The sequence below is a fragment of the Collinsella aerofaciens genome, assembly GCF_901212495.1.
Taxonomy (GTDB): Bacteria; Actinomycetota; Coriobacteriia; order Coriobacteriales; family Coriobacteriaceae; genus Collinsella; species Collinsella aerofaciens_H.
Map to the genome: position 1 here is coordinate 1 of NZ_CAAKNY010000017.1, position 57,671 is coordinate 57,671.

The 57,671-nt window shown below is 60.7% G+C and carries 47 protein-coding genes, 2 tRNA genes and 2 pseudogenes (1 of these 51 running past the window's edge); 12 read left to right on the forward strand and 39 right to left on the reverse strand.

Annotated features, from left to right (window positions below):
• Positions 1-132: 132 nt before the first annotated feature.
• Together fucO and SFLMC1_RS01175 are read right to left on the reverse strand one after the other, a co-directional pair.
• The gene (gene fucO / locus SFLMC1_RS01170) at positions 133-1,299 is read right to left on the reverse strand and encodes a lactaldehyde reductase (RefSeq protein ID WP_152073600.1); all 1,167 of its coding nucleotides are present in this window, start codon (positions 1,297-1,299) and stop codon (positions 133-135) included.
• A 165-nt stretch (positions 1,300-1,464) separates the two neighbouring features.
• Complete coding sequence (locus tag SFLMC1_RS01175; RefSeq protein WP_152073599.1) at positions 1,465-2,181, reverse strand: YoaK family protein; 717 nt, start codon at positions 2,179-2,181, stop codon at positions 1,465-1,467.
• Between the two features lie 267 nt (positions 2,182-2,448).
• Here SFLMC1_RS01175 and SFLMC1_RS01180 point away from each other — a divergent pair, with 267 nt between their 5' ends.
• Entirely contained in the window at positions 2,449-4,584 is a 2,136-nt protein-coding gene (locus SFLMC1_RS01180; RefSeq protein WP_226814214.1) for a YgiQ family radical SAM protein, read from the forward strand.
• Between the two features lie 86 nt (positions 4,585-4,670).
• On the opposite strand, the pseudogene SFLMC1_RS01185 reads toward SFLMC1_RS01180, so the two are convergent.
• From SFLMC1_RS01185 to SFLMC1_RS01195, 3 genes and pseudogenes are all read right to left on the reverse strand, one after another.
• Positions 4,671-5,791: pseudogene (locus SFLMC1_RS01185) on the reverse strand (IS1249 family transposase).
• A gap of 283 nt (positions 5,792-6,074) precedes the next feature.
• Entirely contained in the window at positions 6,075-7,445 is a 1,371-nt protein-coding gene (locus SFLMC1_RS01190; protein ID WP_152073598.1) for a PTS transporter subunit EIIC, read from the reverse strand.
• A gap of 11 nt (positions 7,446-7,456) precedes the next feature.
• Positions 7,457-8,935, reverse strand: coding sequence for a family 1 glycosylhydrolase (locus tag SFLMC1_RS01195; protein ID WP_152073597.1), 1,479 nt, complete (start codon positions 8,933-8,935; stop codon positions 7,457-7,459).
• Positions 8,936-9,088: 153 nt separating this feature from the next.
• On the opposite strand from SFLMC1_RS01195, the gene SFLMC1_RS01200 reads away from it, so the two are divergent.
• Positions 9,089-10,081 (forward strand): helix-turn-helix transcriptional regulator, encoded by a 993-nt coding sequence (locus tag SFLMC1_RS01200; RefSeq protein WP_152073596.1) that lies wholly within the window; start codon positions 9,089-9,091, stop codon positions 10,079-10,081.
• 2 nt (positions 10,082-10,083) lie between these two features.
• Here SFLMC1_RS01200 and SFLMC1_RS01205 read toward each other — a convergent pair whose 3' ends face one another.
• From SFLMC1_RS01205 to SFLMC1_RS01240, 8 genes and pseudogenes are all read right to left on the reverse strand, one after another.
• Positions 10,084-11,004 (reverse strand): CPBP family intramembrane glutamic endopeptidase, encoded by a 921-nt coding sequence (locus SFLMC1_RS01205; protein WP_187323800.1) that lies wholly within the window; start codon positions 11,002-11,004, stop codon positions 10,084-10,086.
• 53 nt (positions 11,005-11,057) lie between these two features.
• Positions 11,058-11,276, reverse strand: a complete 219-nt coding sequence (locus SFLMC1_RS01210; protein WP_152073594.1) for a type II toxin-antitoxin system RelB/DinJ family antitoxin — start codon at positions 11,274-11,276, stop codon at positions 11,058-11,060.
• A gap of 216 nt (positions 11,277-11,492) precedes the next feature.
• Positions 11,493-11,696: pseudogene (locus SFLMC1_RS01215) on the reverse strand (hypothetical protein); the annotation flags it as partial.
• A gap of 125 nt (positions 11,697-11,821) precedes the next feature.
• Complete coding sequence (locus tag SFLMC1_RS01220) at positions 11,822-13,204, reverse strand: 6-phospho-alpha-glucosidase (RefSeq protein ID WP_152073592.1); 1,383 nt, start codon at positions 13,202-13,204, stop codon at positions 11,822-11,824.
• Between the two features lie 3 nt (positions 13,205-13,207).
• On the reverse strand, positions 13,208-14,824 hold the full coding sequence (locus SFLMC1_RS01225) for a PTS transporter subunit EIIC (RefSeq protein ID WP_152073591.1): 1,617 nt from the start codon (positions 14,822-14,824) through the stop codon (positions 13,208-13,210).
• Between the two features lie 99 nt (positions 14,825-14,923).
• Complete coding sequence (locus SFLMC1_RS01230; protein ID WP_152073590.1) at positions 14,924-15,778, reverse strand: PRD domain-containing protein; 855 nt, start codon at positions 15,776-15,778, stop codon at positions 14,924-14,926.
• Between the two features lie 18 nt (positions 15,779-15,796).
• Positions 15,797-16,309, reverse strand: coding sequence for a PTS glucose transporter subunit IIA (locus SFLMC1_RS01235; protein WP_187323801.1), 513 nt, complete (start codon positions 16,307-16,309; stop codon positions 15,797-15,799).
• A gap of 348 nt (positions 16,310-16,657) precedes the next feature.
• Complete coding sequence (locus SFLMC1_RS01240; RefSeq protein ID WP_187323802.1) at positions 16,658-18,895, reverse strand: DEAD/DEAH box helicase; 2,238 nt, start codon at positions 18,893-18,895, stop codon at positions 16,658-16,660.
• Positions 18,896-19,495: 600 nt separating this feature from the next.
• Here SFLMC1_RS01240 and SFLMC1_RS01245 point away from each other — a divergent pair.
• From SFLMC1_RS01245 to SFLMC1_RS01270, 6 genes are all read left to right on the forward strand, one after another.
• Positions 19,496-20,458 carry an FHA domain-containing protein gene (locus tag SFLMC1_RS01245; RefSeq protein ID WP_152073588.1) on the forward strand — a complete coding sequence of 321 codons (963 nt, stop codon included), beginning with the start codon at positions 19,496-19,498 and terminating at the stop codon, positions 20,456-20,458.
• Between the two features lie 171 nt (positions 20,459-20,629).
• Positions 20,630-22,714, forward strand: a complete 2,085-nt coding sequence (locus tag SFLMC1_RS01250; RefSeq protein ID WP_152073587.1) for a protein kinase domain-containing protein — start codon at positions 20,630-20,632, stop codon at positions 22,712-22,714.
• A gap of 571 nt (positions 22,715-23,285) precedes the next feature.
• On the forward strand, positions 23,286-25,628 hold the full coding sequence (locus SFLMC1_RS01255; protein WP_152073586.1) for a heavy metal translocating P-type ATPase: 2,343 nt from the start codon (positions 23,286-23,288) through the stop codon (positions 25,626-25,628).
• 152 nt (positions 25,629-25,780) lie between these two features.
• Positions 25,781-26,002, forward strand: a complete 222-nt coding sequence (locus SFLMC1_RS01260) for a heavy-metal-associated domain-containing protein (RefSeq protein ID WP_152073585.1) — start codon at positions 25,781-25,783, stop codon at positions 26,000-26,002.
• Between the two features lie 48 nt (positions 26,003-26,050).
• Positions 26,051-26,323 carry a metal-sensing transcriptional repressor gene (locus SFLMC1_RS01265; protein WP_152073584.1) on the forward strand — a complete coding sequence of 91 codons (273 nt, stop codon included), beginning with the start codon at positions 26,051-26,053 and terminating at the stop codon, positions 26,321-26,323.
• An 82-nt stretch (positions 26,324-26,405) separates the two neighbouring features.
• Positions 26,406-26,909 (forward strand): hypothetical protein, encoded by a 504-nt coding sequence (locus SFLMC1_RS01270; RefSeq protein ID WP_226814212.1) that lies wholly within the window; start codon positions 26,406-26,408, stop codon positions 26,907-26,909.
• A gap of 91 nt (positions 26,910-27,000) precedes the next feature.
• Here the strand turns inward: SFLMC1_RS01270 and SFLMC1_RS01275 are convergent, their stop codons facing one another.
• From SFLMC1_RS01275 to gltB, 5 genes are all read right to left on the reverse strand, one after another.
• Positions 27,001-28,371, reverse strand: coding sequence for a metal-dependent hydrolase family protein (locus SFLMC1_RS01275; protein ID WP_226814211.1), 1,371 nt, complete (start codon positions 28,369-28,371; stop codon positions 27,001-27,003).
• Positions 28,372-28,777: 406 nt separating this feature from the next.
• A complete protein-coding gene (locus SFLMC1_RS01280) occupies positions 28,778-29,815 on the reverse strand; it encodes a hypothetical protein (protein WP_152073582.1) in 1,038 nt (345 codons plus the stop codon).
• A gap of 235 nt (positions 29,816-30,050) precedes the next feature.
• A complete protein-coding gene (locus SFLMC1_RS01285) occupies positions 30,051-30,758 on the reverse strand; it encodes a hypothetical protein (protein ID WP_152073581.1) in 708 nt (235 codons plus the stop codon).
• A gap of 388 nt (positions 30,759-31,146) precedes the next feature.
• Positions 31,147-32,628 (reverse strand): glutamate synthase subunit beta, encoded by a 1,482-nt coding sequence (locus SFLMC1_RS01290; protein WP_152073580.1) that lies wholly within the window; start codon positions 32,626-32,628, stop codon positions 31,147-31,149.
• Between the two features lie 5 nt (positions 32,629-32,633).
• On the reverse strand, positions 32,634-37,319 hold the full coding sequence (gene gltB / locus SFLMC1_RS01295; RefSeq protein ID WP_154063888.1) for a glutamate synthase large subunit: 4,686 nt from the start codon (positions 37,317-37,319) through the stop codon (positions 32,634-32,636).
• A gap of 299 nt (positions 37,320-37,618) precedes the next feature.
• Between gltB and SFLMC1_RS01300 the strand changes: the two genes are divergently transcribed.
• The 3 genes from SFLMC1_RS01300 to SFLMC1_RS01310 all read left to right on the forward strand — a co-directional run bounded on the left by SFLMC1_RS01300 (position 37,619) and on the right by SFLMC1_RS01310 (position 41,613).
• The gene (locus SFLMC1_RS01300) at positions 37,619-39,136 is read left to right on the forward strand and encodes an aryl-sulfate sulfotransferase (protein WP_152073578.1); all 1,518 of its coding nucleotides are present in this window, start codon (positions 37,619-37,621) and stop codon (positions 39,134-39,136) included.
• A gap of 398 nt (positions 39,137-39,534) precedes the next feature.
• Entirely contained in the window at positions 39,535-40,281 is a 747-nt protein-coding gene (gpmA, locus tag SFLMC1_RS01305) for a 2,3-diphosphoglycerate-dependent phosphoglycerate mutase (RefSeq protein ID WP_187323804.1), read from the forward strand.
• Between the two features lie 75 nt (positions 40,282-40,356).
• Positions 40,357-41,613 carry an Nramp family divalent metal transporter gene (locus tag SFLMC1_RS01310; protein WP_152073576.1) on the forward strand — a complete coding sequence of 419 codons (1,257 nt, stop codon included), beginning with the start codon at positions 40,357-40,359 and terminating at the stop codon, positions 41,611-41,613.
• A gap of 279 nt (positions 41,614-41,892) precedes the next feature.
• Here SFLMC1_RS01310 and SFLMC1_RS01315 read toward each other — a convergent pair whose 3' ends face one another.
• From SFLMC1_RS01315 to SFLMC1_RS01405, 19 genes are all read right to left on the reverse strand, one after another.
• On the reverse strand, positions 41,893-42,708 hold the full coding sequence (locus SFLMC1_RS01315; RefSeq protein WP_152073575.1) for an ABC transporter ATP-binding protein: 816 nt from the start codon (positions 42,706-42,708) through the stop codon (positions 41,893-41,895).
• Positions 42,701-43,750 carry a FecCD family ABC transporter permease gene (locus tag SFLMC1_RS01320; RefSeq protein WP_152073574.1) on the reverse strand — a complete coding sequence of 350 codons (1,050 nt, stop codon included), beginning with the start codon at positions 43,748-43,750 and terminating at the stop codon, positions 42,701-42,703. Before SFLMC1_RS01320 ends, SFLMC1_RS01315 begins: the two co-directional genes overlap by 8 nt.
• A gap of 9 nt (positions 43,751-43,759) precedes the next feature.
• Positions 43,760-44,848, reverse strand: coding sequence for an ABC transporter substrate-binding protein (locus tag SFLMC1_RS01325; RefSeq protein ID WP_152073573.1), 1,089 nt, complete (start codon positions 44,846-44,848; stop codon positions 43,760-43,762).
• Positions 44,849-44,876: 28 nt separating this feature from the next.
• Positions 44,877-45,722, reverse strand: a complete 846-nt coding sequence (locus tag SFLMC1_RS01330; protein WP_152073572.1) for a sirohydrochlorin cobaltochelatase — start codon at positions 45,720-45,722, stop codon at positions 44,877-44,879.
• A gap of 2 nt (positions 45,723-45,724) precedes the next feature.
• Complete coding sequence (locus SFLMC1_RS01335; RefSeq protein ID WP_152073571.1) at positions 45,725-46,171, reverse strand: M67 family metallopeptidase; 447 nt, start codon at positions 46,169-46,171, stop codon at positions 45,725-45,727.
• Between the two features lie 2 nt (positions 46,172-46,173).
• The gene (gene thiF, locus SFLMC1_RS01340) at positions 46,174-47,010 is read right to left on the reverse strand and encodes a thiazole biosynthesis adenylyltransferase ThiF (RefSeq protein ID WP_152073570.1); all 837 of its coding nucleotides are present in this window, start codon (positions 47,008-47,010) and stop codon (positions 46,174-46,176) included.
• A 147-nt stretch (positions 47,011-47,157) separates the two neighbouring features.
• Positions 47,158-47,364 carry a sulfur carrier protein ThiS gene (gene thiS / locus SFLMC1_RS01345; protein ID WP_152073569.1) on the reverse strand — a complete coding sequence of 69 codons (207 nt, stop codon included), beginning with the start codon at positions 47,362-47,364 and terminating at the stop codon, positions 47,158-47,160.
• 65 nt (positions 47,365-47,429) lie between these two features.
• Positions 47,430-47,750, reverse strand: a complete 321-nt coding sequence (locus tag SFLMC1_RS01350) for a thioredoxin family protein (RefSeq protein ID WP_152073568.1) — start codon at positions 47,748-47,750, stop codon at positions 47,430-47,432.
• An 11-nt stretch (positions 47,751-47,761) separates the two neighbouring features.
• Positions 47,762-48,016, reverse strand: coding sequence for a sulfurtransferase TusA family protein (locus tag SFLMC1_RS01355; RefSeq protein ID WP_152073567.1), 255 nt, complete (start codon positions 48,014-48,016; stop codon positions 47,762-47,764).
• Positions 48,017-48,064: 48 nt separating this feature from the next.
• Entirely contained in the window at positions 48,065-48,979 is a 915-nt protein-coding gene (locus SFLMC1_RS01360; RefSeq protein WP_152073566.1) for a 4Fe-4S binding protein, read from the reverse strand.
• Positions 48,980-48,992: 13 nt separating this feature from the next.
• Complete coding sequence (locus SFLMC1_RS01365) at positions 48,993-50,267, reverse strand: O-acetylhomoserine aminocarboxypropyltransferase/cysteine synthase family protein (RefSeq protein WP_222838009.1); 1,275 nt, start codon at positions 50,265-50,267, stop codon at positions 48,993-48,995.
• A gap of 75 nt (positions 50,268-50,342) precedes the next feature.
• Positions 50,343-51,113, reverse strand: a complete 771-nt coding sequence (locus SFLMC1_RS01370; protein WP_222838010.1) for an ABC transporter ATP-binding protein — start codon at positions 51,111-51,113, stop codon at positions 50,343-50,345.
• 9 nt (positions 51,114-51,122) lie between these two features.
• The gene (locus tag SFLMC1_RS01375) at positions 51,123-53,180 is read right to left on the reverse strand and encodes an ABC transporter permease subunit (RefSeq protein WP_152073564.1); all 2,058 of its coding nucleotides are present in this window, start codon (positions 53,178-53,180) and stop codon (positions 51,123-51,125) included.
• A gap of 265 nt (positions 53,181-53,445) precedes the next feature.
• Complete coding sequence (locus SFLMC1_RS01380; protein ID WP_055251878.1) at positions 53,446-53,589, reverse strand: rubredoxin-like domain-containing protein; 144 nt, start codon at positions 53,587-53,589, stop codon at positions 53,446-53,448.
• Between the two features lie 89 nt (positions 53,590-53,678).
• A complete protein-coding gene (locus tag SFLMC1_RS01385; RefSeq protein WP_152073563.1) occupies positions 53,679-54,182 on the reverse strand; it encodes a flavin reductase family protein in 504 nt (167 codons plus the stop codon).
• A gap of 209 nt (positions 54,183-54,391) precedes the next feature.
• Positions 54,392-54,862 (reverse strand): SsrA-binding protein SmpB, encoded by a 471-nt coding sequence (gene smpB, locus SFLMC1_RS01390; RefSeq protein WP_152073562.1) that lies wholly within the window; start codon positions 54,860-54,862, stop codon positions 54,392-54,394.
• On the reverse strand, positions 54,852-55,769 hold the full coding sequence (locus SFLMC1_RS01395; protein WP_152073561.1) for a hypothetical protein: 918 nt from the start codon (positions 55,767-55,769) through the stop codon (positions 54,852-54,854). The genes smpB and SFLMC1_RS01395 overlap by 11 nt, the downstream gene beginning before the upstream one ends.
• 98 nt (positions 55,770-55,867) lie before the next feature.
• Positions 55,868-55,941: transfer RNA gene (locus SFLMC1_RS01400), tRNA-Glu, on the reverse strand.
• A 17-nt stretch (positions 55,942-55,958) separates the two neighbouring features.
• Positions 55,959-56,032, reverse strand: a tRNA-Gln gene (locus SFLMC1_RS01405).
• A gap of 276 nt (positions 56,033-56,308) precedes the next feature.
• Here SFLMC1_RS01405 and SFLMC1_RS01410 point away from each other — a divergent pair.
• Positions 56,309-56,719 (forward strand): hypothetical protein, encoded by a 411-nt coding sequence (locus SFLMC1_RS01410; RefSeq protein ID WP_152073560.1) that lies wholly within the window; start codon positions 56,309-56,311, stop codon positions 56,717-56,719.
• A gap of 134 nt (positions 56,720-56,853) precedes the next feature.
• On the opposite strand, the gene SFLMC1_RS01415 is transcribed toward SFLMC1_RS01410, so the two are convergent.
• Positions 56,854-57,213, reverse strand: coding sequence for an arsenate reductase family protein (locus SFLMC1_RS01415; RefSeq protein WP_152073559.1), 360 nt, complete (start codon positions 57,211-57,213; stop codon positions 56,854-56,856).
• Between the two features lie 92 nt (positions 57,214-57,305).
• Positions 57,306-57,671, reverse strand: partial view of a MupG family TIM beta-alpha barrel fold protein gene (locus SFLMC1_RS01420; RefSeq protein ID WP_152073558.1) — the final stretch only. It continues 687 nt past the right edge of the window; the window shows 366 of its 1,053 coding nt (coding positions 688-1,053); its start codon lies beyond the right edge, outside the window; its stop codon occupies positions 57,306-57,308.

Genomic DNA, 57,671 nt, shown 5'->3' on the forward strand with positions numbered 1-57,671 from the left:
GCCCCTGCCCGTTAGCCCCAGAATCTTTCCGCAGGACGGAGGAAGCCCCCGCCGCACGAAGTGCGCAGCGGGGGCTTCCGACATGTCCGAGGACGATTGTGGGGCTAACGGGCAGGGGCCCGCCGAACCAAGTTAGGCAGCCGGGCAGATCTTCTTGAAGAGCTCGATGACGTCGTCGAGCGTCGCCTCGCGCGGGTTACCCGGGAAGCAGGCGTCGGCCATGGCGTCCTTGGCCAGGACCTCGATCTCGTCGGCCTTCATGGCCTCGCAGACGTGCGGGATGTTCACGTCGGCGGAGAGCTGCTTGACGGCGGCGATGGCGGCGTCGGCGGCCTCGTCGGTGCTCATGCCCGTGGTGTCAACGCCCATGGCGACGGCGACCTTGGCCAGGCGCTCGGTGCAAACCGGCTTGTTGAACTCCATGGCGATCGGCAGCAGCATGGCGCAAGCGACGCCGTGCGGGGTGTCGTAGTGAGCAGACAGGGTGTGAGCCATGGCGTGGTCGATGCCCAGGCCAACGTTGGAGAAGCCCATGCCGGCGACATACTGACCAAGGGCCATGCCCTCACGGCCGGAGCCGGGCTTGCCGGACTTGGCCTCGGCGACGGAGTCGCGCAGGTTCTCGCTGATCAGCTTGATGGCCTCAAAGTGGAACATGTCGGAGAGCTCCCAGGCGCCCTTGGTGGTGTAGCCTTCGATGGCGTGGGTCAGGGCGTCCATGCCGGTAGCGGCGGTGAGGCCGGCAGGCATAGAAGCCATCATGTCGGGGTCGACGACGGCGACCTCGGGGGCGTCGTTGGTGTCGACGCACACGAACTTGCGGACCTTCTCGGGGTCGGTGATGACGTAGTTGATGGTCACCTCGGCGGCGGTACCGGCGGTCGTCGGCACGGCGATGGTGAACACGGCGTGGTTCTTGGTGGGAGCAACGCCCTCGAGGCTACGGACATCGGCAAACTCGGGGTTGTTGATGATGATGCCGATAGCCTTGGCAGTGTCCATAGAGGAGCCGCCACCGATGGCCACGATAGCGTCAGCCTCGGCGGCCTTGAAGGCCTCGACGCCGTCCTTGACGTTCTGGATGGTGGGGTTGGGCTTGATCTCGGAGTAGAGACTCCAAGCGATGCCGGCGGCGTCGAGCTCGTCGGTCACCTTAGCGGTAACGCCAAACTTGACCAGATCGGGATCGGAGCAGACGAAGATCTTCTTGTAGCCGCGACGCTGGAGCTCGCCGGGAATTTCCTTGATGGCGCCGGAGCCATGGTAAGAAATAGTGTTGAGAACGAAACGATTAGCCATTGATAGCCTCCCATCGTGTGCGGGGCACCCATTACGCCCCACGCTATGAGTCCCATACTAACGCTTTTGAAACAAAAATCACGTGAGAACGTCAAAATTGTTAAAGCGTTTCAACAGAAGATGAAAAATACAGCGGCAAAGGGACAACCCCTTTGCCGCGTTCGGTTACCTTCGACAGCCCTCTTTCCAAGCCTCGGCCGCAACCTTCCAGCGAAAACGCAAGTCGCGCTCGCGGTCGATGAACATGATGGCAAACGCGATAAACAGCAGCACGCTCGCCACGACGATGGCGTGCAGGCCCATGTGCTCAATACACCAGTTGCCCAGCACGGCGCCAAACACAAAGGTAAAAATCACGCCAAAGTACAGCAGGCCGTTTTCCAAAAAGCCGCGCTTGTGGGTGATGATGTAATCGTCCACGTTTTGCAGCGCGTTGCGCAAGTTGCCGATGCACATGGTCGTAGCGATGCCGTGACCGTGGATCTTGCGGAAGCTCTCGACTTGCATGCCGCAGGCAAACGAAGTGAGGCAGTTGGCGAGCAGGTTGAAATCGCCGCCCGGGATAAAGCTCACGCCCAGCAAGATAACGGCTTCAAAAAACACCGTCACCTGGCGCCAGTGAATCACACTGCCAAACCGCTCGTGCACCAGGTCGGCAAGCATAATGCCCACGGCAAACGACACCACGGGGAAGAAATAGCGTCCCGCCAGCGCCCAGTTGCCCTCCGAGATGCTCACGCCCACAAGCAGGATGTTGCCCGTCTGCGCGTTGGCAAAAACATGGTCGCGGCCGATGTAGGAATACACATCCATAAAGCCACCGGCGAGCGCCAAGATGATGCCCAGCTCAAGAGACTCCGATATCTGTTTGGCACGCTGCATCGTCGTGCATCCTCCTTGTTGGCGACTCTCTCGTGCGTTGGCGGAGACATAGCCGCCGTTCATACTGTAACCCATTGACAACATGGCGCGCACGCGAGACGGGTCCCCCAACGCGCAGATACACAGTCTGGAAACAAACGGCGGGCGCGGCACCGCGTCCGCATCGACGTGCCGATCCGCCAGCTCGTGTACTCCACCAGTCTTTTTAGCCCCGTCCCAAAAAGACTGGTTACAATTACGAGCAGCATACTGACAACGGGAGGAATCGTGGCAAAAAAGCCCCAGGACGCTCAGAACAACCAGCACGGCAAGCATGCCCAGCGCGGCCAGCAGCAAAAGCGTGGCGGCAAGGCCCAGGGCTCGCGCCCCGCGCATACCCCGGCAGCGCCTGTCCGCCCCTGGCGCCCGGGCCGCGACAAGTTCCTCCCCGTCAGCCGCGCCGACATGGATGCACGCGGCTGGGACCAGTGCGACTTTGTCTACATCTGTGGCGACGCCTATGTGGACCACCCCAGTTTTGGCATGGCAATCATCAGCCGCGTCCTCGACGCGCACGGCTACAAGGTGGGTATCATCTGCCAACCCGACTGGACCGACCCCGCCAGTATCACCGTGCTTGGCAAGCCGCGCCTGGGCTTTCTCGTCAGCGCCGGCAACATGGACTCCATGGTCAACCACTATTCGGTGAACAAGCACCGCCGCCACACCGACGCCTACACCCCCGGTGGCGAGGAGGGGCACCGCCCCAATCGAGCCGTCACGGTCTACGGCAACCTCATCCGTCAGACGTTCAAGGACGCTCCCATCATTATCGGCGGCATCGAGGCGAGCCTACGCCGTCTGGCCCACTACGACTACTGGCAGGACAAGCTCAAGCGCTCGGTGTTGCTCGACTCGGGCGCCAACATCCTCATCTACGGCATGGGCGAGCACGCGATTGTCGAGATCGCCGACGCGCTCGACGCGGGACTGCCCGTCGATCAGATCACCTATATCAACGGCACCGTCTACCGCACCAGCTCACTCGACGAGGTCTACGACTACGACCTGCTGCCCAGCTGGGACGACCTTGCCGCCGACAAGCTCAACTACGCGCGCAGCTTTAACGTGCAGCAGCAGAACATGGACCCCATCACCGGACACCGCCTGGTAGAGCCCTACCCCAACGGCGTCTATGTGGTGCAGAACCCGCCGTCGGCGACGCTCACCACCGACGAGATGGACGAGGTGGCAGAACTCCCCTACGCACGCGATTGGCATCCCGACTACGATGCCGCAGGCGGCGTGCCGGCCTTTGCCGAGATCAAGTTTTCGATCAGCTCCAACCGCGGGTGCTTTGGCGAGTGCTCGTTTTGCGCCCTCACCTTCCACCAGGGCCGCGTGCTGCAGATGCGCAGCCACGATTCGATCATGCGCGAGGCCGAGCTGCTCACGCACGATCCCGAGTTTAAGGGCTACATCAACGACGTGGGCGGACCGACGGCAAACTTTAGCCGCCCTGCCTGCGACAAACAGCTCAAGCACGGCGTGTGCAAGAACAAGCGCTGCCTGTGGCCGAGTGTGTGCAAGAACATGGTGGTCGACGAGAGCGGCTACACGCAGTTGCTGCGCGACCTGCGCCAGCTGCCGGGCGTCAAGAAGGTCTTTGTCCGCAGCGGCATCCGCTTTGACTACACCATGGCCGACGCCTCGGACGAGTTTTTGCGCGAGCTGCTGGAGCACCATGTCTCGGGCCAGCTGCGCGTAGCGCCCGAGCACGTGAGCGACGCGGTGCTGTCCGTGATGGGCAAGCCGAGCCGCGCCGTCTACGACGCGTTCTGCCGTAAATTTGAACGCCTGAACCGCGAATACGGACTCAAGCAGTACGTGGTGCCGTATCTGATCTCGAGCCATCCCGGTTCAACGATGAAGGAAGCTGTGGACCTTGCCGAGGCCGTGCGCGACATGGGCTACATGCCCGAGCAGGTGCAGGACTTCTACCCCACCCCGTCCACCATGTCGACCTGCATGTACTACACCGGCGTGGACCCACGCACCATGCAGCCGATCTACGTGGCGCGCGACCCGCACGAAAAGGCCATGCAGCGCGCGCTCATCCAATATCGCAAGCCCGAGAACTATAAGCTCGTGCGCGAGGCACTGGAAAAGGCCGGCCGTCGCGACCTGATTGGCTACACCAAGCATTGCCTGATCCGTCCCGTGCCGCCGCGCCCGGGCGAGACGTCTGCCGGCGGTGGGCATGGCACCGGCAAGAAGGGCGGCAAACCGCATGGCGGCGGCGCTGGCAAGGGGCCCAAGGGCAGCAAGGGCCACGGCGGCATGTCGCGCGCACAGAACACCGCAGGCCGCAATCGCGCGGCCCAGGGACGACAGGGCGCCAACGGAGGCGGCAGACGCAACTAGCGCGGCGAGGCGGCATGCCGCCGTTGGCGACACGACAGGCTTATAGGACAAAATGTGTGTCCCGATAGAACATCCGTTTCCATCCATTAATCCAGCCAGAACGGGTACGGGTCCCTGTGGTGGAGGTCCTCCCACACGGCCCTGTCGCCCCACTCCGGCCCTCCGTCCTCGCGCGACGGCGAGGCGGAGTAGACGCTGAACAGGAAGTCGATGTCCGCGTCGGTCGGCATCGTGGCGAGCTTCTCGCGCGCCGTCCTCGCGTCCCCCGAATGAGCGTGGCACCACCAGAACACCGCCTTAACGCGCTTGACGGACGTCAGCCCCCGGTGGTTGCGCAGGACGGCCCCCGGCTGCGAGTTCACCCCTCCCTCGATCATGTTGTTGGTCGACGGCAGCGGGCCGGCCTTGGCAAGGGCGGGGTCGAGGTAGGTGAACAGCGTCCCCGCCGACACCAGCGACGACAGCGACGAGCGCGCCCGCCTCAGCCTCTCGTGGGTGTAGACCCTCCTGCCATCCACCACGGTCCTGTCCTCCAGGAAGTCGGCCCAGAACCCGCACCAGTCGAGGTAGCGCTCGACCCAGAGCTCCGCCTGGTGCAGCGCCTCGATGCCCATGAGGTCGCGCGCGATGAGGTAGAGCTCGCGCCCCGCCTGCAGCTTCGGCCGCGTCGTCGTGTAGCGCCTGACCTGCGAGAAGGCGTGGAAGGCGCACCTCTGGACCCTGGTGCGCGGCCAGGTCTCGCGCACGGCCCTGGCGAACCCGCTCCCGCCGTCGGTGACGACCACCTCGGGCGCCGGGATCGGCGCCATGAGGGCCGACCACGCCCTCGAGTTCTCCGACCTTGCCATGTACCAGGAGACCACCCTCTCGCCGCCGCAGCATATGAGCACGACGAGGTCGCGCGCGACCCAGATCCCGTCGACGTAGAGCACGCGGTGGAGCTCGCCGTCGGGGACGGGCATGGGCCAGACCCCCCCCAGAACTCGGCCGTCCTGCGCCTGAAGGACCGCCCGCCGCCCGGCATCGCGGCCTGCGAGCCCTTCGAGAGGAGCCACCCGAGGAACTCCTCGAGCCTCGCCGCCGTGTCGTCGTACCTCAGCGTCGTCGACGCGCCGCAGGCCGTGCACCTCCACCGCTGGGACCCCGATGAGGTCCTGCCGTTGCGCTTGGTCCGACCGCCGCAGTAGGGGCAATAAACGACCTTCATGGACACCTCTTCCGAAAGGGTATTTAAGGGTTCCGGAAAAGGGTATCTACCAGCGGGAACGATAGGCAACCGGACACACATTCTGTCCGAGCGGTTAAAAGCGGGCACGGAATTTAAACGGCTAAAAAAGGGGCATCGACCTGCGCCGATGCCCCTAAAGCAGACACACATTTTGTCCTATAAGCCACACGACACGCCCCACCAATAAAATGCCGCTCGCCGGGGCGTCGCAGAACGATTCCCCGACGAGCGGCCGATTAATATTGTCTATCTCAAAACGTCGTTACTTTTTGTCGAAACGACCATAGAGCGCAAACGAGAGCGCCGCAGAGATAACCCAAGTCAAAGCGATGCAGACGACAATCATGATCAAGTTCATGGGATTGCCGCTTGGATCGGCATAAACGGGCAACGAAGTAATGCCGGGCATAACAAAGCCGAAGCACTTTGCGCCGAGAACAACGGTAAGCGCACCGCCAATGCCATCCGCGATCATCGCAGCGATAAGCGGAGTCCTGTTAGGAACCTGAACGGTAAACAAGGCGGGCTCGGAAATTCCCATAAATGCTGAGAAGGCGCACGTCATTGCAGCGGACTTGAGCTTTTCGTCGGTCATGCGCAGGGCTGCACCAAAAGACGCACCGCTTTCGGCGAGGTTATGGCAGAAAGAGATCGGGAGCAGATAGTCATACCCAAGCGTTGCAATATTGGAAATCTGGATAGGGCTCGTTGACTGATGCATGCCGAAGAGCACGATAAGCGGCATAAAGAAGCCCAGCAGAAAACCGGCAACGGGGCCTAACGTCGAGAATAGCCAAACGATACCGTTGGCAAGACCAAGACCGCACCAGGCACCAATCGGAGCGAGCACAAACAGGTTGACGGGAATCACGATAGCAAGGGAGAGCGCCGGAACGACAACGAGCTTAAAAAGATCCGGCACGACTTTGTCGATCGCGCGATATACAAAAGACAAGCCAATGACGCCAAAGATAACCGGGAACACGGAATCGGTGTAGCTAAAAATCGGCACCGCAAAACCGAACAGCGCAAGAGGCGTCTCGCCCGTACCGACAGCGTTGACAATGGTCGGGTACATCAGCGATCCGGCAACACAAAGCGCAAGCGAACGGTTGACTCGGAACTTATCAGCTGTAGACATTGCCAGCAAAAACGGCAAGAAGTAGAACGGGATATCCGAAATCATATTGAATATCGCAAAGTCGCCGGCACCCGTGTCGATTCCAAAAGCCGCGATAGCAGCCAGGATTCCCTTTACGATGCCTCCCGCCACCAGTGCGGGAATAATAGCGGAGAAGATGCCGGTGATGATATCGAATACGCGAGCCGAACCTTTTTGGAGCTCAGGCTGCTCGGCGTCGGCGGAGACCTCGCCACCCATCCTGTCGCCTAGCATGGGCTCCAATTCGTCATATACCGACCCCACGCTGGCGCCGATGATAACCTGCCACTGCCCGTCTTTAACCTGCGCGCCCAAGGCGCCGTCAAGCGTCTTAAGGGCCTCCAGGTCTGCCTTGCTATCGTCCTTCAGGTTGAATCTGAGCCTTGTAATGCAGTGCGTTGCCATAACAACGTTATCGGCGCCGCCCACGAGCTCGAGGACACGAGCGGCCAGTTCCTTCTTGTCTGCCACAACAATCACTCCTACCCAAGATCCTCGCCATTAGTGGCGATACATTTCTGATACCAATAGAAAGAGTCTTTACGCGAGCGCTCCGCAGTGCCGTTGCCGCAATTATCCAGATCGACATAGATAAGCCCGTAGCGCTTGTCCATCGTAAGAGGACCGCAGGCAACAAGGTCAATGAATCCCCAGATCATGTATCCGCGCACGTCAACGCCATCGATCACTGCTTCCTTAAGGCACTTTATGTGCTGGCGCAAATAATCGATTCGATACTCGTCGTGGATGCTGCCATCCTCCTCGACTACATCAGATGTGCCGAGGCCGTTCTCGGCGATATACAGGGGCAGCCCATAGCGGTCATACATCTGGTTAAGGGTAACCCTCAGGCCAATGGGATCGAGCTGCCAGCCCCACTCACTCGTCTCGAGATAAGGGTTCTTGTTTGCCATGACCAGATTTCCCGCAGTCTTCTCCCATCCCTGATCGCAGGTGGATACCTGGGAAAAGTAGTACGAGAAGGCCAGGAAGTCGACAGTGTTGCGGGCGATGAGCTCTTCATCGCCCGGCTCCATTTGAATCTCGATATCGCACGCGTCGAAATAGCGATTCATATAAGCGGGGTATTTTCCACGAGCCATCACATCCGTATAGAACCAGTTGGAATACTGGTCGTCGTGAATAGCCTGCATGTTATCTTCGGGACGGCAGGTGGCGGGATACGTGCAGAATCGAGCAATCATGCCGCCAACGGGAGTATCGGGCGAAAGACGATGGACAATCTCGACGGCACGCGCATTGGCAACGAACTCGTGGTGCAGACACTGGAAGATGGCTCGATCGAAGTTCTCCCCCTCTTCGTCTTTGACCAGACAGACCCCGTCCCAAGGAGAAAAACGCGCTGCATTGAACTCGTTAAAAGGCAGCCAGAAATCGACCAGATCGCCCAATTCCGTAACGATTGTCTCGACATAGCGGGCGAAGAAATCAATCGTCTTGCGATTCTTCCATCCCCCATATGTGGTGACAAGATTTACCGGGATGTCATAGTGGAGCATGGTGACGAAGGTTTTAATGCCGTGCTTTTTGCACTCACCCAGCATGCTTCGATACCACTCGATGCCTTCGCGGTTAGGCTCAAGATCATCTCCGTTAGGATAGATTCGGCTCCAGCAAATAGAGGTGCGGAACAGCTTGAGGCCCATCTCCGCAAAAAGCGCGATGTCCTCACGGTAGTGATGATAGAAGTCGTTACCGCGCCTAAACGGGTAGAACTCAACACCATCATCTGCGAGAGCGTTCATTAGTTCGTCATGGCAGAAGGGGTTGTTTTGATGCTTATCCTCAATCTGGTCATGAGTCCAGGTGCCATCCAGCCATCGGCAATCCTGCGTCGACTTTCCCTTTCCGCCCTCGTTCCAGGCGCCATCGGCCTGCGAGCACGATATGGCTCCACCCCATAAAAAGTCGGAGTCAAACCCATGTTTTAACTTACCCATTTGCCCTCCTTGATCGGATGCTCCAGCGGATAACCCAATACTAGGAAGAACAAGATGTATAAGATATCGCATAGAAAGCGTGGCTTTATAACATTTTTTTAGATATAATACCGTTCATGGTATCGATTCTACCGTTCACCGCTGGAGCACCCCATGGATTCGAATCTCAAACAGCTGCTCTATACGCATACCGAGACCGAAGAGTGGCATCGCACACATCCGGGAGAGCTCAGCCCGCGATATAACAGGGTGGAAACCACAACCATTAACGGCGAAGAGGTCTATCTGTTTGATTGGAAAGAAACTCTCGACGAAAACCCCGTGGGCCTTATCAAGGAGTCGCGCTTTACCGATATTCCTCCCCATATCAATCGGGATATGGAGCTTAACTACGTGTACGACGGCGTCTGCACGTTTATCGTCAACGGACGGCGACTACTCCTTAAAAAGGGCGACGTGCTCATTTGCAACACCGGCGTAGTCAGAAGTGTTCCATACGTTAAGGGCGAGCATGATATCGTCATCTCAATCGTCTTCAAAAAAGAAATGTTCGATTCGTTGTTCCTGAGCCAGCTACCCGGCGCGTCACCATTAACGAATCTTCTATTTGATTTTGTGTCCAAAAATCGCGAGGCCCGAAAATATCTCATTCTTCCAGAGGAATACGCCCGACATGCGCGACGCCTCATCGAGATGCTCTTTATCGAATATCACTTTAAAGATGCCTATTCCAATGAACTCATGAGGCACCTCGCCGTCAGCCTATTCCTTGTTCTCATTCGAGGACTGTACCGACGCTCCGCAACTGATAACCAGGCGATCATGTCGGACGAACGCATCGTGTCGATTCTGAATCATATTGAGCGAAGCTACGGCGACTGCACACTCGAAAGCATTGCGAGCGATACGGGTTATAGCACCAGCTATCTCAGCAGCTTGATCAAGCAAAAAACCGGCAAAACGTTTTCGCAAATCAAGCTCAACCAGCAGCTCACAGAGGCGGCATATCTTCTCAATAACACCGAGCGCAGCGTGCAGTATGTAGCCCGAAAAGTCGGCATCTCCAACATGTCATTCTTTTACTCAAAATTCAAAGAAGCATTCGGCGAAACGCCAGGTGCGTTCAGGACGCATCGGTCTAGTTAAAGTCATTGATAATCAGGTCGATCAGTTTCGCATGGCGCAGGAATGCACGACCGGAGCAGCAAGCGCATTGCCTCTACCAGTACGAAGCCGGCGATGGCAACCGTGACCGCCACGTCGAGCGGCGTGTTCACAAACCACATCAGGCCCATGAGGTACGATCCGGCGTTAAAGACAAAGTGCAGCAGAATCGTGTAGCGGAGCTTTCCGGTCGTCACGAGCACCCAGCCAAAAACCAGACCGGCGGCGCCGGCGTAGCAGCCCTGCACCCAGTTCATATGCATAAAGCCAAAGATAGCCGCCTGCAGCACAATCGCCGCGGCGATACCCCACGTGTTTGGGGCCGCCCAAGGCACCATGGCGCCGTCCTGCGCCCGCGCGCGACGCCGGCGTTTCCAAAGCGGACGGCACTGCGGGTTAAACGCTCGGAGCGAAAACTCAAAAATGATGCCGCGCACCAGCAGTTCCTCGCAAAACGGAGCGCCAAGCACCGTGGTCAGGACGGCCAGATAGCTCGTATCGCCCATGCCCGTCTCCTCGACAAGTTCGCTGTAATCGGCCGCGGCATCAGGCAACAGCGACAGCACGGCGTCGGTCACGTAGCCAACGACCACCTGCAGGGCCAGGCCGATCACGATAACGCAGGTGATGCGTTTCCACGCCCCACGCGCTCCCCCGCTAAGCGGGCGCTCGCCCTGCCAGCGCGCCATAAACGAGCGCGGCCACAGATAACGCCACCACAGCAGCGCCATCAAAAACGACGCCGTCTGAGCGGCAGCCTGGAACCATTGGATATCGAGATTGTCGATCGGATAGCCCGTCAGCACCGACACGGCATCGAGAACTGAAAACAGAACCGCGCTCAGGGCAATATCTGCCGCGACAACGCCAAAACAGGCAAGCGCCCAAATCATCGCATTGAGCATGCCAACCTCCTCCCGACAGGTAGTCATTTAAGAACGTCCCCAACGACTAGTCATTAGGGACGTTCTTCAACGACTAGCTGTTGGGGACAGTCTTTGCCAAAAGCCCCGTTGGGCGAGATGTCGAACGGGAAGGTGCCGCAGCGATTGAACGCGGCGATAAACATGCGGATGGCGTTGGACGGCGTGGTACCCACGAGCTGGGTTGCCGCCGCGAAGGCCGCCTTTTCCTCGGGCAAGACCTTCGCGACAACCGGGGTCATGTGTTCTGCCATGGCGCTTCCTTTTTGAAACGACGGTGATGCGGATAGATGCGGGCCACGCGGCTGGGCGACGGGCTGTGAAGGCAACCCGATTGGCCCGCATCTGGAGTTTGTTTCTACGGCGTTGGTATTACTTGGTATTTCTAAGTATTACCCCGCAGATAGAATACCATACCCGACCCCATGGGGACGGAGAAAAAACGAATCATTTTGTTGCTGAGTGAGTATTTAGAGCGTGATGATGTCCGAGATATTGAGAGCCCGAGCGTCAGCGGCATCGTGCGTGGCAAGCAGCAGCATGCGGCCGTCGAGCAAGTCGAGCACGACCTCGGCGCATGCGTCGCGCGCAGCGGTATCTAGACCGGTAAAGGGCTCGTCCAGAATCACCGCGTCGCCTGGGCACAGCAGGGCTCGAGCGATCTCGACGCGACGGCGCTGCCCGCCCCCATATCAACCCTTTGCGCAAAACGGCAATGCCCCGCCCACGCAATCACGTGGACGGGACATTGCTCCAGGCATGCGGTCAGCGGCTCTTTTGTGCCAGCGACCTTCTGTCTTTAGCTAAGCTTGGGCCAGTAACCCTTGTTAGCCTCGATCATGTCGTCGAGGACCTCCTTGGCGACCTTCATCGAAGGCACGGTCTTGTTGAGCGTAAAGGCCTTGAGCGCCTTCTCGTACGAACCCTCGATCGTGGCCTCGACCACGAGCTTCTCGGAGTTCAGCTGCTGCATCATGAGGCCCTGCTGGAACAGCGGGATGTTGTCGCGGCTGATGACCTCGGGGCCGTTCTTGCCAATGTAGGCAGGCAGCTCGACCATGGCGTCGTAGGGCATGTTGGGGATAGCGCCCTTGTTCTCGCAAATGACCAGGAAGCGCTGCTTGGTGTCGTTCTTCAGAGCGATAGCCAGGTCGGCAATCCAGTCACCGTGGCTGCCCGCATAGAACGTGCTCTCGTCGATCTCGCCCGTCTTCTCGTAGTGGTCGATGCCCTCAAAGAGGTTCTTCTCGCGCGTCTCCTCAACCTCATTCGCACGGGTGCGCTCGGGGTTGGAATGCTCGACGAACTCCTTCTGCTGCAGGTAGTAGTTCAGATACGTGTTGGGCAGGTACTCCGGGAAGCACTCCATGATCTCGTACTCGCCCTTCCAGACGTAGTACCAGCTGCCCTTGGTGTGGCGGTTCTGCTCGGGGTGCTCGTCGGCGGCCTCCTCGGGCTTCTTGGACATCAGCGAGCTCATGCCCTTGAGGTACGAATCGGGCAGCAGGATCTCATGCTCCTTGATGTACTCGCGCAGCTGCGGGAGCACCTCCTCACCCTTGTGGCGAATCGAGGTAAACCAACCAAAGTGGTTGAGGCCAAAGTAATCGTACTCAACGTCCTTCTTGTCGATATCGAGCGCGGCGCAAACCACGTCGATGATCGCGATCGGCATGTCGCAGATGTTGATAATACGAGCGTTGGGGCGCAGCACACGGCAGCCCTCGGAGACGATGGCGGCAGGGTTGGAGTAATTGAGAATCCAGTAGTCCTTCTTAGCGTACTTCTCAACGTCATCGATCAGCTCGACCATGGGGAAGATGGTGCGCATGCCATAGGCAAGGCCGCCGCAACCGCAGGTCTCCTGACCCACGCAGCCGTGGCGCAACGGAATCTTCTCGTCCTGCTCGCGCATGGTGTAGCCGCCCACGCGCATCTGGGCAAATACGAAGCTCGCGTCGGTAAAAGCCGTCTTTTTGTCGGTGGTCACCGTGAGCTTGATGTCCAGGCCGAGGTCCTCGTGCAAAATCCAGTCCACGAGCACGCCGATCTTGCGCTGGCGCTCCTCGTTGATGTCGTACAGGCGAATCTCGTCAACGTCGAGCTCGTCCTTGCGCAGGGCGATGGACTTGACGATGCCGGGGGTAAAGGTGGATCCGCCACCACACAGAGTAATGATCATTGTTTACTGCTCCTTCTCAATTGCGTTCTCGACCTTGTCGCGCATCTCGGCGACCTTCATGCCAAAGATGATCTGGATATTGTTGCCGTTGCGGTTGATGCCGCTGTTGGGCACGTGGTTGATGAGGTTCTCATCGATGAGGTCCGGGTTCTTAACGTTCACGCGAAGACGCGTAAAGCAGTTCTCGAGCTCCTCGATGTTGTCCTTGCCGCCAAGACCTGCGACCAGGTCGGCAATGCCCGCATCGACGCCCTCTTCGGGAGCTGCGGCAACAGCGCCCTGCTTCACCGCGACAGACGCGGCAGCCTCGCCCTCGGCAACGGACTCAGCGAGCTCGGACTCCTCCTCGCGGCCAGGCGTGTGGAGGTTGAGCTTCTTGATGAGGAAGGTGAAGAGGAAGAAGTACAGCGCGGCGTTGACGACTCCAAGCACCAGCATAACCGGCCAGTTGGTCTTATCGACACCCAGGACCAGGTTGGAGACCACGATGTTGATGATGCCGCCTGCAGTCGAAGCGGGCACGGAGAGGACCTTGAGCAGAACCAGGAAGATACCGGAAAGAACCGAGTGAACGACAAAGAGCACGGGAGCGGCAAAGACAAAGAGGAAGTCCATGGGCTCGGTGACACAGGAGAGCACGGCGGTGATGATCAGCGGGATGATAACGGCCTTGGTCTTATCCTTGTTCCCCTTGTAAGCGGTGAAGATAAAGGCGAGACCGATACCGATGTAGGGCCACAGGTTGTTGAAGGTGTAGCTGTTGAAGTAGGTGCTATCGGAGAAGGGCTGGCCCGTCATTGCCATCTCGGCAACACGGATGGGGTAGGCGCCGGCGATAACCTGATCGCCCAGCGTAAGGGTGCCACCCACATCGGAGAACTGGAACGGGGTGTAGATGAGGTGGTGCAGACCGGTGGGAACGAGCAGCTTGTTGAGCATGCCGTAAATGAACAGACCGATGTTGCCCGACTCCTTAATGATGCCGGCAACGGAGGAGATAGCACCCTGAACCGGAGGCCAAACGATGCAGAAGCCAGCACCCATGATCCAGGAAATGATGATCATGATCAGGAACGGAAAGCGAACGCCCGAGAACATCGAAAGGGCAATGGGGAACTGCTTGTTCGAGTACTTGTTGAACACGGCACCGGTGATGCAACCAAGAATGATGCCGCCAAACACGCCGGTATCGAGCACCTGAATGCCCATAACGGTGGCCTGGCCGGTTCCGGTTAGGCCGAGCATGCCGCTCGCATCGGCAAGAGAGCCGGTAGCGTTGAGCACGATGGTGTTAGCTTGCAGGAACAGGAAAAACGACATCAGGGCGATCAGAGAAGCATGACCCTTGTTCTTCTTTGCCATGGCGCCGGCGATGCCCACGCAGAACAGAATCGAGAGGTTGTTGATGATAAACATCAGCGACTGATAGACAACGGCGCCCACGAGCTGGAACGGACCGGAGCCCAGCACAGGGATCACGGCGCAGATGGTCTTGTTGGTCAGAATGATGCCCACGATGAGCAAAATGCCGGCAACCGAGAGATACATCATCGGCTGGACGATCGACTTCGCGAACACCTCCAACGGCGCTTTGAAATTGAACTTCTTTTTTGCGGTCATAACGGTACTTCCCTTCCTTTTCCGCAAATTGAGATAGGTGTGCCCTGGACAAGACCGTGAGCCTTGCCTTATATCAATCGATGTGTGGGCACGTTATGCCTAGAGACCAGGTTCTCCAAGCAGGTTAACAATGTGATATGCGAGATAACTCTTCTCGGCATCGGTAACGACAACGTTATAGGTAGACGACAAGTGGGCGGCTATGGCGTCCGCGCACGAGAACGCGCACGGATACTTAGTTTCATCGATTCGGAACAGCGCATCGTCATTGATCTGCCCGGCCGCGGGGTCAAGCGCCCGCTGTGCGAAAAACTGCAGGTGGCGGACGAAACGCTCATAGGGCAACGAGGTGTCGTCGAGGGTCGCAGTGTAACGATCGGAAACAATCGCGAGTACGTCGCGAACAAGCTGGACCGAGATGATGAGACGGTCGGAGCGTTGCGGCATGGTGGCGTTGACGATATGCAGCGTAATAAAACCCTGCTCTTCTTCGCTCATCTGGATGCCCATATACTCCTTGACAATCTGCAGCGCACGGCCAGCTAGCGCGTACTCCTTGCGATAGAACTGCTGTATCTCGAGCAGCAGCGGGTTCTCGCAGGGAACGCCTTTGCGCTCGCGCTCCAAAGCAAGGCTGATATGGTCTGCGAGAGCGATGAGGATCTTGTCATTGATATCGACATTGAGCTCTCGACGAAGCATCTGAACGATGTCCTCGGAAATCACGAGGTTGACGGTGGGGATGGACTCTAGAAGATGTGCCAAGCGGTCAATCGTACGCGAATCCTGAGAAGTGCCCTCCTGCAACGCGTAGGTCTTTTCGACCGATGCCTCGTCGATGGAATCGCCGGCATGACGGCCAAAGCAGAGGCCTCGACCGATGACGATGAGCTCGGAGCCATCGTCCGAAGTGACCATTGCGACGTTGTTGTTAAAAACTCGCTTGATAACCACGGTACCCACCACAAGAATTTATTCGGAAAGCCAGATGACAGGCTCTTTAACAGCAACAGGGCCGGAAGCATGCTCTCGAAGAGTCGAGTTCTCCGAACGCTCGCACACGATAATGAAGACCGTGGGATCGAAGCCGGCGGCGCGGACCGCGTCGAAATCGACCTCGACGAGGGGCTGGCCCGCGTCGACATGGTCACCCTGGGCAACAAGCGCATGGAAGCCCTTGCCCTCAAGCTTAACAGTGTCGATTCCGATATGCAGCATCACCTGAGCAGAGCTGTCGTCAGACATGATGCCCAGCGCGTGCTCAGTCGGAAACAGCGCCGCGACGGTGCCGGAAACAGGAGCGCACACCGTTCCCTCTTGGGGAACCACGGCAACACCATCGCCCACTGCACGGCTGCTAAAAGCGGGGTCATTGGTTTTTTCTAGATGAACAAGCTCGCCGGAAACGGGAGCGAGGATTTCGAACTCGGAGGTTGCAGTCTTCTGCTCATCCGAGTCCCCCATAAGGCGAGAAAAGAAACCCATGGTGGCATGTCCCTTCATATATATAGCCCAACCAAAATCAAACGAATGCGTCCATAGAGACACACCCGTTCAAAGACTTTGGTTAGGCCCACGTCCGAGGGACTCGGTAACCTTCCGCATTTCTTTTTACGGGAGTTATTGTAGGCAACAGCAAAGCCAGAATAATCATTATGACCGGTGAACGGTATTTTTTCTCCGATAAACGGTATCTATGCGGCACTTAGGGACGATCCTTTTCTGCCGGCACTCAGGGACACTCCTTGCTCTGACCCCTTTGCACCAAAAAGGGCCCCAAGCGTAGTTGCTCGGGGCCCTTGGTTCGCCTCGCCCTAGCGGGCGACGCGTATGCTACTTGCGCTTGCCGCCGCCGTCGCCGGGACGACGGGAGCTGCCACCGCGCTTGCCGCCACGGCTGTTGCCATAGCTGCCACGGTTATCGCGACCGCCGGCACGACCGCCGCGGGAGCCGGCCTGGTTGCCGCCACGCCCGCCGCGATAGCCGCCACGGCGCTCCTCGCGGGTGTCGTCGTAGTTGCGCCAGTCATCGCGACGATCGCGGCTGGCACGCGGGTCGCGACGATCGCGCGACTCATTCGAACGACCGGCGCCGCTGCGGCCACCTTTGCCACGAGCGCCCTCGCGACGCTCGCCACCGCGGCCGCTCTCGCGGCCTCCGCGCTCGTCAAAGCGCTTGCCGCCGCGGGACTCACCGCCACGGGCACCTCGCTCACCGCGACCCTCGCCGCCGCGACGCTCGCCACGGCCACCGCGCTCGTCATCACGACCGGAACGACGGCGGTCGCCCGCACCGCGCTTGCCGCCGCCCTCGTCCTCGCGCTCGACACGACGGCGGCCGCCACGGTCCTCGTCCTCGCGGCGACGGCGATGTGCCTCGCCCTGGAACTGCTTGGCACGACGCTCGGCACGGTTGCCGCGCGGGGCCTGCTCGACGGCAGCAGCACCGGCACGCTCCTCGGCAGCTACCTCGCGAGCCACGCTCTCAACAGCCTCGTCCACGCGAGCCTGAACGCCCTCGCGCACGCGGGTCTTGCCGCCGCGCTTGGGACGGCTCGGACGCTCGCCGTCGCCGCGACCACGGTTGGAACGACCGGCCACATCGCCGTAGTCATCGCCGTTGCGCTTGCCGTCGCGACGTGCCTGCTCAAGCTTCCTCTTGCTCTTGGACTTGCCGCGCTTGGTCTTCTTCTTCACCTTAAAGGCCGCAGGGTCGCGCTCGGGGTCAACGGCGGGCGGGTTGGGACCCACATGCAGGTCGCCGGCCTCGTAGATGTCGGCCGTCTTGTCCATGAGCTTCTCGATCTCGTAGAACTCATCGACGTCCTGCTCAGTCACAAACGTGATGGCCCAGCCTAGCTCGCCGGCGCGGCCCGTACGGCCAATGCGGTGGATATAGTCGGTCGGCTCGGCCGGTACGTCAAAGTTCACGACGTAGCGCACGTCGCTAATGTCGATGCCGCGGGCGAGAACATCGGTCGCCACCAGTACGTCGACGGTGCCGTCGCGGAAGGCCGAAAGTGCACGCTCGCGCTGCGCCTGGCTGCGGTTGCCGTGAATCGCGGCGGCCTTGATGCCCTTACGCTCCAGACGACGGCAGCAGCTGTCGGCGCGGTGCTTGGTGCGCATAAAGACGATAGTACGCTCCGGGCCCTCCTTTTTGAGGAACTCGGGCAGCAGGTTGTTCTTGGCCTCGATGGACACCGGGAACACAAACTGGTCGACGGTGTCGGCGGTCGACGTGGCGGGCGCGATCTCCACGCGGGCCGGGTCGCTCACCAGGTCGGTGATCTCGCCCACGGCCTCCTCGTCGAGCGTGGCCGAGAACAGCAGCGTCTGACGCTCGGCCGGCGTCTCGCGCACAATGCGGCGGACGGCGGGCAAAAAGCCCATGTCGAGCATGCGGTCGGCCTCGTCGAGCACCAGCACCTTGACCTCGTCCAGGTGGCAGGCACCCTGCTCGATCAGATCGACCAGGCGGCCCGGCGTGGCGACCAGGATGTCGCAGCCGTACTTGAGGGCAGCAGTCTGCGGCTTGTAGCTCACGCCGCCCACGACGGTCACGGCGACATGACCGGTGACGTCGGCGATTCTGCTCGCGACCTCGTCGATTTGCTGAGCAAGCTCACGCGTGGGGGTGATGACGAGCATCACAGGGCCACGGCCGTTGCCCTCGGGCTTTTTAGCACCGCGACGACGGTTGCGACCGCCGCGCTCACGCACGGGCTTGGGCGGAGCGATGTGCTCCAGGCTGTTCATGGTCGGCAGCAAAAAGGCGGCCGTCTTGCCGGTACCAGTCTGAGCGGCGGCAAGCAGGTCGCGGCCCTCGAGCACCACGGGGATGGAGCCAGCCTGGACAGGCGTGGGCGCCGTGTAGCCCAGGTTCTCGATGGCACGAAGCATCTCGTCCGAAAGCCCCAGCTCGTCAAAGGCGGGCAGGCTCTCAGTAGTGGACTCGACGGCCTGGGCAGCATTGGCCTCATCGGCGGCATCGAAGGCAGCCTGGGTCATGGTCTCGCGGGTCTCGTCCAGAATCTCGGCGTCCGTGACGTCGGATACAGAATTACGCATATGTTGTTGTTCCTTTTCTGCACGCGCAATGGGCGCGGCATGCGGCCGCGCGGGCGTGCTTGGTAGTGCGCTAATACATACAAAAACAGGTGCGCACAGAGAGGACGTTGCTCAGCACGCTGGCGATCGCTTTGGCAGCCCTATCACGCGCCGTCCAGACGCAGCGGCCCTAAGCGATGGAGCAGATTCGCCGCCGGTTAGTATACCCGTACTCCGTATGCCCCCACGTAAACCACAGATGACGAGGCGGACGGGGCGGGCCCGAGGTGGGCCCGGCCGATTGTCTCAATCTGTAACATCTACAGGGCAAATCTTCCTCTACGTGTTACAGATCGAGACAAACGGTCGGCACGGTTCACAAACGTCTCAATCTGTAACAGTTACCGAGTAAAATCGGTCCTAATTGTTATAGATCAAGACAGAGGGGGGATTTCCGTCCAGTCCAAACCAAATCTCTCGGTCTTCCTGCAATTTCGAACATGTGGCCTATAATGTTGCTTTGGTTACGCTACATGTTGCGCAGCCATTTAATACGTCGCCCACCGGGGGCCATTAATTCCTATCGCCTTATTGGCTAGGAAGCAATCAAAGGAGGTATCCGTGGCAGCAGAGACGCCTTGCTCGGTCCTCTATAACGATATTCGCTCGTTCGGCGGTCTTAAACATCTCGAGATCGCCCGAATGCTCATCAATGGAAACTCTTATCTCGGCAGTACCCTGCTCGAGAAATGCTCTTCCAACCGCTCGTATCTCACCCGTTACATCGTCCATCGCGAGCCTGACCAGTGCGCGCCCGCCATCTACAGCGACTTTGCCGTCACCACGCTCAATCTTTCCGCGGCAATCTGCAGCAAGCTCGGCGGCGACGAGTCCGCCTATCAGGCAATCGCCGAGCACTATCGCGGCCCGGCCGCCAACGAAATGATGTCGGCTCTCGCCAGCTACAAGCTGGACAGCCGCCTATATGCAAATGCCCTCAATCACATCGACAACTTTGACGGCAATGCCGTGCGCGAGAAGAGTACGCTTTACCTTATGCTCTTTGTGGCAACGGGGGCGCTCGCCGACCCCATCCAAGGCGTGGCCACCGTCGAGCGCTTTTGCGACAGCAAGACAGGCGGGCACTTTGGCACCACCGAAACTACCGTCGGACGTGGCTTTATGAGCAGCCTGGAGCAGCCGCACGCTGTCGCCCCCAACCTCGGTCTGCTCAGAACCCATGCCGACAACTGCGCCGACATGCAAATCCATCCCCTCACACGCGATCCGCGCGGCACGGTAATTGGGTCCTTGCCCAAAACCTCGCCCAGCATCACCGATGTAGGCGCCGACGCATCGCGCGAGCATCTCCGCATTTGGCTCGAAGGTGGACACTGGTACGCCCAGGGCCTTGGGTCGACCAACGGCACAGTGCTCGAATCGGGCGCGGGCGACGGCGATATTGTGATTGAGCCGCCGCGCGACCAACGCGAACCCGGCAAGATCTATCCCCCGGTGGCAATCGAAAACAGCGACAGGCTCCATCTGGGTCTCTACACGACATTCCTTGTCATTGTGGACTAGCGCGGACGGCGATCGAAAGACGGTCGCCGTCCGTCTTTCGTCTTCTACCTTCTGCGTCGTAAACGACAATACTCAGCGGTATACGTGGTCAGCGCGGCTATCATAGTACTTTATCGATATCCGCACTGCCCACGTATACGCGCGGCAAACCATGCCAGACAAAGGAACGCCATGGATACTACCGATAGCGCCTATGGCGACAAACTCATCCATCTCGACACGTTCGATACCGCCGTGGCAGTCAACCCCAGCGCCGAGGACGACGCCAAGCGTCGGTTTATGACGCTTATTCTTCAAACGACCCGTCGCAACAACGGCAACATCGGGCACGTACTGCGCGCGACCAACACGAGCGGCGAGGTCTTTGCCGTCAAGCTACTCAAGGACAACGCCATCCTTTCCGGCCAAGCCCCCGACCGCTCCGCCGAGCAATCGGCCGCGCACCTGGCCAACACCGCCGCGCTGTTCGAGGAGTACCGTCATCTGTGTACCGTCTCGCACCTGCGCGGATTTCCGCGCGTCTATGGCTACGGATCGTGCGAGGACGACCCGCTTATCCTCATGGAGTGGGTCGAGGGCACCTCGCTCAAGCAGGCGCTGCCTCTGCTTCCGCACGACGCCTCGGGCGGGCTGACCACCCAGATGGTCGCCGCCGTCGGAAACGCCGTGCTTCGCGCGCTCTTGATGACCCAAGGCCTCGTGAATCCGGTCGTCCATCGCGACCTTTCGCCTGCCAATATCATGTTCCGCACCACCAGCCGAACGCTTGAGCAGCAGATTGCCGATTGCTCCTTTGACCCCTGCCTCATCGACATGGGCTCCGCGACCATGGCACTCGGCGACGACACGATCACCCGGCGCGCCGACATCTGGCGCTTTGCCACGCCCGCATACGCCGCGCCCGAGATGCTCACGCAGGATATCGAAGGCATTGCGGCCCTTCGCCGCTCGCCCGCGATCGACGCCTATGCGCTTTCGAGCATTCTGTACCAGCTCTACAGCGGTCGCAAACCGTTCGATGTTAAGTCGACGGGTGCCGCGGCAACCGGCTCGTTCTACCTCATAAAGACCAAGACCAAGCCGGTACCGCTCGAGCCGCGATGCAATGACGACGAGGCGCTCGTCCAGATCATCATGAAAGGTATCTCGGTCGAACAGGGCGATCGCCCTACCGAGCAGCAGATGCTCGAGGCGCTCTCGACATACCTCCCCGCTGCAGAATCTGAGGACCGCGGGGGCGCGGGCAATGACGCCGTAATCGACATCGACTCCGGTACGCACCTTAAGGTCGACGTCGCCGGCGAGCGCGCACGAGAGATCCTGGAGCAGGCCCGTCACGATGCCATGACCCGCCGTCGCTTTATTATCGGCGGCGTCGTTGCAGTCGTTGCGGGGCTCGGCGTCATTGGCGCGGCGACCCGTGGCTTTGGCATCCCCGACTACCTGGACGGCATCCGCAGCTCTCTTGACGACTACACCTGGGATCAGCTGCAGGAGATTTCGCTTAAGATTAAGGCCGCCGGGACCCGTAGCGAGGCACGCGAGATTGCCAAGCGCTATCATCTGCTCGATGCCGATGGGCATATCCCCTATCCGTGCACCAAGCGCGTGAGGCTCACCAACGGGCTGCACGTCGGCGCACAACTCGTGGGCATCCGCCACGACGAGCTTCTGGACGGAACGGGCAAGGCCGGACTGACGTTTATGTTCGATGCCGGCATTGCCGAACGCGACGCCGCGGCTGAACCGCCGAGCGCCGGCTGGGCAGATTGCGAGCTGCGGGAATGGCTCGACAGCGACGGCCTTAAGCTGCTGCCCAACGAGTTGCGCGCGCTCATCAAGTCTGTCAAAAAGATCTCGAATAACGTTGGCGCCGCCAGAAGCGCATCGTGTCTGAGCGAGTTGTCCGCAACCCTTTGGCTGCCCGCCATGGTCGAGCTGTGTGGTACGCAACCGCCCGATTCGTTTGCCGAGGACTTTCACTACCTGGCAGACGTCTACAACGGCGAGGGCAAGGAGTACCAACTCTTCCGCGAGCTCAAGGTAAGTCCGTATACCACGAACGAGACGTTGGTTCGCCAGTGGAAGGGCAAGGACATCTGTTGGTGGGAACGAACGGTGAGTCCCGACACATCGGAGAGCGAAGGCACACTCTATATAAATCGCGTGGGGCACGACGGCGACGTCTTTACGTACGCAACGCCTGCGGACAGCCCCAAGAAGCGAACCTGCGTGATCCCCGGATTCTGTATCTAGGCGGCGGGCGTCTTGCCGTGACGGAACCCCTCCCCGGCAATTGTCTCGATCTGTAACACTAGCTCGGCAGACACAGGTCTAGATGTTACAGAACGAGACAAACCCCAACCCCGCGAGACAACATCTTAATCTGTAACAGTAAGGGGTCTAAAACCTCTCTAGATGTTACAGATCAAGACATTTGAGTTGACCGCGGACGGTTTGTCTCGATCTGTAACAGTTAGAGGTCATATTTGGTGCTAGATGTTACAGATTGAGACATTAAGTTTTTTTGCCGAAGGTTCGTCTCAATCTGTAACACCTGGAGCCCAAAAACCGGTCTTGCTGTTACAGATCGAGACAAACCAAAACCTCACAATACAAAATCTCGATCTGTAACAGTTAGAGGTCATTTTCCCTGCTAGATGTTACAGATTGAGATGAATGGCTGGACAGCGATAGCCCGGCAGTCAGTCTCCTTCTGTAGCGAAATGTCATACATTTCTTTCTGAACTGGACACCCCCAGGGGGTATGGGTGTATAGTATCGGCAGGTTAACAATTCCAACACCGAACTACAGAAAGGAGAAGCCATGGCTCAAGATAAGTTTGACGTGGGCGGCATGACATGCGCCGCTTGCCAGGCGCATGTGGACCGCGCCGTCAGCAAGCTCGACGGCGTCCAAAGCGTCGCGGTCAACCTGCTCGCCGGTTCCATGATGGTCGACTATGACCCCGCGCAGGTCTCCCCCGACGATATCTGCACCGCCGTCGACCGCGCGGGCTATTCGGCCTCGCCCGTCAGTACGGGCACCGATGCCGCCAACTCAAACGGCAGCGCACAAGCCAGGTCCGGCGCCACCCATATGGAGTCACCTACCAAAAAGCTGGAGGCCACCGCTTCCGCCATGCGCACCCGACTCATCATCTCGATCATCTTCCTCATCCCGCTGTTCTACATAGGAATGGGGCACATGCTCGGCTGGCCGCTGCCCGGCGTCTTCACCGACCACACCCACAGCATGACGCTGGCGCTCACCGAGCTCGTCTTGCTCATCCCCATCGTCTACGTCAACGATGCGTACTTTACCAACGGCTTCAAGTCGCTCGTGCACGGCGCACCCACCATGGACGCCCTCATCGCCGTCGGTGCCACCGCTTCCATTGCCTGGTCGCTCTACGCCATGTTTATCATGGCCGACCAGCTGGCCACAGGTCAGGTCCACGAGGCCATGATGACGGGCATGGACAACCTGTATTTTGAGAGTGCGGGCACGATCCTGTCGCTCGTCACCGTGGGCAAATACCTCGAGACGCGCAGCAAATCCAAAACCGGCGGAGCCATCGAGGCGCTCATTGACCTGGCGCCCAAGACCGCGACCATCGTGGCCGACGACGGCACCGAGACCGCTGTGGACGTCGACGCCATTCTTCCCGGCCAGGTGCTGCGCGTGCGCCCCGGCGAGTCTATCCCTGTCGACGGCGTGGTACTCGAGGGTAGCTCGGCCGTGGACGAGAGCGCGCTCACCGGCGAGTCCATACCCGTGGAAAAGACCGCCGGCGACACTGTCAACGCGGCCACGGTCAACCGCACGGGCTCGTTTACCTTCCGCGCCACGCGCGTGGGCGCTGACACGTCGCTCGCCAAGATCATCCAGCTCGTCGAGGACGCCAACGCCACCAAGGCGCCCATCGCCCGCATGGCCGATAAGGTCGCCGGCGTGTTTGTGCCCGTGGTGTTTGCGATCTCGGCCGTGACCTTTGTGGCGTGGATGGCGCTGACCGGCAGCGTAAACGAGGCGCTCACCTCCGCCGTGGCCGTGCTGGTGATCAGCTGCCCGTGCGCGCTGGGCCTGGCCACGCCCGTCGCCATTATGGTTGGCACCGGCAAGGGCGCCGAGATGGGCATTCTGTTTAAGAGCGCCGAGGCGCTGGAGAATCTGCGCAACGTGGGCACCGTGGTGCTCGATAAGACCGGCACCGTCACCCGCGGCAAACCGGCTGTGACCGATATCGTGGTGGCCACGCGTGCCGACGGCTCGCCCGCCATGAGCGAAAAGGCGCTGCTCAAGCTGGCCGCCGCGCTGGAACGCAAGAGCGAACACCCACTGGCCGAGGCGATTATGGCCGAGTGCGAGACGCGCGGAATCGTCGCACGCATGGTCGAGGACTTTGCCGCCGTGCCCGGGCGAGGTGTTACGGCACGCGAGGGGCAGAATGTCATCGCAGCCGGCAACGTGCGCCTGATGAGCGAGCTGGGTATCACCGTGCCCGCAGGACTTGCGGAGCGATTTGCCGCCGAGGGCAAGACGCCGCTGTTCTTTGCCAAAAACGGTGAGCTTGCCGGTATCGTCGCCGTGGCCGACGAGGTTAAGGAGACAAGTGCCGAGGCCGTTACCGCGCTGCGCTCGCTCGGCGTCGATGTGCGCATGCTCACCGGCGACAACCGCGTGACGGCCGAGGCCATCGCCCGCCGCGTGGGACTTACCAGCGAGCAGGTTATCGCCGACGTTCTTCCCGCCGACAAGGAACGCCACGTGCGCGAACTGCAGGATGCGGGCAGCAAGGTCGCCATGGTGGGCGACGGCATCAACGACTCCCCCGCCCTGGCGCGCGCCGACGTTGGCCTCGCTATCGGCACCGGCGCCGACATCGCCAAGGAGGGCGCCGACGTGGTGCTCATGCGCAGCGACCTCATGGACGTCGCCCACGCCATCGAGCTTTCGCGCGCCACGATTCGCAACATCAAGCAGGATCTGTTCTGGGCGCTGTTCTACAACGGCATCGGCATTCCACTCGCCGCGGGTGTGTTCTTCCCCCTCACCGGCTGGCAGCTCTCGCCGATGTTTGGCGCCGCGGCCATGAGCCTGTCGAGCGTGTGCGTCGTAAGCAACGCTCTGCGCCTGAAATCCTTTAAGCCTAAGACGGCGCATTGATGCACCCGACCTTGTCCCTCAAACCGTCGCTCGCGTACCCAAGTACGCTTCGCTCCTCTTTCGGGGCAATCTCGGGCACCTCAGCGCACCTTTAAGATGACGCTGTTCACGACTAAACTGTCAGATAATCTCAATCGATAAGGAGTACACCCATGCGTTACACAATCAAGACTTCCGGCCTCATGTGCGGCCACTGCGACGCTACTGTCGAGACCGCGCTGCTCAGCGTAGCAGGCGTGACCGATGCCGACGCCGATCACGAGACCCAGACCGTCCAGGTAGAGTGCGCCGACACCGTGACCGCCGAGCAGCTCGCCGCCGCCGTCGAGGGTGCGGGCGAGAAGTTCCATGCCCTGTCCGTAACCGCCGCGTAGCAGCCACCAGAGGCATTCGACCCCATCGACCAGAAACGAGGACCCGCCATGATGGCAGACCACAAATCGGTGACCCGCATGCTCAAGACGGCACGCGGTCAGATCGATGGCATCCTGCGAATGGTGGAGGAGGACCGCTATTGCGTCGACATCTCCACGCAGCTCATGGCCACGCAGGCGCTCATCGCCCGCATCAACGCCGATGTGCTCAAGGCTCACATCGAGGGATGCGTCGCGTCGGCCATCGAATCGGGCGACGAGGAGCTCAAAGCCGCCAAGCTCGCCGAGATCGAACGCGTCGTCGAGAAGCTCGCCAAGTAATTGGTGCAAGGGGGACAGGTACGTTTGCACCACCTTGGTGCAGATTAACCCGTCCCCAATGCACCAAAAGGGGTATAAAGGCGTGCAGCATATCGAACGAAAGGCAATTCGCATGAATGACTTTATGAAGGGTCGCAACGGCGCCGACGAACTCACCATCGTGCTGGGCTTCATAGGAATTATTTTCGCGATGGTCGGATCGATGGCCCGTATCCAGTGGCTCAGCTGGATCGCCATCGCCGTAATCGCACTCGGCGTGCTGCGCGGCCTGTCCAAAAACATCGACGCGCGCCGCAAGGAAAATGATGCCTTCGTTGCCGCGACTGCCAACGTCCCCTGCCTGGGCAAGTTCGTGGCCAGCCTGGGCGGCGGAACTGCAGCGGCCAGCGCCTCGCGCGCAGCTGGAACGAGCAAGAAAGACTTTGAGCGTGCCAAGCGCACGGCAAAGAAGATGTGGAAGGGCCGCAAGACCACGGCCTACCTCAAGTGCCCCAACTGCGGCCAGATGCTGTCCGTCCCCAAGGGCAAGGGCAAAATCCGCGTCACCTGCCCCAAGTGCCACGCTAAGATGGAAACGCGCTCCTAGCAGCTACACCATAGGAATGCAAAAAGCCGAGGCCTCGTGTTGAGGCCTCGGCTTTTTTGAACGCGGCATGGGAACCGTCCCTTTGTCACACCTACGCTACGCCATTGCGAGCGAGCTCCTCTGCCAGGGCTTCTGCCGGCATGGCCATAATCGTGTCGAGCTCGGCGTCAACCTCGGGAATGCGCTTCACCTTGAGCTTGCACACCAGATCGCCACGGCACATCACATGCATCGGCTCACGCAGAGCGCATAGGTCATCGAGCGGATTCTTGCGCGTCACCAGGATATCGGCGGCCTTGCCGCACTCGATCGTACCGGTCTCGCCGCCCAGCCCCAGCAGCTCGGCATTGACCTGCGTGGCTGTATGCAGTGCGAAGGCATTGCTCGCGCCCACGTACTTGGCAAAATAGGCCACCTCGCGCCACATGTCGTACTGGGTCACGAACGGGCAGCTCGAGTCCGTGCCCAGGCCCACCTTGATACCGGCTTCCAGTGCGGCACGAGCACTCTCGATAATGCCCGAGCACACGATGTCGCCGTTCTTCTTTTGCGTGTCGGTCGAATGGGTCTTTTCCGGATCGAGCAGCACAAACGGCAGCGCCGGACTAATCGTGCAGGTCACGCTCGGCGCGCGTCCCTCGAGCTGTGTCCCCGCGGCGCCGCGGTACAGCTCCAGAATCTCAGGCGTCAGCGGAGCGCCGTGCTCGATTGTGTCGACGCCGGCCTGAAGTGCGGCCTTCACACCTTCGGTACTCTCGACATGGGCCATGACCGGAAGGCCAACCTCGTGCGCCGCCTTGCACGCCGCCGCGGCGACATCGAGCGGCATGCGCAGCACGCCCGGCTCGCCCACTTCGGTCGCATCGAACACGCCGCCCGTCACGAACAACTTGATGACGTCGGCGCCGCGCGCATACAGATCGCGCACCTGTTCGGCCGCCTCGCCGGGGGTATTGGCGACCTGCGCGAACAGCCCCGCGCCGTGACCACCCGGCACCGTGACGCCCGTTCCCGGCGCTACCAGGCGCGGACCCTGATACTTGCCGGCGTCGATAGCGTTGCGCACGGCGATGTCGGCGAACAGCGGGTCACCCGCACCGCGCACCGTAGTCACGCCACTTGCCAACTGTTGCTGGGCACTGCCTTTGAGGATGTGGCGAACGATGGCGCGGCCCACCGGATTATCGAGCTTCTTCATCAGCGCGCCCGCATCGCCCGCCGAAACCGGCTTGCCCGAACCGCACAGATGCACGTGCATATTGATGAGGCCCGGCATGAGAAACGCCCCTGCCAGGTCGATGACCTCGGCCCCCGCTGGAGCTTGGGCCACAGCGCTCGGTCCCATCCAGGTGATGATGCCACGCTCGACGGCCACGGCCATATCGGGCTGCGGCTCCATATGCTCCGAGCCGTCCAGAACGGTCGCATTGATAAACAACGTGGGACGATCGGTAGTCGCCATATCGAGCTCCTCCCTCACGATTAACATGAACATTTGTCCATTATCACCTAATGCAGCGACTAAAGTCGAACATATCGGTTAACGGAGAAAGGGAGGATGTGAGGATAGAGAGGCCAGCACGGCGATGCTCCAGCCGTGTGGACCAAATGTCTCGATCTGTAACAGTTGGGTCGAATTTTGGCCGCTAGATGTTACAGATCGAGATATTCTCCAGCACTGTCATCAAACGTCTAAATCTGTAACAAGTAGACAGGTTTTGAGCCTCTAGATGTTACAGATTGAGATCTTCTAGCGGCAGCCAACCTTCTGTCTCGATCTGTAACATTTGCGAGGCCAAACGGCTCCTTGTTGTTATAGATCGAGACAAACTCGGCAGGAACAACCACATCCGCGTCAGTTGCACCCCTCAGCGCCCATACCACTGCCGCTTCCACTCCTCAGCCAATTCAGCCTGCCGAGGAATGCCCGCCAGTCTCATCTTTTCAGCCAGCTTCCCCGGATTCTTGAGCTCATCAAACGTAAACCTCAGTACCTTATGTCCGAGCATCGTCAGATGGGACTCCCGCTGACGTTCTGCCACGAATGGGCCGACCGGCTCCCGATCCCCACCATCCTGCAGGGCATACTTTCCCTTTCCATCGAGCTCGCCAATCACGCACGTCCCGTCTTCGAGCCGCCAAAAATAGTCGACGCGAAACACACTGGTCGGATCGAGCGGGTCGCGAAACTCCACCTGCAGCTCCGGAACCGGAAGGCCGTACGCAATAAAGAACGCTCGGAACCGAGACTCGCCGCCATTTTCGGACAACCCGTCCGCATACGACGCGAATACCTGCGCTCTGCGATACCCTCGCCTGCCCTCGCAATCGGCACGGAGGCGCTCGCACAAATCCCCACGTGTTACGCCTTTCGCACGCAGCGCAGAATCGGCAATCGCCAACCCGTAGGAGAACGGCGCACGCAGCAAGCAATCCTCCGCCGTGCGCCAAAACGACGTCACCCGCACGCCATCGACACGATCGAACGCGCCTGCCATCTGCGGACGCAACAACCTGCACCCGCCGCTCAACGTCACCGAACAACCCGTCTTAACAAGAAAACGCGGCCCGAGCAGATCGTTCGGCACCTCCAGACCCCACAAAAGCGCCGCGTCATAGCCCCAAAACGCCCAATCGGGATGAAACTCCGCAAGGCCCTTAATAGTCCGCAGCGCTCGCTCCGCCGGCGTCAACGCATCCCAATCATGTTGAAAACAGAACAGGTACGGCTCGGGCTCCGCGATATCGTCGGTTCCAACATGGCGTCGCAGCCACATGAGCTCGGTATTGTCATGCGTTGCGAGCAGTGCACCTTGCTCAGTCGCCTCCGTGAGCCGCGCGAGCATCCTGTTCCGCGCCAACGTGTTGCGAGTCGTATGCTTGTGTTTTAAAACGGTATTAGACACTTCCATCACCACCATATCGGAGAAATGGCCATCGCCGCTGTTGCCGCCGCCGACAAACGTCTCGATCTGTAACAGTTAGACGTTCTCCAGGCCCCCAAACGTTACAGATTTAGACAAACCAGCGGCGCTCAAGCGTTCGTCTCGATCTGTAACAGGTAGACCGGTTTTTTGTCCCTAAACGTTACAGATCAAGACAGAAAGGCAGAAGGCAAGGCAGGCGACAACTGCCCACCCCCTACTCCCACTCCTGCTCGTAGATGTTGAGCGACTTCACGTACCGCCCCTGGGCGCCCATGATGTCACGGACCAGGCGCAAAAAGAAGCTGATGCACGAGGTGTCGAAACCGTCCTGTAGGTCCTCGGGATGCACCGCGCCCGGCCCGTCGACCGCCGTGTCGCTCAGGCGCGCGATGTCATACAGGTAGAGCTGCCCCGCCGTCAGCCAGACATCGTCGGCGCAGGCAAGGCGTACCGCAATCGCGCCGTCGCTCCAATGTTTCTTTTGCACGATATGAGGGTCGTAGACGTCAAAGCGACGGTCGGTGCGCGTGTCCTTCAGCACGACCATGCCAGTCGCGGGATCCTTGTCCAAAATGCCAAAGCGCGAGAAATACTGCGTGTCACGCACCTGCTTAAGTCGCCCGAGCGAAGCAGGAGAAATTGACGCTGGCGGCTCGTCCACATACAGCTCCAACAGCGTCTTGCCGTGGTAATAGGGGCGCTCAAACAGCATCCAATCGGTAAACGCCATGTTGTAGGCCATGATTTCGTTTTGAGAAGGTTCCTCGCAATAGCTGAGCCACGGATCGACGATAATCTCGAACTGCTCGCGCGCCGGCTCCAGGAATTGAAACTTCCGCAGCATCCAAAAGTGAGCCATGTCAGCAATATCGTTGCCGACGGCTTCGGCCAGCTCTGCTCGGTCATAAATTTGGTCAGTCATGGCATCCTCCTCAAACTGATGGACCTCAATTTGAGCTTACGAGGAGGGTGGGCAACCGAGACAAGCGCGGGCAAAATAGGCCTTCAACCGCAAACCAGATGCTAACCAAACACTTGACGGGGCACTTGACCGAATGAGCGCACCACAACAAAACTGCAGGTAGACATAGACAGCCAACCCGCTCATTTGAGCCAGATGCCCGCAGCCACCACAGAAACAACAGGCGACCACAGCCCAAGAAGTCGACAAATGAACACCCGTACGTCGATAAACGAGCAAATCGCTCGCAAAGAGTGTCCCCAACGACTAGACAAAAAAGAACGTCCCCAATGACTAAAAAAGAACGTCCCCAATGACTAGTCGTTGGGGACGTTCTTGAATGACTACTTTACAGCTCCAGCGCCTCGGCGACTTCGGCAGCGCAGGCCAGGGCATCGGCCATGGCACTCACAACGAGCGAGCTGCCGTTGCGGGCGTCACCGGCCACATACACCGGCGCGGCATCCGCGGCGACACCCTCCGTGCGAGCCGCGAGGTGCGAGCCCTCGGCAGCCATCACCGGCAGTGGACGACCAGCGGTGGCAACAGGCACGCCCACCGCATCGAACACGCCATGCTCGGGACCCGTAAAGCCGCAGGCGATGAGTACCAGCTGCGCCGGCACCTCGTGCTCGGAGCCCGCGATACGCTCGGGCTTTCCCGCCGACCAGTCCAGATCGACCACGCGCAGACCCGCAGCCGCACCCTTCTTGTCCAGCAGCACCTCGAGCGTATCCACGCCCCAGGCACGCATCTCGCCACCCATCGCAGCGATAGCCTCCTGCTGGCCGTAGTCGGTCTTCTTAACGTTTGGCCACTGCGGCCAGGGGTTGCTCGCCGTGCGCTTATCGGGCGCAGCCGGCAAGAACTCAAACTGGCGCACGCTGCGCGCGCCCTGACGCACGGCGGTACCCACGCAGTCGTTGCCGGTATCGCCGCCGCCAATGACCACGACGTCCAGACCGCGCGCGTTCACCGCGGGCTTGCCGCCATCGAGCACCGAGACGGTCGAAGCCGTCAGGTAGTCCACCGCGTACACCACGCCCGGAGCATCCACGTTCGCAGCCGAAAGACCACGAGGCGCACGGGCGCCGGCAGCCACCACGACGGCGTCAAAGTCATCGAGCTTGGCGGCAACCTTGGGATCGTTCACATCGGCATCCAGCTCAAACACAATGCCCAGCTCGCGCATGAGCGCCACGCGACGCTCGACCACGGACTTCTCGAGCTTCATGTTGGGAATGCCGTACATGAGCAGACCGCCCGGGCGATCGTCGCGCTCAAACACCGTCACGCGGGCGCCACGACGCGCAAGCTCCCATGCTGCCACCAGACCAGCAGGACCGGAGCCCACCACGGCAACCGTGGGCGCGCCCTCCCCTGCCGGCTCAAAGCGACGCGGGCCGCCATTTGCCCACTCATGGTCGCTGATCGCACGCTCGTTGTCATGGATCGTCGTGGGCTGGCCATCGACCGAACCCAGGTTGCACGCGGCCTCGCACAGCGCCGGGCACACGCGACTCGTGAACTCGGGCATGGGCGAGGTGAGCGACAGGCGCTCGGCAGCCTCGTCCCAGCGGCCGCGGTACACCAACTCATTCCACTCGGGAATCAGGTTATGCAGCGGGCAGCCGCTCGGGCGTGCCTTGCCAAAGCTCGCGCCCATCTGGCAAAACGCCACGCCGCACATCATGCAGCGGCTCGCCTGGGCGCGACGTGCATCGTCATCGAGCTCAACGTACAGCGGATCAAAATCATGGCTGCGCTCCTCCACAGGGCGCAGCTCGTGGGTCACGCGATCGATATCAAGAAAAGCACCGGGCTTACCCATGGCACTTACGCCTCCTTCTTGGTCGAAGCAACAGAGCCGGCAGCCACGGACGCAGCGCCCGCAACATCAAAGCGAGCGACATCAGCGGCACTCGCGCGACCGGTCACAATCTCAAACGCCAGCTCCTCAGCCTGCGCATGCGTCTTGCCGGCAGCCTCGCCCGCGGCGACAATCGCCAGCACGCGCTCATACTCGGTCGGAATGACCTTCACAAAGTGCTTGCTCATCGTCTCGAAGCTGTAGAGCAGCTTGATGCCGCGCGGGCTCTGCGTCGCGTCCACGTGCTCCTGGATGAGCTCGCGAATCTGCGCCAGCTCGCCGGCCGTCGGGGCCTTGAGCTCAACGCTCTCATGGTTCACGCGGGCATCGAGCGTGCCGTACTGGTCAAAGACATAGGCCACGCCGCCTGTCATGCCGGCGGCAAAATTCTGCCCGACCTCGCCCAGGATGAGCGCCAGACCGCCCGTCATGTACTCGCAGCCATGGTTGCCGCAGCCCTCGACCACCACCGTGGCACCGGAGTTGCGCACGGCAAAACGCTGGCCGGCAAGACCGTTAATGAAGCCGCGGCCGCTCGTGGCACCAAAGAACGCAACGTTGCCCACGATGATGTTCTCGTCGAACTTGTAGGTCGCATGCGGGTTGGGGCGCACCGACACCTCGCCGCCCGAAAGGCCCTTGCCAAAGTAGTCGTTGGCGTCGCCGCACACGTTGAGCGTAATGCCGCGCGGCAGGAAGGCTCCAAAGCTCTGACCGGCCGAACCATCGCAATCGATGGTGATGGAGCCGGCGGGCAGGCCCTCGGGATGTGCCTTGGTCACCGCGTTGCCCAAGATGGTGCCCACGCAGCGGTTGACGTTGGCGATATCGGCGCGGAAGCGAATCGGACGCAGGTGCGCGCGGGCATCGGCCGTATAGGGCACAAACAACGTGGAGTCGAGCGTCTTGTCGAGCTCGCTGTCCGCAGCCATCTGCGGCAGGAAGTGACGGCCGTCGGCGCCCGGAATATGGGCACCGAACTCGCAGGTCGCGCTCGCCAGCACGGGCGACAGATCGAGCAGGTTTGCTTTGCGGTTACCCGGAACCTCGATCTGGCGCAAGCACTCGGGATGGCCGACCATCTCGTCGACGGTGCGGAAGCCCAGGCTCGCCATGACCTCGCGCAGCTGCTCGGCAACAAAGAGCATAAAGTGCTCAACGTGCTCGGGCGTGCCGCGGAAGCCGCGACGCAGGCGGCAGTTTTGCGTAGCGATACCGGCCGGGCAGGTGTCCTGCTGGCAGTCGCGTTGCATGAGGCAGCCCATGGAGATGAGCGGCATGGTCGCAAAGCCAAACTCCTCGGCGCCCAACAGGCAGGCGACGGCAACATCGGTGCCGTCCATGAGCTTGCCGTCGGCCTCGAGCACCACGCGTGAGCGCAGGCCGTTTTGCAGCAGCGTCTGCTGGGCCTCGGCAAGGCCAAGCTCCAGCGGCAGACCCGCATGCCAGATAGAGTCGCGCGCAGCGGCACCCGAGCCGCCATTGTGGCCGCTGATCAAGATCTTGTCGGCAGCACCCTTGGCCACACCGGTGGCGATGGTGCCGACGCCGGCCTCGCTGACCAGCTTGACCGACACGCGTGCGCCGGGGTTGGCGTTCTTAAGGTCAAAGATCAGCTCTGCCAGGTCCTCGATGGAGTAGATGTCGTGGTGCGGCGGAGGCGAGATCAGGCCGATGCCGGGCGTGGACTGACGGACCTCGGCGATCCAGGGGTAGACCTTCTTGCCGGGCAGGTGGCCACCCTCGCCGGGCTTGGCGCCCTGGGCCATCTTGATCTGAATCTCGAAGGCGCTGCACAGGTAGCGGCTCGTCACGCCAAAGCGCGCGCTTGCCACCTGCTTGATGGCGGAGTTCTTGGAGTCACCATTAGCCAGCGGGGTCTCGCGACGCGGATCCTCACCGCCCTCGCCGGAGTTGGAACGGCCGTGCAGGCGGTTCATGGCGATGGCCATGCACTCGTGTGCCTCTTTGCTGATGGAGCCGTACGACATGGCGCCGGTGTTAAAGCGGCGGACGATGTTGAGCGCGGGCTCGACCTCGTCGAGTGCCACCGGAGTGCGGCCGCTGGCATCAAAGTCCAGCAGATCGCGCAGGCGCACGGCGCGGCCGATGCGGTGCAGGCGGGCGCTGTACTCCTTAAAGGTGTCATAGCTGTCCTCACGGCAGGCGGTCTGCAGCAAGTAGACAGTCTGCGGATCGATGAGGTGATCCTCGCCGCCGAGCGGACGCCACTTGGTCAGACCCAGCGTGGGCAGCTGATCGGGAGCCGGGCTCTTAAGGATAGCGAGCGCGGCGTCGTAGCGCTCGTTTTGCTCGCGCTCGACGTCCTCGACACCCATACCGCCCACACGGCTCACCGTGCCGGCGAAGTACGCGTTGACGAACTCCGGTGTAAAGCCCACGGCCTCGAAGATCTGCGCCGAATGGTAGCTCTGCACCGTGGAGATGCCCATCTTGGACATGATGGAGACGATGCCGGCGGTCGCAGCCTTGTTGAAGTTGGCGATGCCCTGCTCGGCCGTCACGTCCAAGTCGCCGCGTGCCGCCAGATCGCGGATGCACGCATGCGCGTTGTACGGATAGATGCCGCTCGCGGAGTAGCCCACCAGTGCCGCAAAGTCGTGCGGGGACACGGCGTCGCCGCACTCCACCACGATGTCGGCAAAGGTGCGCACGCCGGCGCGGATCAGGTGGTTGTGCACGCAGCCCACGGCGAGCAGCGACGGCACGGGCACCTCGCCCGCCGCGGCGCGGTCGCTCAACACCACGATGTTCACGCCGTCGCGGACCGCAGCCTCAACGTCCTCTGCAAGCTGCTTGAGCGCAGCCTGCAGCGCGCCCTCGCCGGCATCGCGGCAGTACACGGCACGGAAACGGCGGGTCTTAAAGCCCACGCGGTCGATGGCGCAGATACGCTCGAACTCCTCCTCGTTGAGCAACGGGCGCTCCAAGCGAACCAGCTGGCAGGCCGTACGGGAGTCCTCGAGCAGGTTGCCGTGGTTGCCCAGGTAGAGCGTGGTCGAGGTGACCATATGCTCGCGAAGGGCGTCGATGGGCGGGTTCGTGACCTGAGCGAACAGCTGATAGAAATAGTCGTAGAAGGAGCGCGTCTTCTTGGACAGGCAGGCCAGCGGTGCATCGATGCCCATCGAGGCGAGCGGCGCCTTGCCCTGCTGGGCCATGGGACGCACGACCTCGTCAACATCATCCCAGTGATACCCGAGCTTAGCCATGCGCACGGCGGCGGGCACCTCGGCGTCCTCGGCGGGCGTCGCCACGGCAGGGCCATCGAGCGCATCGACGGTCAGCGTCTCCTCGGCAATCCAATCACGGTAGGGCTTTTCCTTGGCGTAACGGGCGCGCAGCTCGTCGTTGTAGATCACGCGGCCACGGGCAAAGTCGACCTCGAGCATCTGACCCGGTCCCAGGCAGCCGCTCGTCAGGATGTTCTCGGGGCGCACCTCGATGGTGCCCACCTCGCTTGCCAGCATAAAGCGGCCGTCGCGCGTCACATAGTAGCGGGCGGGACGCAGGCCGTTACGGTCGAGGGCGGCGCCCAGCGTGCGACCGTCGGTAAAGGCGATGGCCGCCGGGCCATCCCACGGCTCCATGAGCATGGACTGGTAAGCGTCGTAGGCGCGGCGCTCCTCACTCAGGCTGTCGTTGTGGTCCCACGGCTCGGGCAGCAACATGGACGCGGCACGCGTAAGCGGGCGACCGTTCATGACCAGGAACTCGAGCACGTTGTCCAGAATCGCGGAGTCGGAACCCTCGCGGTTGATGATGGGCATCACGCGCTCAAGATCGTGCTGCAGCACGGGGCTGTACAGGTTGGGCTCTCGGGCGCGGATCCAGTTGACGTTGCCCTTGAGGGTGTTGATCTCGCCGTTGTGGATGATAAAGCGGTTGGGGTGTGCGCGCTCCCAGCTGGGCGTGGTGTTGGTGGAGTACCGCGAGTGGACGAGCGCTACAGCCGTCTTGACGGCGGCGTCGTTGAGATCGATGAAGAAGCGGCGCATCTGCGTGGCGACCAGCATGCCCTTGTATACGATAGTGCGCGAGCTCATGGAGCACACATAGAAGATCTTGTCGCGCAAGGCGAACTCGGCGTCGGCCTTCTTTTCGATGGTACGGCGGCACACGTACAGGCGACGCTCAAAGGCATCGCCGGCGGGCGTGTCGTCCGGACGGCCCAGGAAGGCCTGCAGGATAGTAGGCATGCAGGCGCGGGCCGTCTCGCCCAGATCGTGCGGGTCGACCGGCACCTCGCGCCAAAAGAGCAGCGGCACGCCGGCCTCGGCGCAGCCCTCCTCGAACACGCGGCGGGCATCCTCCACGCCCTTGTCGTCCTGCGGGAAGAACAGCATGGCCACGCCATAGTCGCCCTCTGCCGGCAGAATCTGGCCGCACTTTTGAGCCTCTTTACGGAAAAAGTGATGCGGAACCTGGAACAGGATGCCAGCGCCGTCGCCGGTGTTCTTCTCGAGTCCCGTGCCGCCGCGGTGCTCCAAGTTGACCAGAATGGACAGTGCATCGTCCAGAATCTGGTGATGGCGCTCACCGTTGATATCGGCAAGCGCGCCGATGCCACATGCATCGTGGTCGAATTCGGGGCGATAAAGGCCCTGCTGCTGAGCGGAATCTGCCTGCATCGCGATCCTCCCCTAGGTGTTAGACAGTCAGTTGAATAGGCATACTAGAAGTATCGCCGATCCGTTGTGTTTCCTGCCCGTTTCGAAACAATTGCGTAACGCACGCAACAAATGATTCCTTGGGGACGGAGGGAAACGGATCACTTAGTCTGACTGACCCCCCTGAGCAATCCGTTTCCTCCATCCCCAAGGGGTCATTCTGAAAAAGCGATATCCGAGTACCTCAATTCCATATATTCATACACGTTTAGTAGGTTGTAGACTATCGGGAACCGAAACCGTGCAGACAGGAGTCACTCATGGGCTATCCGAGCATTCATCCCACCGGCACACTCATCTACGACAAAGAGCGTGCCAATAACGGCTACACCATCTTCCCCACCCCGGGCGGCGCGCTGCTCATCGACATGAACGGCCGCGAGGTCAACCGCTGGGCGGGTCTGGGCGGCTTCCCCAACAAGCTGCTGCCGGGCGGCCAAGTCTTTGGCACCTCGGGCGCACGCGGCGGCGCGGCAGCCTATCAGGACCAGCTCGACCTGTTGCAAGTCGCCTGGGACGGCAATATTGTGTGGAAATGGGACCATACCGAACTCGTGGCCGACGAGGGCAAGGACCCCACCTGGCAGGCGCGTCAGCACCACGACTACCAGCGTGAAGGCTCGCCCGTGGGCTATTATGCGCCCGGCCTAGAGCCGCGCACGGACGGCGGCAACACCATCATCCTCACGCACGAGAACAGCTATCACCCCGAGATCAGCGACAAGCTCCTGATCGACGACAAGGTCATCGAGGTCACCTGGGACGGCGAGGTCGTCTGGGAGTGGCGCGCGTCGGAGCATTTTGAAGAGTTCGGCTTTGACGAGGCAGCCAAAAAGTCGCTCTACAACAATCCCTCCATGCGCGGCGAGGCCGGCGGCGACTGGCTGCACATCAACTGCGTCTCGGAGCTCGGCCCCAACAAGTGGTACGACCGCGGTGACGAGCGCTTTGCCCCCGAGAACCTCATCCTCGACTGCCGCAACGCCAATATCTTGGCCATCATCTCCAAAAAGACGGGCAAGATCGTCTGGAAACTCGGCCCGCGCTTCGACGGCAGCGATGCCGAGAAAAAGATCGGCTGGATTATCGGCCAGCATCACTTTCATATGATCCCCAAGGGCCTTCCCGGCGAGGGCGACCTGTTGGTCTTCGATAACGGCGGTGCCGCGGGATACGACGCGCCCAACGCCATCGCGCCCGACGGCACCAACGCCGTCCACCGCGACTACTCGCGCATTCTGCAGTTCAACCCCATCACGCTCGAGGTCACGTGGCAGTACACCCCGCTCGAAGCCGGCTGGCTCCCCTTTGCCGACGGCAGTCGCTTCTACTCGCCGTTCATCAGCTCTGCCCAGCGTCTGCCCAACGGCAACACGCTTATCACTGAGGGCTCCGACGGTCATCTGATCGAGGTCACGCCCAAGCACGAGATTGTCTGGGAGTATCTGAGCCCCTACTTCAAGGCACCGGCGCCCGGCTTTAGCTCCAACATGGTCTACCGCGCCTACCGTGCGCCCTATGAGTGGGTTCCGCAGGTAGAGCACGCGCCCGAGGTGTCGATCGAGCCCATCGACAACGCCACCTTCCGCGTGCCGGGCGCTTCGAGCGAGAAGCTCAACGTAACCGTGGTCGATGACATCGACCCCTACCAGACCGCTCTGACCGGCATGAATGCCGAGGACGAGGAATCCGACGAGGGCCATGCGGACTTTTGCATGATGCGCCTGGACACCGCCGACCTCAAGGGCGACAGCAAGGGTCCCAAGTTCGACCTATAAGCTCACCGCTTCAAGCATCTCAATCTGTAACAGGAAGACCCGATTTCGACGCCTAACTGTTACAGATTGAGATGCTTTTGAGAGACGGCTCCGAATGTCTCAATCTGTAACACGAAGGGCCGGTTTTGGCGGTCAACTGTTACAGATCGAGATTTTCCATAGGACCATTTCTTCCTGTCTCGATCTGTAACACCTAGGCCCAATTTCCATCCCTAGTTGTTACAGATCGAGACATTTCGGCAGCCCCCTTTCACCATCCCATTCAAATACAACAATTTTGTTAGTCTTGGTTAACTTTTAAGCCTAAAACGGGTATCCTTTGCGGCGTAAAGCAAACGGCACGCACGCCGCGCCAAATCAAGGAGGCCCCTATGGCACACCAAGCAGACCAGCAGACGATGCAACTTGTCCTTATCCGTCACGGAGAATCCGAGTGGAACAAACTCAACCTGTTCACCGGCTGGACCGATGTTGAGCTCACCGACACGGGCCGCGAAGAAGCCGCCGCAGGCGGTCAAGCCCTCAAAGAAGCCGGTTTCGACTTTGACGTCTGCTACACTTCGCGCCTCAAGCGCGCGATCCACACCCTCAACATCGTGCTCGGCCAAATGGATCGCGAGTGGCTGCCTGTCATCAAATCCTGGAAGCTCAACGAGCGCCACTACGGCGCGTTACAGGGTCTCAACAAGGCCGATGCCGCGGCAGAGCACGGCGACGAACAGGTGCTCATCTGGCGCCGCTCCTTCGACGTGTGCCCACCGGCACTCGAGCCGAACGACACGCGCGATCCCCACACCCAGGAGCAATACCGCGACGTCGCACCCGATCAGCTGCCCTATACCGAGTGCCTCAAGGATACGATCGCCCGCGCCTGGCCTTATTTCGAAGACGAGATTCGCCCCCAAATGCTCGCCGGCAAGCGCGTACTCATCGCCGCACACGGCAACTCCCTGCGCTCTCTCGTCATGAAGTTCGAGCACCTCACGCCCGAGGAAATCCTCAAGGTCAACATCCCCACCGGCGTGCCACTCGTCTACACCTTCGACACCGATTTCAACGTCCTCGACAAGCGCTACATCGGCGACCCGGCGACCATCACCGCCAAGATTGACGCTGTGGCCAACCAGGGCAAGGCGCGCAAGTAACCCCAACCTAAACCGAGTGCGCGGCGCCGCATAACCCAAGCGCGGCGCCGCGCTGCCCCTATGCAGGAACCGACCATGATCAACCACCTCAAACAACACTTTGGCTCCCGACGCACCGGTGGTCACGGAGGCCTAGACATTGCGCGGCACATCGGTCCCGGACTGCTCGTGACCGTCGGCTTTATCGACCCGGGCAACTGGGCCTCCAATATGGCCGCGGGCTCGCAGTTTGGCTACGCGCTGCTGTGGATCGTCACGCTGTCCACGATTATGCTCATTGTGCTGCAGCACAACGCGGCGCACTTGGGTATCGCCACGGGCGCCTGTCTTGCCGAGGCCACGACACGCTACCTCCCCCGCTTCGGTGGGCGCGCGGTGCTCGCCAGTGCCTATCTCGCGACCATCGCCACCGCCATGGCCGAAGTCCTGGGTGGCGCGATTGCCCTTCAAATGCTCTTTGGGCTGCCTGTGCGCGCGGGCTGCGTCATCGTGGCGGCAGTGTCGATGGCGATGCTCGTGACGAGCTCCTACAAGCGCGCCGAACGCTGGATCATCGCTTTCGTAGGCGTGGTAGGACTCTCGTTTTTGGCCGAGCTTGCACTAGTCAAGGTCGACTGGCCGCAAGCCGCCGCAAGCTGGATCACGCCCAGCATGCCCACTGGCTCTGCCGCGATTATCGTGAGTGTCCTAGGCGCGGTCGTTATGCCCCACAACCTCTTCCTGCACTCCGAGGTCATCCAATCCATGCACTTCGAAGGCCAAGGCGAGCAAGTTATCGAAGAACGTTTGCGCTACGAGCTCTTCGACACGCTCTTTTCGATGGGCGTGGGCTGGGCAATCAACTCGGCCATGGTCATCCTGGCCGCGACGACCTTCTTTGCGCATGGCATTGTCGTAGACGACCTCGCCGTCGCAGCTGCCACGCTCTCCCCCATTCTGGGCACGGCAAGCTCGACCATCTTTGCGGTAGCGCTGCTGTTCGCGGGACTATCGAGCAGCGTGACGGCGGGCATGGCGGCGGGCACCATCACCGCGGGCATGTTCGACGAGGAATACGACATCCACGACCGACATTCCTCGATCGGCGTGGCGGCCTGTTTCGCCGGTGCCGTCGCATCGTGCCTGGTCGTCCCAAACCCCTTTGAAGGGCTTATCTGGAGTCAGGCACTGCTGTCGCTTCAGCTGCCGATTACGGTCTTTGTGCTCATACGGCTCACCAGCTCACGCCGCGTCATGGGCAAATACGCCAACTCGCGCCCACTCAATGCGCTGCTCGTAGGGATCGGTATCATCGTGACGACTCTCGATGTCGTGTTGTTGACAGGGATGTAATGGGGCGGGACACCTACCCAGTCAAACGTCTCGATCTGTAACATCTAGACCCGCTTTTGATGTCTAGGTGTTACAGATCGAGATCATTCCGAGGGACAGCTCCGTTTGTCTCAATCTGTAACACGTAGACCCCGTTTTCACTGCTAGATGTTACAGATTGAGATCTTCTACCGGACGGTTTTGGTTTATCTCAATCTGTAACAGATAGACCCGTTTTGAGCCGTTAGATGTTACAGATTGAGACAAAAGGTCGGCCGGACTCACGACAGACAGGATCGGCTAACAGCAGCTGTAGACAACCTCGCCGCCGAGCTCCATCCGGGCAATCGTTACGCCGAAGACTTGTTCGAGCACGCCCTGGTCGAGAATCTCGGCAGGTGTACCCACGGCAACGATGCGGCCGCTGTCCATGACGGCGATGCGGTCGCAGAAGCGCAGGGCGAGCGGCAGGTCATGAATAACCACAGCACCGGTCATCCCCTGCTCATGAACCAGCCCACGAGCCAGGCCCATCACGTCGAGCGCTGCGCGGGGGTCCAAGTAGGTCGTGGGCTCGTCGAGCAGCACGGTCCGTGCCCGCTGGGCGAGCACCATCGCGATAAACGCCCGCTGCCGCTCGCCGCCCGAAAGCGTGCGGGCAGCCTTGTGCGCCAAATGCTCAACACCGGCAACGCGCATAGACTCGGCAACAATCAGCCGGTCCTGATCGGTCAGTCCGCCAAACAGCCCCATATGGGCATAGCGTCCGCACGACACAAGTGCCTCCACCGTCATGGACGGCGTGCGGTGAATCTGGGGCAGCAGCGCAATACGCTCGGCACGTTCACGTGCAGACAGGCTGTCGAGAGCATCACCCTCAACGAGCGCCTCGCCCGCGGCCGGCTCCAGCACGCCATCGATCACGCGCAACAGGGTCGACTTGCCGCAGCCGTTGGGACCGACGATGCCCGTCAGGCAACCCGCGGGCAGCGCAAGCGACAAGCCGTCCAACACCGCGTGCTCGCCATAGGCAAAGCGGACATCGTGCAGCTCAACGGCCGCGGCCGGGCAAGCCGCACCCGCAGCGCCCGCGCCCCGCACGCCACGCTCACTCATCGCGGAACCCCTTTCGCGCCATAATCAGGTAGATAAAGAACGGTCCGCCCACCAGCGACAGCAAAATGCCCACCGGCAGTTCGTAGGGCGCAAAAGCCGTGCGTGCGACGGTATCGCACAGAACGGTAAACGCCGCGCCGCACATTGCGCACAGCGGAATGACCACGCGGTTGTCGTGGCCCGCAAGGCGGCGCACCGCATGGGGCACCATCAGGCCCACAAAGCCAATCAGACCGCCAAAGCTTACCGCGCAGCCCGCGAGCAGCGCCGCCACCGCCAGCGCCGCCAAGCGCACCGTCACCGTGCGCATGCCTAGGCCATGGGCAGCCTCGCGACCGAGCGACAGCACATTCAGACGGTTCGCCAGGCAAAACGCCACCACCATGCCGCATACCGCCAGCAACGCCGGCAGCATCAGGTTGCGCATGAGCACGCCCGAGAAGCCGCCGACCAAGTATGCCGACGACCCCACGTACACGTTCGGTGCCACCAACAGCACGGTGTTCATACCGGCACCCGCCACGGCGTTGATCGCCACGCCCGAAAGCACCACGGTCAGACGTGACACGCCCGCGCGCGCCGAGATGGCAAACACGAGCGCGGCCGCGATCAGCGCACCCGCAAAAGCCACGATCGGCAGCAGCTCGCGCGGCGGATCGTTATAGAACAACGGACAGGCCGAGACGGCAAGCACAGCCAGGCCCGCACCAGAGTTGATGCCGATCACACTCGGACTCGCCAGCGGGTTGTCGAGTACCGCCTGAATGAGCGCACCGGCAACAGAAAGCGCCGCGCCGGCAACGAGACCGGCGACGACGCGGGGCATGCGGATATTCACGATGATATTGGCGACGGTCGCGTCCACGGGGGCACCCGTCGCAAAGGCGGCAATATCGCCGATCGAAACAGAGCTGGGACCCATGCAAAACGAGACGACGGCAATGACAACCAGCGCCACGACAGACCCGGCAAACAGGCGGACGACACGGCGACGTGCGTGCGACGGAGCGCTCCCCGCTCCATTCGAACTCGTCTTACGCATGCAAACCCCCTAGTTCATCTTGGCCAGCGCCTTGCCCAGAATCGTATAGGACTCATCCCATTTGGCATTGGGCTTCGACATAAAATGCGCGCTGTCGAGCACCTTGTAGTTGCCTGCTTTAACGGCCGAGAGCTCGCCCCAGGCAGGATTGGACTCCACGGACTGCGTAAAGTTGCGCTCGGCGGCCTTTGTATCAGTGCCGACGGACAGCACAAAAATATAATCCGGATCGAGCGCGGCGATCGACTCGATGCTAAAGTCCGTGAGCGCACTCGAGTTCTCGTCGCACACGTTGGTCGCACCCAATTCCTTGACCATTGCGCCCGTCATACCGGTGGAATCCTGCGCGGTAACGCCCTTGGAGTACGAGCTCATCACCAGCACACGCGGCTTCTTGTCGGAAACGCTGTACTTTTTGACGGCCTTTTTAATCGAGGCCTGAACATCGAGGCCGTTCTTCTGATACAGGTCGTCGCGACCCGTGATGGCGGTAAAGATGCGGAGCATGCGCAGATAGTCGTCGAACGTGGCGACCTTAAAGAACGCACAGGGAATCTCGGACGCATCGAGGGCGCTCTTAAGGTCGGATTGCGAAACGCCCGTGGAGTGCTTGCCATCCGAAAGGCCGGTAGCGATCACAAAGTCAGGGTCCTGAGCCATGATGGACTCGAGCGACAACGACGTGGAACGGCCCACCGATGCCACCTTGTCGGCATCGACGCCGTAGTTCTCATAGGCATCGTCGGTCGCGGCGGCGAGCTTGCCGCCTGCGAGCTCCCAAGCGTTGGCAAAGCTGCCCATGCAGGCCACGACATGCTTAGGCTTCTTGACGGTAACGGTGTTGCCCAGGTCATCGGTAAAACTCACCGCGCCATCCGCGGCGATCTTAAGATCGACCGACTTGGCGACCTTATCGTCAGTCGAAGTCGAAGCCGAGGATTTGCCGGCGTCTGACGACTGGACAGCAGAGCTCGCTGAAGAACCGCTATTTGCCGAGGAACCGGTCGCGCCGCAGGCGCTTAAGCCCAGGCTCAAAACAGCGGCGAGCGCAAGCGTGGCACCGGCCATCATGGGTCGTATCAAATGGGTCTTCTTCATCGTTATACTTTCTGTTCTTTCTTCTCTTCTATTCGTTCGTGGCGAACAGCGCACGTGCATGGTGCGCATACAGTTCCCGTACGGCGGCAACCTCGCCCAGGCCACAATCGCAAAGCTGCGGGACATAGTCTGCAGCCGCGAGCACACTCGACCATGAGCGGTCATCCGAGCCACCGATATTCTTGAGCACATGGCGTCCGGCGGAAAGCATCAGCGGCACCAGCCGCACCGTCGAACCCGGTTCGGCAAGCCCGCGAACAACCTGCAGGGCAGCGCTTGGGCCATCCGACAGACAGGCCACCGCCAAGTCATCACGACCGGCGCGGGCAAACGCCGCTCCAAGCGACCCGTACGCATCAAAGGCGTCGCGGGGTCGCGCATAGTCGCTGCCCGCCGGCCCGCCAATGCCATGGCCTACAAAGAGGGTCACGGTCCCAGGCTTAGGCCGCCACTCCCCCATAAGCGCCGCGGCAAGACAATCCACATCCGTGGCATCGGACAGGAGCGGGGCACCGACAACGGCCTTCAGCCCCAAACGCTCGACAGCCGCACCCACGCGCTCGTGCAGGTTGGCTTGGGCCCATCCGTCGACAACCATACCGGACACGATGGCAACCCTGCGCGCGCCGGCGTCAGCGACCTGCTCCAGCACGCGCTCCAACTCGGGCGCAGGCTCACCACAGCGAGCCAAAAGCCGGCACACCGCCGGGCCACAAAAAGCCAGCTCGCACGGTACGTCAACGGCATCGGCCACCGCACGAAACGCGGGCTCGATCGCCGCCAAACGCGCCTGGGCACGCGTGGTGCCATAGGCGGCAAACACGACGGCGTCCACGCGAGCGCCGGCGCACGTTTCAATCGCAGCGCCGCCCACGCCTAACCCTCAACAACCTCGAGCGGCACGCGGGCAACCTGCTTGTCGTGTTCAACATGGAAGGCGTTGAGCACCAGATGCTCGGGATCCATCAGTGACAGGATCAGATACGCCGCCGTCGAGTCAAACGCCAGGCGCTTGTCCTCCTCGGAGGGACGCGACGGGCTCTCGGGATGCGAATGCCAGTTGCCGAGCATCTCCCAGCCATGGGCACGCGCGTCCTTAACGGCCGCGAGCTGCTCGCGCGGATCCATCGAAAAGTGCTCGTTACTCTCGTCGACATTGGTAAGCAGGTACACATGCTCGACGGTACCCACTGCCGCCTCACCCTCGCCGGCCACCGTGCCGGCAATCAGACCGCACGCCTCGTTGGGCAGACCCTCCTTGGCATGTGCCACGATACGGTCGTAATCCGCGGCCGCAAGCAGCAGCTTCTCCACGCGCGGCATCGCTACTCCCCCGCCTTCAGGCTCGCACCGTGCACGGCATCGGCACACTCGGGCTGCTCGTAGTCGATCAGCTCGGTGATGGTCGGATGCTCGCCGCAAATGGCGCAATTGGGGTCTGCCGGCGGCAGCTTGATGGTATGGAAATCGCCCGCCAGCGCATCGTAGGTGAGCAGCTTGCCGGTCAGCAGGTTGCCGATGCCCAAGATGTACTTAATGGCCTCGAGCGCCTCCAGGCAGCCGATGACACCCGCCATGGCGCCGATGACACCCGCCTGCTTGCACGTGGGCACGGCGTCCTTGGGCGGCATGGTCTTAAAGACGCAGCGATAGCACGGGCCCTCGCCCGGCACATAGGTCATGAGCTGGCCCTTAAAGCGGATGATGCCCGCATGCACAAAGGGCTTCTTGGCCATGACACAGGCGTCGTTGATGAGAAACTTCGTGGGGAAGTTGTCCACGCCGTCGATCACAAAGTCGTAGTCGGCGATCAGGTCGGCGATGTTGGTGGAGTCGACGAACTCCTGGTAGGTATTGACCGTGACGTCGGGGTTGATGTCCTCCATCGTCTCCTTGGCGCTTTCCACCTTGGGCTCGCCGATGTTGGACGTGGCATGGATCACCTGACGCTGCAGGTTGGAAAGGTCGACCTCGTCGGCATCGACAATACCGATGGTGCCCACGCCGGCAGCAGCCAGGTACAGGGCCGCCGGTGCGCCCAGGCCGCCGGCGCCAATGATAAGGACGCGGGCATTCAGGAGCTTCTTTTGCCCCTTGACGCCAACCTCCTTCAAGATGATGTGGCGCGAATAGCGCTCAAGCTGTTCATTCGAAAAAGCCATGCGATAGCTCCCTTAAAACTGAAGAGAGACGGGGATCGGCTAAAAACGTTCCAGGTGCCGCAGATGGGCCTGAAAGAGGAGCGCCGCGTACTTAAATGTACGCAAGCGACGGCTTGAGGGCCAAGGTGCGGTGCTTAGGGAACTTTTTTAGCAGCCACCGCCCATGAAGTAGAGAAACTCAACCGTGTCGCCATCGTTGAGCACGCGGCTGTCGAAGTCCTTGTGGTCCACGAACTCGTCGTTGACCGACACGGTCACGTACTCGGGCGTCTCGACATTCTCGGCCGCCACGAGCTGCGTCACGGTCAGGCCCTCGTCGTATTCTTTCTGCTTGCCGCCGACATTGATCTTCATGATTGGCATCCTTCCTACCAAGTAATTACGTATCCGAGCCCTTGCAGACCCGCTCAGACAGGGCCCTAGGCGAGCGCCCCATCGATAAACTCCTCGAGCTCTTTGAGCGCCTTAAAGCCCACCGTGCGGCCGGCCTCCTTGCCGCCCTGGAACAGTACGAGCGTGGGCGCCGCCATGACGCCGTTGTCTACGGCCACCTGCGTGTCGAAATTGATGTTGACCTTCACCACGTCGAGCTCGCCGGCGCGGGTCTCCTCCAGCTTTGCCAGCTGCGGGTTTAAGCGCTTGCACGGAATGCAGGTATCCGAATAAAAATCAACGAGCACCGGCTTGTCCGCCTTGAGTACGCGCTCCTCAAACGAAGCGGCATCGATTCTCTCTGCCATCGTCAGCCTCCCTACTCGTCCACGAGTTTCTTAACGTACAGGTCAAACGTGCCCTCGTCCGACGGCGCCAGGCGCAGCACCTGCTGGCCGTCATCCTTAAGCGAGCGCGGCACGTTTTGCATGGGCTCGCCCTCGTTGAGGTGCACCTTGAGCACCTGGCCGATCTCGAGCTCCTCGATGGCGGCCTTCGCGCGCACAAACGTCATGGGGCAGACGGCGTCGGTGATATCGACCTCGTCGTCAAATGCAATCTCTTCCTGGGCCATGGAGGCCTCCTTCCCTAAGCAGCATGGGCTCGGCCCCGCCGCGTCAACTTATTTATCGGTGCCGATCAGCGGCTTGATGGGCTCGCCCGGCTTGGGCGCATGCTCGTTGTAGGCAGCGGTCACGGCCTCGACCATGCCCTCCCAGCCCTCGCGATCGAGCGTGAACTTAAAGCGATCGCCGGCCTTGGCGTGGTCGTCGAACCACTGGATCGCGGCATCCGCCACGGCGATGAGCTGCTCGTCGTTCTCGATGGGCGGAAGGAACGACTTGGCCTTGGTAATGTGGTTGCCAAACAGGCCGCCAAAGCACACGTTGTAGACCGGCTGGGTCTCCCAAGCGTCGACCGGGCACTTCTGCGAGCACTTGCCGCAGCTTGCGCACTTGTCGTAGTCCACCGTGAGCGTCTCGCCGTCGTCGCTGATGGCGCCAAACGAGCACACCTTGGAGCAGATGCCGCAGTGGATGCACGCGTCGGGAACCCAGGTGACCTTGCGGCCGCCCTTGATGCCCATGTCGTTCTCCTCGGCCTTCAGGCAGTTGTTTTGGCAACCGGTCACGCCGAATTTAAACTTACCGGGCAGGTCGCGGCCAAAATAGCGCTCGTCGAGCTCGTTGGCGACGGCAAAGCTGTCGATGTTGCCCGAAGGACACGACACGCAGCCCTGGCAGCCCGTCACCGTGCGGACGCGCGCGCCGCAGCAACCCGGCTCCACGCCGCCCTGCGCGAGCACGGCCTTGACCTCCTCGGCATCCTCCACGTTGATCCAGGGAATCTCGATGGACTGGCGACTTGTGTTGTGGATATAGCCGTGACCGTACTTTTCGGCCACCTCAGCCACGACACGCAGCTGCTCGGCCGTCATATGCCCGGCCACCACGCGCAGGCGAAGGCTGTAGTACCCCTTCTGCTTCTGCGCCATAAAACCACCCTTTTTGAGTGCGGCATTGTTTATCTTTGCCATACCAGTTCCCCTTCTATGCTTGATCGGCGGCGGTGAGCGACCGCTCGAAATCCTCGATAAGGTCGGCGAGGTCCTCGATCCCGATCGATAGGCGAATCGTATCGGGCCACACGCCTGCCGCCTGTTGCTCCTGCGGCGAATTGTCGGCGAAAACAGTTGTCGCAGGATGCGTGATGAGCGTCTTGGTGTCGCCGATGTTGCTTACGCGCAGCGGCAACTTGACGCCGTTGATAACCTTGAACGCACGCTCCTGGGAGCCCACGCGGATCGACATGAGCGCGCCAAAGCCGCGGCCGCCAAACTGACGCGCGGCCACGTCATGACCTGGGTGCGAGGGCAGACCCGGATAGTCGACCTCGACATCGTGGCCGCTCGACGCGAACCATTCGGCAAGGCCTTGGGCGTTCGCGCAGGCGCGCTCCATGCGCAGGGCGAGCGTCTCGATGCCCGTACAGTTGAGAAACGCGTTTTGCGGCGACAGGCACGCGCCGGTATCGCGGAACAGTCCCTGGCGCAGCTTGACCGTATAGGCCATGTTGCGAAACTTGGCCCACTTGGCCATGGACGGGTAGCGCTGCGGATCCCACGGACCGCGGCCCGAATCGATCACCACGCCGCTGATGGCATTGCTGTGACCGTTGATGTACTTGCTCGAGGACTCAACGACCACGTCGGCACCCAGGTCGAGCGGGCGACACAGATACGGCGTCGCCACGGTGTTGTCGACCACCAGGCCAATGCCGTGCACGTGGGCGACCTCGGCAATAGCGGCGATATCGAGCACTTCGAGCTTGGGATTCGAGATGGTCTCGGCAAAGACGAGCTTGGTGTGCTCGTCAATCGCCTGCTCCAGCGTGTCCGGTGTCAGCTCGGAAACATAGACGGTCTCGATACCAAAGTCGCGCAGACTTTCGAACAGCTCGAGCGTGCCGCCGTACAGGCAGGCACCCGCCACGATCTTGTCCCCCGCGCGCAGCACGTTGGAGACGGCGTTGAAGATCGCCGCCATGCCCGAGGCGGTGGCGACGGCCGCAAAGCCGCCCTCCAGCGCCGCCATGCGACGCTCGAACGCCGCAACGGTGGGGTTGCCCAGGCGCGTATACACGTAGCCCGGCGCACGCCCGCCTGCCACCGCGGCGTGACGCTCCTCCTCATCGAACGCATAGGCGCTCGTCTGGTAGATCGGCGGCGTCGTCGACTCCACGGCGAACGGCTCGCGGCGGCGCGCGTGGAGCAGCGCCGTCTCAAAGCGCATGCCGTCGATGCGCTCGTCGCTCGGTTCGGTCATCCTCAATCGCCCCCTCATTGTGCGAACAATTTGCTTGGCGCACCATTCTGCTACAAATCCTACCAACCGTATAGGTTAAATAACGTATTCGGGTCCCTTTTGTTTCGACTTGATGAAATGGTCGTACACACGTTTCTTGTACCAGGCAAAGTCGGCGCTGCCGCGGTCGCGCGGGCGGCCCAGCTGCACCTCGACGATCTCCTCGATCTTGCCGGGTCGGCTCGACATGACCACGATACGGTCGGCCAGGTACACGGCCTCCTCGATATCGTGGGTCACCATGGCCATAGTGCCGCCCTGCTCGGCGTGGATGCGCAGCAGCTCCTCCTGCAGCTCCATCTTGGTAAAGGCATCGAGAGCGCCAAAGGGCTCGTCGAGCAGCAGAATCTCGGGATTAGTCGCCAAGGCGCGGGCGATGGCGGCGCGCTGCGACATGCCACCCGAAAGCTGTGCCGGGTACGCGTCCGCGAACTCTTCCAGGTCGACGGTCTTGAGCAGGCGGCTCGAGATCTGGGAGCGCTCGGAATCGGAACGTCCGCGCAGGCCAAACTCAATGTTGTCGCGGATGCTCATCCAGGGAAACAGACGGTGCTCCTGAAAGATCATGGTTCGGTCGGGGCCGGGGCCGGTCACAGGCTTGCCGTCGAGCGCGACGGTACCCGTCGTGGGATGCTCGAGTCCGGCGATGATCTTGAGCAGCGTGGACTTGCCGCAGCCGGAGTGGCCCACGATGACCAAAAACTCGCCGGCGCGGATATCAAGGTCGATATGGTCGAGCACGTGGCGCGTCTCGCCCTTGATGGAAAAGTCCTTGTTAAGGTCTGCAATCGAAAGCTCGTGAGACATCATGCCCTCCTAGTTCTTCTTCTGCTGCCAGGGCGTGGCGATCTTGGCGATCACGCCGAGCACCATATCCATCAGGACGCCGGCGACGGCGATGACGATGATGCCGGCAAAGACGATGGAGTAATCCATAAGTGTGCGGGCGTCGTTGATCCGAAAGCCGATGCCCGAGCTCGCGGCGATCATCTCGGAGCCGACGACGGCCATCCAGGCTATGCCGAGGGCGAGTTTGAGGCCCACAAAGATCGAGGGAAGGGCACTCGGCAGATAGATCTGGCGGAACATCTGCCAACCCGGGAGGCGATACATGCGACCGACCTCCACGAGCTTGGGATCGCAGCGCTCGATGCCGTCGATGGTGTTGACCAGCACGGGGAAGAAGCTCGCCAAGAAGATGACCGCGACCTTGGACTCCTCGCCAATGCCAAACCAGATCACCAGCAACGGCACCCAGGCCATCATCGGAATCTGGCGCACGGCCTTAAAGGCGAGCGAGAAGAACTTGTGGGCCGAGGCGCTCATGCCCATGACCACGCCAAAGAAGACGCCGGCGACCACGGCGATGGCATAGCCCTCGAGGATGCGAACCACGCTGATGGCAAGGTCGCCCTTAAAGGTGCCGGTCGTGAGCTGCTGCACGAGCGTCGACACGACCGAGGAGATCGTGGGCAGCACCACCGTGGAGAGGAGGCCCGTACTGGTAGCCACATGCCAAGCGACAAGCACCCACAGCGGCAAGATGAGCGCGAACAGCGTGTCGACGATACGAACGGCAGGCGCCGGGTCGGCGGCGGAACCGTTGGAGCCCAAGCGGCGACGCAGGTTGCGGCGAGCGATAACGATGCCAACCGTGATGACCGCCGCGACGATGACCACCGGAAGCGCGCCGATCAGTCCCTGGATAACCTCGGCCTGCTTGCGGGCCGCGCGGTCCTCGGGGCTCGCCACGCTTGCGGCAATCACGCTCGTCGCGAGCTTGGTGCCGTCCGTGCCCTTGCCGTCCGATCCATATTCCTCAATCGCCTGCTTCAGGGCGCTCGAATCCGCCCATGCCTCGATATCGACCTCGCTTTGGATGATCTTGTTATCGAGCTCAAACTGCTGGACGTTTTTCATGGCGGCGAGCATGTCGTCCGAAAGCGATGCGGGACGAAGGGTCTTCTGGTCGGCCACGTTTTGCGCCTTGATGACCTCGATGGGGTTGCCCGATTTCTCGGACGAGAGCTTTATAAAGCCCTCCGGGTCGGCAATGACGTCAGCACGCGCCTTGAGCAGCGCTTTGAGAATTGCCACCGACACATCCTGGTGGTCTTTGGCATATGCTGTGCGACCAATCAGAACCGTGGGCTCAAAATACGTGGAGGAATCGGCCTTGGCGCCATCGTGCAGGACCTTGACCAGACCTTCATTGGCAAGCTGCGTCTCTTGTCCGCCGCTCACCACCGCAGCATCCACACCGCCCGAAGCAAGCGTCGACAAGCCGTCGGGAAGCGAGGCATTGACTGGCACGATGTCATCAAAGGTGAGCCCTGCCTCAGCCAGCACACGCACCAGGTACATCTGCGGCGTGGCACCGCGCATGTAGGCAACCTTTTTGCCCTTCAGGTCTTTGAGGCTCTTAATGCCCGAGCTCTTAGAGACGACGAGACGCCAGCCCGAACCAAAATCAGTCACGGCGAGCAGCGTGGTGTCGATACCCTTCGACTTGCCGAGAATGCCCGCAAAACCCGCGTAATCGACGTAATCGAGGTCACCGGAGCTCAGGGCCTCATGAAGCGCGGGCGCCGCACCGACAAATCCCGCCACCTCGGCTTTGTATCCGAGCGGCTCCAGATACTCATCGAGATAGCCCTTGGTTTCGGCCACGCCGAGCAGACCGCTTGCAAAGTTATTGCCGCTCGAGGGAAAGCCGATGCGGACCGTCTTGGTCGGCGCATCAGCCGCCTTGGCCTGAACGGGCAGTGCGATAAAAGCTGTCGCTGCGACAGCCAGCACGAACAGGAATGCGCACATACGGCGCTTCCAATCGACGCTGTGTACACCCCTTGTAATCGTGTCCTGCGATGTCATGAGCAATGCCCCTTCCCCAGCACGGACGCGGCGGATCCGCGTCTCCTTCGTTGCTTAAGTTCGGCATTATATCCTTTTATCCTACTAGGTTTATAGGGAAAATAGCCTGACACCCCTATCAGAACAGCGCGACCGGCTATCGCAATTCCAGATACCCCGGCACACCAATTGATCCCTTGGGGACGGAGGAAAAGGGCCCCGGCCGAAAATTCGACCGGGGCCCTTGGACAGAGCTATATGTTGCTGCAAGTCGTGTGTCTACGAGCTACTCCTCGACGAGCTCAAACTGATCGGGACCGACGCCGCACACCGGGCACACGTAGTCCTCGGGCAGCTCGGGCGTGTCGACCTCAACCTCGTAACCGCAAACGACGCACACAAACTTATACGTCTTCTTTTCCTCAGCCATGATGTTCTCCTCTCGAACGCGACTGGTGATGTACTTCATTTATTAGTATAGATTCTCAATAATATAATGCAAGTATTTTTAAAACATTTCTAGCCTTGATACGATGAAGCCTTGGGCGGCGTCTTGCCCTTCAAGACCTTGTGATAGTAGCCGTACGTCAGCGGCGTCTCGTCGCCCAGGCGCTCGGCATCCTCGACCTCGCCGATAAACAGTAGATGCGTGCCCACATCCACAGTGTCGATCAAACGGCAGCTAAACAGGGCTGCCGCGTGCTCGGGCACATAGGGCATACCGAGGGCAGTCTCGCGGGTCTCGTACTTGGCAAACTTGTCGTAGTCGCTGCTGGTGCGGAACCCAAAGTTACCGATGTAGAGCATGTCGGCGGTTTGATCGATCACGGTCAGCGCGAACGCTTTGGCCGATGCGATGACGCCCGAGGTAACGTTGTCCTTGTTCACGGCAACCGAAATTCGCGGTGGCATGGACGTCACCTGCACCGCCGTGTTGATGACGCAGCCGGCGCGCAGCCCATCTGCTGCGGCGCTCACCACGTACAGACCGCTCGGCATGGTAAAGAACGCAGTTTTGTCCATAACGATCACTCCCCTAACCCGGGCTGGAACCTCATTGATGTATGTACCCACAAAAAAGGCGATACCCATAACGGGCGCCGCCCCGTACACATATGTGCCAAGATTGTAGGTCAGCCAAATCCCTCCACCAAGTTGCGGTGAAATAGGGATTGAATAGCCCCTCAAACAGGCAAAACAGTCCGTATTCCACCGCAACTTATGAAGGGTGGTCAGCGGTTGCGCTCCTTGAGGGCGCGGTCGATCTCGCGCTGGACATCGCGCTTGGCCATATCCTCGCGTTTGTCGTAAAGCTTCTTGCCGCGGCCTAGGCCCAGCAGCAGCTTTACGCGGCCGTCGGTATTAAAGTAGAGTTCCAGCGGCACCAGGGCAGAGCCGCGATTACGTAGCTTACCGTCGAGAAAGTCAATCTCCTTGCGGTGCAGCAGCAGACGACGACGGCGATCAGGGTCGCGGTTCCACACGCCACCATGGCTATAAGGGTGAATATGCAGGCCCACGAGCCAGCACTCGCCGCCACGAATCAGCGCAAAGGTGTCGGTGATCTGGCACGCGCGCTCGCGAATCGACTTGACCTCGGTGCCACTCAGCTCAATGCCGCACTCAAAGGTCTCATCGATAAAATACTCGTGGTGTGCCGAGCGATTCTTGGAGATGAGCTTGCGCTCGCGCTTACTGGGCATCGCCGACCTCCTTGGTTCCATCGACGTTTGAGCCCGCGGCGTCGCGCTTTGCCTTGCGCTCGGCATTGAGCTCGGCGTCGCTCTCGCGCACCAGTTTGATAATCGCCGCACAGGCCTCCTCGCCCACCAAGTCGCGAGCACGCACCGTCAGACGCGTCGCCTCCTGCTTGTCGCCGTCGCTTGCAGCATCGGTCGCGCACATAATCAGGCAGATGGCAATCTCGGCCGAAGGCGAGGTCGGCACGCCTTGCAGGGACAGTTCACCCATCACGTGGTCGTCGCTCTCATCGGCGGCATCCGGATAGGCAGTATGGATCTTGTTGAGCAGGCGTGTCGTGTGCATATCGTTGGGTGCTAAGCGCAGTGCCAGACGAGCACAGCCCACGGCCGCCGAGACATTCTCGGTCTCGGGCTCCAAGAAGTACTGACCTAGATTGGCGTAAGCGCGGGCGGCGCACTTGCCATCGCTTGCACGCTCCAGCACCGAGAACGAGAGCGATGCCCATTCCTGCTTGTCCTCGAGTGCGCGGAACAGCTCGGCCAAATCTAAGCGATAGTTGCAGTTCATGGGGTCCCAACGCACAGCCTGCATCAGGGCATTACGAGCGCTCACATAATCCTGCTGGCGAATGTAGGCAAACGCCATGTCAGAGTACAGGCGGTCAAACGGCACCTCGACCTGCACGAGCTCGCGCGGATCCTTCTCCACGCGGCGATAGGCCAAGCGCTCAAACTTGCTGTCGAAGCTAAAGTATTGGCGCTTCTCCTCCGTCTTGCACTCGGCGTCGATATACTCCTCGGCAAGCTCCACCAGGCGCTCCAACAGCGGCGTCGCCGTAGCCAGGTCGCCCTGCGCCAGATAGTTCTCGGCATACGTGATGTCTTGCAAGCTGATGGGCAGATCCATGGCTACTCCTCGATCTGAGCGAAACACGGCAGGCGCCGTATATACGGTCGATACACAAAACCCGGGTCTCTTGCGAGGCCCGGGCGTTCATTTGTGGGTAGCCCGTACCAGATTCGAACTGGTGATCTCCGCCTTGAGAGGGCGGCGTCCTAAACCGCTAGACGAACGGGCCATATGTAGCAAATGCAATGGCTGGGATGGAGGGAGTCGAACCCCCATTGACGGAACCAGAATCCGCTGTCCTGCCATTAGACGACATCCCAATGACTGCATTGCTGCGCTCGGCTGTGCCTTTGCGCAAGAAAGAAATATACGGGAAGTCCCGCCATGACGCAAGCCCCAATTTTGACTTTTTTGAAATTCGGTCAAATTGGCCTAATTTCGTCCAACCCGTGAAGGACCTGTGAAGCCGACCGCTGTACATGAAGGGCAAAACGCCGCGAGCGGTAGCCGTCAACCGTTGGCAGATTCTACCGCGAAAACGATAGCATCAGGCAACACAATCGAAGTATCAATGATCGCGTAGATATCGAGGCGCCATGGACGAAGAGCTTGATTACCTATGGGAGACCCTGGGGCTCGAGATCACTGCTGAACTTTGGCCCGAACGGGACAAAATCCATCCCACACTGCGCCCCGCCATCACGGTAGTGCAGGCAAACTACCGCCGCGCCTCATTTTTGATCATGCGAACGTCATGGCATGCGGCGCTCCCCGACCTCAAGCGCATCCAGGCAAGCCTCGTCGAGCTATCCGGCATGCCGACCGTCATATCCGAGACGAACCTGGAGCGGCGGCAGCGCGAGTGCCTGCAGCGGCAACGGATTCCGTTTATCTGCCCCGGCATTCAGGCATACCTGCCCTTTATGGACGAAGAGTACTGGAGCGACACGTCCGACACGTACGTAAAGACCTACGACCCACACGAATGGGCGCAGCTGGAGGACTGACTGGGGCAGGCCCGCCGGCGGAAAGCGCGTCCCAGATTTTAAGCTCAAACTGGTCTCCACTTTCCCGTAGAGCCTCCAACCGGAAACCGTGTCCCAGAACCAGCGCTCAAAACGGGACGCGCTTTCCACAGTTGCTACAGCAGCGCCTCGGCCCAGGCTGCTTCCTTAAAGCCCGGAATCGCAAAGTCATCGCCCACCAGCAGCGGGCGCTTAACCAGCATACCGTCAGTCGCCAGTAGCTCGTAGCATTCCTGGTCCGTCATACCCGCATCCAGGCGCGCCTTCAGGCCCAGCTCTCGATACTTCATGCCCGACGAGTTAAAGAAACGACGTACCGGCAGCCCCGAACGTGCAACCCAGGTCGCAAGTTCATCGGCCGCGGGATTGTCCGTAACGATATCGCGGTCGATATACTCAACCCCATGTTCGTCCAGCCATGCCTTGGCCTTTTTACAGGTCGAGCACTTGGGATATTCAACAAACAGTACGGTCATGGGAATCCTCCGAATATAGATCGGCCAACGCAGGTACACACCATACAAGGCGCCTTCGCATCATGGAGCAATTGTAGCCCACGGGTCACACGCTAAACAAACCGTACCCCAAAGCCTCGCTTAACGAACGGCAGCAACTCCATCGCTTCGGGCGCAATATGGCCTACAACGTTCATGCGCTCGTCGCCGGGAAGATCGACCCGCGCAATCTCAAGCTCGCCTTCGTAGCGCCCATAGCCGCTATTGCTCACAGCGATCGACCCCGTCTTTCGCGGCAGGCCGGCACCGGTATCCGTCGGCACGGAATCCGGCTTAAGCGTCGTGCGCGACTCCTGAGACCTAAAAATAAGGGCGCTCGAGTCAGGTCGATCGTGATGGACTTGCCCCAACAAATAGGAGTATCCGGGGTCGAGCTGGCACGGCATGTCAACATATCCAGCGGAAATCTGGGCAAACTG

Bases quoted from the DNA above. Each gene is read 5' to 3' on its own strand.
- fucO (WP_152073600.1), bottom strand. From the start codon at position 1,299: ATGGCTAATCGTTTCGTTCTCAACACTATTTCTTACCATGGCTCCGGC.
- SFLMC1_RS01175 (WP_152073599.1), bottom strand. From the start codon at position 2,181: ATGCAGCGTGCCAAACAGATATCGGAGTCTCTTGAGCTGGGCATCATC.
- SFLMC1_RS01195 (WP_152073597.1), bottom strand. From the start codon at position 8,935: ATGGGTAAGTTAAAACATGGGTTTGACTCCGACTTTTTATGGGGTGGA.
- SFLMC1_RS01200 (WP_152073596.1), top strand. From the start codon at position 9,089: ATGGATTCGAATCTCAAACAGCTGCTCTATACGCATACCGAGACCGAA.
- SFLMC1_RS01205 (WP_187323800.1), bottom strand. From the start codon at position 11,004: ATGCTCAATGCGATGATTTGGGCGCTTGCCTGTTTTGGCGTTGTCGCG.
- SFLMC1_RS01210 (WP_152073594.1), bottom strand. From the start codon at position 11,276: ATGGCAGAACACATGACCCCGGTTGTCGCGAAGGTCTTGCCCGAGGAA.
- SFLMC1_RS01220 (WP_152073592.1), bottom strand. From the start codon at position 13,204: ATGATCATTACTCTGTGTGGTGGCGGATCCACCTTTACCCCCGGCATC.
- SFLMC1_RS01225 (WP_152073591.1), bottom strand. From the start codon at position 14,824: ATGACCGCAAAAAAGAAGTTCAATTTCAAAGCGCCGTTGGAGGTGTTC.
- SFLMC1_RS01235 (WP_187323801.1), bottom strand. From the start codon at position 16,309: ATGGGTTTCTTTTCTCGCCTTATGGGGGACTCGGATGAGCAGAAGACT.
- SFLMC1_RS01240 (WP_187323802.1), bottom strand. From the start codon at position 18,895: ATGCGTAATTCTGTATCCGACGTCACGGACGCCGAGATTCTGGACGAG.
- SFLMC1_RS01250 (WP_152073587.1), top strand. From the start codon at position 20,630: ATGGATACTACCGATAGCGCCTATGGCGACAAACTCATCCATCTCGAC.
- SFLMC1_RS01255 (WP_152073586.1), top strand. From the start codon at position 23,286: ATGGCTCAAGATAAGTTTGACGTGGGCGGCATGACATGCGCCGCTTGC.
- SFLMC1_RS01260 (WP_152073585.1), top strand. From the start codon at position 25,781: ATGCGTTACACAATCAAGACTTCCGGCCTCATGTGCGGCCACTGCGAC.
- SFLMC1_RS01265 (WP_152073584.1), top strand. From the start codon at position 26,051: ATGATGGCAGACCACAAATCGGTGACCCGCATGCTCAAGACGGCACGC.
- SFLMC1_RS01275 (WP_226814211.1), bottom strand. From the start codon at position 28,371: ATGGCGACTACCGATCGTCCCACGTTGTTTATCAATGCGACCGTTCTG.
- SFLMC1_RS01285 (WP_152073581.1), bottom strand. From the start codon at position 30,758: ATGACTGACCAAATTTATGACCGAGCAGAGCTGGCCGAAGCCGTCGGC.
- SFLMC1_RS01290 (WP_152073580.1), bottom strand. From the start codon at position 32,628: ATGGGTAAGCCCGGTGCTTTTCTTGATATCGATCGCGTGACCCACGAG.
- gltB (WP_154063888.1), bottom strand. From the start codon at position 37,319: ATGCAGGCAGATTCCGCTCAGCAGCAGGGCCTTTATCGCCCCGAATTC.
- SFLMC1_RS01300 (WP_152073578.1), top strand. From the start codon at position 37,619: ATGGGCTATCCGAGCATTCATCCCACCGGCACACTCATCTACGACAAA.
- gpmA (WP_187323804.1), top strand. From the start codon at position 39,535: ATGCAACTTGTCCTTATCCGTCACGGAGAATCCGAGTGGAACAAACTC.
- SFLMC1_RS01310 (WP_152073576.1), top strand. From the start codon at position 40,357: ATGATCAACCACCTCAAACAACACTTTGGCTCCCGACGCACCGGTGGT.
- SFLMC1_RS01315 (WP_152073575.1), bottom strand. From the start codon at position 42,708: ATGAGTGAGCGTGGCGTGCGGGGCGCGGGCGCTGCGGGTGCGGCTTGC.
- SFLMC1_RS01320 (WP_152073574.1), bottom strand. From the start codon at position 43,750: ATGCGTAAGACGAGTTCGAATGGAGCGGGGAGCGCTCCGTCGCACGCA.
- SFLMC1_RS01325 (WP_152073573.1), bottom strand. From the start codon at position 44,848: ATGAAGAAGACCCATTTGATACGACCCATGATGGCCGGTGCCACGCTT.
- SFLMC1_RS01335 (WP_152073571.1), bottom strand. From the start codon at position 46,171: ATGCCGCGCGTGGAGAAGCTGCTGCTTGCGGCCGCGGATTACGACCGT.
- thiF (WP_152073570.1), bottom strand. From the start codon at position 47,010: ATGGCTTTTTCGAATGAACAGCTTGAGCGCTATTCGCGCCACATCATC.
- thiS (WP_152073569.1), bottom strand. From the start codon at position 47,364: ATGAAGATCAATGTCGGCGGCAAGCAGAAAGAATACGACGAGGGCCTG.
- SFLMC1_RS01350 (WP_152073568.1), bottom strand. From the start codon at position 47,750: ATGGCAGAGAGAATCGATGCCGCTTCGTTTGAGGAGCGCGTACTCAAG.
- SFLMC1_RS01355 (WP_152073567.1), bottom strand. From the start codon at position 48,016: ATGGCCCAGGAAGAGATTGCATTTGACGACGAGGTCGATATCACCGAC.
- SFLMC1_RS01360 (WP_152073566.1), bottom strand. From the start codon at position 48,979: ATGGCAAAGATAAACAATGCCGCACTCAAAAAGGGTGGTTTTATGGCG.
- SFLMC1_RS01365 (WP_222838009.1), bottom strand. From the start codon at position 50,267: ATGACCGAACCGAGCGACGAGCGCATCGACGGCATGCGCTTTGAGACG.
- SFLMC1_RS01370 (WP_222838010.1), bottom strand. From the start codon at position 51,113: ATGTCTCACGAGCTTTCGATTGCAGACCTTAACAAGGACTTTTCCATC.
- SFLMC1_RS01375 (WP_152073564.1), bottom strand. From the start codon at position 53,180: ATGACATCGCAGGACACGATTACAAGGGGTGTACACAGCGTCGATTGG.
- SFLMC1_RS01380 (WP_055251878.1), bottom strand. From the start codon at position 53,589: ATGGCTGAGGAAAAGAAGACGTATAAGTTTGTGTGCGTCGTTTGCGGT.
- SFLMC1_RS01385 (WP_152073563.1), bottom strand. From the start codon at position 54,182: ATGGACAAAACTGCGTTCTTTACCATGCCGAGCGGTCTGTACGTGGTG.
- smpB (WP_152073562.1), bottom strand. From the start codon at position 54,862: ATGCCCAGTAAGCGCGAGCGCAAGCTCATCTCCAAGAATCGCTCGGCA.
- SFLMC1_RS01395 (WP_152073561.1), bottom strand. From the start codon at position 55,769: ATGGATCTGCCCATCAGCTTGCAAGACATCACGTATGCCGAGAACTAT.
- SFLMC1_RS01410 (WP_152073560.1), top strand. From the start codon at position 56,309: ATGGACGAAGAGCTTGATTACCTATGGGAGACCCTGGGGCTCGAGATC.
- SFLMC1_RS01415 (WP_152073559.1), bottom strand. From the start codon at position 57,213: ATGACCGTACTGTTTGTTGAATATCCCAAGTGCTCGACCTGTAAAAAG.